A 56,613-nucleotide genomic window follows, 5' to 3' on the forward strand; every position below is an offset into this window, starting at 1 on the left:
TCAGCCTCGCCTGCGCCATGATCTGCTGGCGCCGCTTGATCAAATGGACCACGTAGAGATCGCGTTAGGAGCTCTAAGCAAGGGCAATCGAGGCTTTCGATAATTTGTGTAGGAGCTACACGCATCCGAGCTGCGCCAACATCAACTGCACAACCGCTGGAGCGCTGGAGCGCTGATCGCCTTAAGTACAAGCAGGTGCCGTCGATGACCAGCCCCAGCACGATGGCGAGCATACGCTGATCGCGCTCTTCCAGTCACTGTTCGCTAACCTGCCGAGAGTGTTCAGTTGACAGCTTCCGCGTCAGCGCAGTATATGACCGAACCCTCCAATGTTGAATAGCCTTGCAGACGGGAACGACCAGAGCCAGGGCACTGATGAGGAAGTAGTAGAGATCTGAATCGTAGACGATCAGGATGTACGCCGCAATTGCTAGAGTAAAAGCCGCTATGACGAAACTGGCGATCAGCCACCCCCTTGTAGATTTGTCCGGATCGATGGCTTCCCAGTTCGCTACCTCAACGTCAGCTAGGGTGTTCGTCCACGAGATGGATGGTTTGCCATCGACCAGCATGTCTAGCAAGGTGCCGGAACCAGCTTTAACGAGCGACGGCTGAACCTCCAGGAAGCTCCCCTGAAAGTTGATAGCTGTCAGTGGTGTATCGGTTGGATAGGAAGACCTTGATAGAATGCGAATAATTTGTGCCGTTAAATCGAACTGAAGCGGAGCCTCCTCGAACCGAGTCTTCGTCACGTCATGTTGACCCACATTCGTAATCAAAAACTGGACTACGTGTGGGTCCCTCAGGCTGGACCCCTTATATAGAACCTTGAGATCATCATCCATCGCGGCATTCTTTGTTAAGAGCGGAGCAACCGTGGACATCTCGAAAATCAGACGCCACCGAGGTGATCCGTAGCGTCTGGTTACGGCGATCGTAATGACGCCGATGACGAGGCCAACCAAACCAGCGGCTACGGCGACCCAAAATGCGCCAGCGCCGTACCAATCGCCTGCTGCATACTTCAATGGGTTAGACTCCTTTGCGGCATATCAAGATGGTGGGTATCACTATGTCAAGCGAACCAGAAGAGGGCCGGTGAAGTCCGGGGACGGGCGTGGGCGGCCGTGGGCCTTGGGAACTGGGCACCACGATCTTTTGACGGACCGGGTTTCGCCGTAACGCGGTTCGGCGCGATCGAGTGACAAGTTAGGTGCGGCGAAAGCGACATGGGGAGTAGCGCGCTGAGGACCATGTGGGGACCACACGCTATGCATGGCAGTGCGCGGACCCGAACACCGATGCATGGGTGAATGGTGAACACCGTGCTTGACGTACAGAAACGCCAACATCAACGGGCTGGGGTAATGCGGCCTAGCCGAAATTACGCCGATGCAGACACACCACTGTTGCTATCGCCGGCGGGAACTGCTGCAGCACGCCCATTTGTCGAGGCGGCTCCCATTATCGCCGGAGGCTGCTGAAGTAGTGCCGCGATCTGCCCCTCGGACATCGATCCCGAAAATGACATAGAAAGTGTAGCAAGCAGGCGTTGTTTCACTTCGCCTTCTTCAAGGTCGCGTGCCAACGCCAGACACTCTTCGAACTTTCGGTCCTCCCGAAGCTTGTCAAAAAAGTTGATCATCAACTCTCGCGCTTTATTCGACTGCACGAAGAAGAGTGCAGCAACGGCTTCGATGACTACCCCGGAAACTACTTGAAGGGTGGGGAAGTTGGTCTGCTGATTTGAATCGAAGCCTCGAATGAATAGAGCCGATATGATTACCAGGAACCCAATTGAGGCTGCTAGTATGCTGAACCAGAAGCTTTGCCTTGATTGAGCCAGCCCGCGTGCATGGTATTCGCGCTGTAGCGCGTAGTGCCTTTCTTGGATAGACGCGTCACCGGAAGGCAGATGCGTACGAATAGCGTCGGCATCGTTCGCACTACTTCTAATACCCGTCCTAATGGCGTAAATTATGCCGACGGCGCCGAGCACAACGCTTGTTATCCAGCTGGCTTGCTCCAGCCAAGAGGAGTATGGCACTGGAAAGATCCCTTCCTCATGGTCGTCGATGTTTCGGCATGAGGTGTGAGCGAGTAAGGCTAGCAACCTAATGTGGAACGCGGCGCCACGGTCCATCATGTCGGCAAGTAGACACAAATGCCCGTGCGAGCTGGCGTGGGGCACGCCAACCAGACGTCTGGCCTTGGAAAACTTCGAGGAACTGCCAGTCGAGTGGGCCGCGGCCCGCCTGCCGTCGCGGACAGACTAGCGGCCACCCAAAGACCACGTGGTACGCGCGCCAGTGCGCGTAGCTGTACATTGACAGTCGCGTGAAGACCTCGCATAACGCTTGGCATGCAGAAATATTGCTCCAAGTACGCGAACCGGGCAGCTCGAAGTAAAGGTTGAAACCGAGGCCTCCACCGGTCTCTTCTTTTGATGGGCACGGAATAGACATGGTCGGCTCGCCGACGCGTTGATGCCACTGTCACGGCGGGCCGCCAAGCGAAGAGCATGACAATGACCATCCCGGCCGGCTGCCACCCGCGATGGCGACGACCAGATGGAACCACATACCATGCGTGCCAGTGCGGGGATCTGCACACCGGACATGCGCGTAACGCTACTTATCGCGTGTGGTGGTGCCGGAGAGAGCGCCGATCGGCGGAGGCGGAGGTCAGTCCGCAGGAGCGAAGGTGGCCAGCCGCCGCACGAACCAGGCCGGGTCGGCCAGGTGCGGATAGTGGGTGGCAGTGGGCGCCGTCTCGACGACCGCGCCGGCAATCCGGGCGCGCAACCACGTCGCGTAGCCGTCGTCCACGGGCAGGCCGTGCAGCGACAGATAGGGAACCGCCTCCCGCATCGTCATCAGCTTCCCGATGAACGCGGTCAACTCCTCCGCCCCCAGGTCGAGCAGCGGCTCCCACACCCCGAGGATGACGTCCTACCGGATCGTCCGCCGAGCGTCCAGGTCACCGGCCACGGCGGGATCAAGCTGGCCGTACATCCGGGAGAAAGATCTCCTCATGAAGGCCGAGAAGTCCGGGCCGCGCAGGGCCTGAACCACCGGCGCCGGCATCGGCTTCACATTCAGCGCCTGATCGACGTTGACGACGCCGCGCACCGGGAAGCGCGAGGCATAGGCAGTGGCCACCACCCCGCCGTAGGAGTGACCGACGACCAGGGGACGCTGCTCGATCCCCAGCGAGGTGACGACCTCGTGCACGTCCCCGGCCAGGGTCAGCGGGTCGTACGGCGCCGTCCGCGGTGACTCCCCATGACCGCGCAGGTCGACGCGGACAGTGCGGTAGTGCGCGGCGAGCGGCACCCGGTCCCAGAAGTGGCGGTCCTCGGTCAGGCCGTGGATCGCGAGGAGCAGCGGCCCGGCACCTGCGACGTCATGCGCCGGACGGACGTTCTGGATCATTCCCTGGACCGTACGCTCGATCGGTGTCGAGGTCACTCGCCACTGCCGGCAGACCGGAGGCTGACATGCACACCACCCCGATCACCGCGGCCCTGCTGCGGGGCGCCCTCGACATGGAGCCGACCGAGCGGGGTGTGATCCCGCACCGCCTGCCCGCATGGGCGCGCACCCTCTACCCGGACCCACAACTGGCGATGGCGGAGGGGCAGCCGTCGGGCGTACGCCTCGTCTTCCGGACCCGGGCGACCGTCGTCGAGCTGGACGCCGTACCGACCAAGCGGGTCTACACCGGGTTTCCGCCTCGCCCCGAAGGGGTCTACGACCTGGTCGTGGACGGTCACCTGACCGTCCAGCGCACCATCGCCGGGGGCAATGTGCTGACGGTCGACATGGCCGCCGGGACCAGCGAATATCAGCCCGGTCCGCCCGGCACCGCAGTGTTTCCGGGGCTGCCCGGCGGCCTCAAGGAGGTCGAGATCTGGCTTCCGCACAACGAGACGACCGAGATCGTCGCCTTGCGTTCCGACGCGCCGATCGAACCGGCGGGCCGCGTCGGCCGGCCGGTGTGGCTGCACCACGGCAGCTCCATCAGTCAGGGTTCCGACGCGGCGAGCCCTTCCACCACGTGGCCGGCGCTCGCCGCCGCGCGGGGCGGCGTGGAGCTAGTCAATCTGGGTTTCGGGGGCAGCGCCCTGCTCGATCCGTTCGTCGCCCGCATCATGCGTGACGCCCCGGCCGATCTGATCAGCGTCAAGATCGGGATCAACGTCGTCAACACCGACCTGATGCGCCGGCGGGCGTTCGTGCCGGCCGTGCACGGCTTTCTGGACACCATCCGCGACAAGCACCCGGCCACTCCCCTGCTGGTCGTCTCGCCGATCTACTGCCCGATCCACGAGGACACGCCGGGGCCGGGGGCTTTCGACCTCGACGCGTTGCGCACCGGCCGGCTCCTGTTCCGCGCCACCGGCGACCCCGCCGAGCGCGCCGCCGGCAAGCTCACCCTGCGTGTCATCCGCGACGAGCTGGCTGAGATCGTCGCCGGGCGGGCCGCCACCGACCCGCATCTGCATCATCTGGACGGCCTGCGACTCTATGGCGAGGCGGACCACGCGGAGCTGCCGCTGCCCGACCGGCTGCACCCGGACGCGGCCACCCATCGGCTGATCGGTGAGCGCTTCGCGAAGCTGGCTTTCGCCGCGCCGGGCGCTTTCGCCGGCGGCTGAGACGTAACGGGGGAAGACTTCAGAGTGTCGCGAGCACGAAGGACAGCACGAAACCCGCGGTGGTGCTGAGCGCGACCAGCGGACCACCTTTCTCGTACGCCTCCGGCATCAGCGTGTCGGCCAGCGAGGCGAGCACCGCGCCGGCCGCGAAGGCGAGCGGCAGGGACAGGGTTTCCGGGGCCGCCGACGACAGCGGGCCCGCCCCGATGACGACGGCCACGGTCAGCAGCGCCGCGCAGGTGAGCCAGGTGCCGAGGATGAACGCCGGTGAGCGGCCCTGTTCGCGCATGGAGGCACTGCCGACGAGTGCTTCCGGGAAGTTGGAGACGAAGATCGCCGCGAGCAGGGCCAGTCCACCGGTGCCTTCGCCGAGCGACACGCCCAGGGCGACGTTCTCCGGCACCCCGTCGAGGGTGACGGCCGCCAGCAGCGCGAGTCCGGCGGCGCCCGAGGTGGACGCCGTCGACGGTGCCCGGTCCTGAGCGGCGGCGTCGACGTCCAGCTTCTCGCTGCCCTCGGGCTGCTCCCGGCCGCCCCGGGCCCACCGGTCGAGCCAGGCACTGAGGACGGTGAAGACGACCGCGCCGGCGATCAGGCCGAGCGCGGCCCGCCAGATGCCGCCGTGCTCGTAGGCGTCCTCGAACAGCTCGAACGAGAGGGCGGTGATCAGCGCGCCGGCTGCGAACGCCAGCATTCCGGCCAGCATGGTCTTCGGCAGCTGGAAACGGGCACCGACCACCGCGCCGATGACCAGCGCGCTGGAGGCGATCACGCCGAAGATGAGGGCGTCCATGACGATGGGTTACCCGCGAGGGCATCGAAAACACGACGTCCATCACTATGTGTGCGTGCATTCGGGCATCGAGGGAAAGGACTGTGCAGCGATAATCGATCAGTGGATCGTGTGAAAATCCGCTAATCGGGTACATTCCCGGCTCCGCGCCACAACAGCATCTGGAAGGGGCACAGCGTGACCACTCTGCCGCCGACGCAGCCTCCGTCCAGCGCCAACGGGCCGCTGGCGCACGCCATCGTCACCCTCGCCGGAAGCCCGGACGACGTCTCCGCCATCAGCGACCACGTGCGGAAGGTGGCGCAGCTGGCCGCCGACCGGATCGCGGCCGTCGACTACGCCGCGGTCACGCCCCGGCCGGACAACGGGTCGTGCATCGTCGCGGCCAGCGGCGAGCTGATCGGAGCCGTCGACGACGCGTCGGAGCCCGCCCTCGCCACCGCGACGCAGCCGGTGGACACCGGCAGCCCGGTCACGACGATGACGTGGCCCGGTTTCCGCGACACCGCCGCCGACATGGGTCTCGGGGTCGTGTCGCTGCCGCTGCTCGCGGGCAGCGGCGCCACCGTCGCCTCGCTGGACCTCTACGGCCGGGACCCGGCCGTGCTGGCGCAGCTGACCGGCGGCATCTGCGCCGCCTACGACCCCGATCTGTCCTGGCCGGGCGCCACCGGCGACGTGCCGCCGGTGGACGCCGGCGGCGAGGAGCTGATCACCGGTTTCGCCGAGGCGCTGTCCGTGCGGGCCACCATCCAGCTCGCCCGCACCCTGATCCAGAAGATTGACCGGGTCGACGCCCAGGAGGCGTACCTGAGGCTGCGGGTGCGGGCGGCCGACAGCGGGGTCTCGCTGCTGGCGGCGGCGACCTCGGTCATCGCCGCGGGAAGCACCGAATGACCGACGGAGCTCAGGGAGCGGTCAACGGCTCCAGCAGACCGACGATCCCCATGACCTGGCGGACGATGGGCTGCATGCGGACGACCCGCAGCCGGACGCCCCGGTCGGTCGCGGCGCCGTATCCCTCGTCCAGCACCGTCAGGCCGCTCGAGTCACAGAACGTGACGCCCGCCAGATCGATCCGGATCTCGCGGGTTCCGGGGCTGGTCAGGGCGTCACGGACGGCCCGCTCCAGATCGGGCGACGTCTCCAGGTCGAGCTCCCCGCTTACGGTGATCTCGACGGCGCCGCCTGCCGTACGGCTGGCATTGACCTCCACGTGCGGACTCGCTCCTTCGCTCCACTGATTCCCACCGTGACGGTCAATTCCCGGAAATGGCGTTCCGGAACATCACAGGGGCGGCCGTGAGGCCCGCATCAGACCGCGCGGGAAATGCAGCCGCACCGAGGTGCTGCCGGTGGACGAGGACACCGCCACCACGTCGGCCAGTTGCCGGGCCAGCCACAACCCGCGCCCACCGGCGACCGGGCGGGGCCGGTGATAACCGGCAGCCACCGGGATCGCCTTTCGTCCCCGGTCGTCGCACTGCACGATCAGGGTGTCACCGTGGCGCCAGGCACGGACCCGGACCGGGGTCCCGCCGTGGCGCAGCCCGTTGGTCGTCACCTCGGCCACCGCCACGACGAGATCCTGAACGGCATCGTCGCCGAAGTCGTGCGCTTGCGCCCATCCGGTCATCGCCGAGCGCAGGCCGCGTAGTCCCGTCACGTCGAGCAGGGTCACGTCGAGCGCGACGCGGGCGGGGACGGGCCGGATCTGCGGGTCGTGCCGTCCGGTCAGGAAACGCCTCGGTCGTACGAACCAGGATGATGTTTTCCGGCCGATGTCGGTGAGCAGGTGCGGGTGCGTGGCCCGGACCCCGTCGATCACCTCGGTGGTGTGCTGCCGGCTGTCCCAGACGCACGTCACCGCGGAGCCGTTCAGGGCGGGCGCCTGGTTCGAGATCGCCTCGTACGCCAGGTAGGCGGTCACCCGGTCGGCGCACAGCCCGTCGTCCATGCCGCTGAGCAGGTCCGGTTCGGCGATCACGTGCACCCGCCGGCCGGCGCGGTGATTGTCGGCGAGATAACGGCGGAAGCTTTCGTACGCGACACCGAGCCGCTGATAGATCGTGTCCGAGTCGCCCCAGCGCACCGCCGTGGCGAGGTCGGCGGCCGCCGTGTTCAGCTCGGCGCGGGTCCGCTCACCGACGACCACCAGGACCTCGTCGTACGCCGCCACCGAGCGTCGCAGCTCCGGGACCAGCACGCCCGGCAGATCGGCGTCGGCGGTGACGATCAGCGCGGTGTGCGCGAACTTCGCGACGTGGCCGGCGGCCGGCTCGTACTGGATCACCCTAGAACCATGGCAGTCGCGGCGGCCCGCGCGCCAGTCGACATGATCGACAACTTTCAGCGCGCGGGGTCGCATCCGAGGTCGGGGGGTCAGGCGGTGGGCTCGTCCGACGCGCGCCGGGGCAGTGCCGCGGTGTGCCCGAAGAAGTTGCGGATCACCCCGACGACCCGCTCGTAGTCGTCGAGGTCCATCGGCTTCGTGACGTACGCGTTCGCACGGGCGTCGTAGCTGGCCATGATGTCCTCGGAGGACGACGAGGTGGTGAACACCACTGTCGGGATGCCCTTCAGGCCGTCGTCGGCCTTGATCTGGTGCAGCACCTGCCGGCCGTCGACGCGCGGCATGTTCAGATCCAGCAGGATCAGATCGGGCCGGGGCGCGTCACCGTACGGCTCCTGGCGGTGCAGGAAGGCCATCGCCTCCGCACCGTCGCCGACGTGGTGCAACTCGCTGGGGAGACTGTGCTCGGAGAACGCGCTCTCCACCAGGGCCACGTCGCCGAGATCGTCCTCGACGACGAGCACCTGCAGTAACGAGGAAATGCCGACCATGCCCTGCTCCTTCGCAACAGCGGAACGGGGCAGCACCGCGGGTGACGCCGGCACCCGAACGGGCGCGGCAACCGATCCTAGCGGAGAAACACGCGGGTGCCGGCACCGCACGGGCGCCGCTCGCTCTTGCGCATCGACAGGCGTGAGCGCGGAGCGCTGTTGACAAGCCGTTCATCAGCGGGAAATGATGCCGACATCCCCTCCCGTCCGTGACACCGCATCCCCGTAGTCGGTGTCCTTTTCTTCGCTCCAAGATGTTTACGTAACCATCTACGGCTGACGATCTTGCCGAGGTCGTCACATCCCCGCCGGCACTCAGGAGAGACGTTGATGTTGAGAAGAAGGACGCTCCTCACCGCCGCGGCCGCGACCGGAGCCACCGTCGCCGGCACCTCGCTGGGCATGGGCCCCGCCCACGCGGACGCCACAGTCGCGATCAACCCGAGCGCCGACCACGGCGCCTGGGAGGGCTGGGGCACGTCCCTGGCCTGGTGGGCCAACGTCTTCGGCGACCGCGACGACTTCGCCGACCTGTTCTTCACCCTGCGTACCGTGTCGTACAACGGCGCCGCGCTGCCCGGGCTCGGCCTGACGATCGCCCGTTACAACCTCGGCGCCAGCAGCTGGAACGCCATCAACGGCGAGCGGATGGCCGTGTCGCCGAACATCCCCCGGTTCAAGCAGATCGAGGGCTTCTGGCAGGACTACACCAACGAGGACCCCACCTCGGCGGCGTGGAACTGGAACGTCGACGCCAAACAGCGGGCCGCCCTGGTCAAGGCGACGCAACGCGGGGCGATCAGCGAGCTGTTCGCCAACTCGCCGATGTGGTGGATGTGCCTCAACCACAACCCCTCCGGGGCGGCCGGCGGCGGGCTGAACCTGCAGCGCTGGAACCACCGGCAGCACGCCCACCACCTGGCCGTCACCGCGCGCTGGGCCAAGGAGCGGTGGGGCGTCACCTTCCGCACCGTCGATCCGTTCAACGAGCCGTCCGCCGGCTGGTGGCGGGCCGACGGCACCCAGGAAGGCTGCCACATCGACGCGCAGACCCAGCGCAGCGTGCTGGCCAACATGCGTACCGAGCTGAACCGGCAAGGCTTGAGCGGCATCGCCATCTCGGCGTCCGACGAGACGAACTTCGACGCGGCGCGGGCCACCTGGAACAGCTTCGACGCGACGACAAAGGCTTTGGTACGACAGGTGAACGTGCACGGCTACGGTCCGGACACCCGGCGCGACCTGCTCTACAGCGCGGTGCGCGCCGACAACAAGACCCTGTGGAACTCCGAGCACGGCGACGGCGACGGCACCGGCATGGCGATGGCCCGCAACCTGTGCATGGACTGGCGCTGGCTGCACCCCACCGCCTGGTGTTACTGGCAGGTGATGGACCCGTCGGCCGGCTGGGGGGTGATCCGCTACGACGGCAACGCCGGCCGGGCCGGGGCGATCGAGACGAAGTATTACGTCCTCGCCCAGTTCACCCGGCACATCCGGCCCGGCATGCGGGTCATCGACAGCGGCGTGGATTATGCCGTGGCCGGTTACGACGCGGCCGCCCGCCGCCTCGTCATCGTCGCGGTCAACCCCGGCGCCGCGCAGACCCTGACGTTCGACCTGTCCCGCTTCGGCCAGGCCACCGGCGGCACGGGCGGCGTGGTCCCCCGCTGGACCACCGTCCCGGCCGGCGCCGACCGCTACGTCGCCCGCAACGACGCCAGGATCAACGGGAAGCAGCTCAGCGTCACGTTCCCGGCAGGCTCGGTGCAGACCCTGCAGATCGACGGTGTGGCACCGTAACCGCGCAGGTCACAGGCGCGGGAAGATGCGCGGCGTCATCTCCACGCCCTCCACGGCCAGGGACGCCGGACCGATGATCTGCGGGTCCGGCGTCCCCACCACCTCGGCGTCCTTGCCGGTGTAGTCGAAGCGGTGCAGGACGTGCCGGATGGCGCCGAGGCGGGCCCGCTTCTTGTCGTTGCTCTTCACCACGGTCCACGGCGCGTCGGCGGTGTCGGTGTAGAAGAACATCGCCTCCTTGGCCTCGCTGTAGTCCTCCCACTTGTCCAGCGACTCCACGTCCATCGGCGACAGTTTCCACTGCCGGACCGGATCGATCTGCCGGATCGCGAACCGGGTGCGCTGCTCCCCCTGCGAGACCGAGAACCAGAACTTGATCAGGTGGATGCCGGAGCGCACCAGCATCCGTTCCAGGTCGGGGGTCTGCCGCATGAACTCCAGATATTCGGCGCGGGAGCAGAATCCCATCACCCGCTCGACACCGGCCCGGTTGTACCAGGACCGGTCGAACAGGACGATCTCCCCCGCCGACGGCAGGTGCTTGAGGTAACGCTGGAAGTACCACTGGGTGCTCTCGCGCTCGTTCGGCTTCTCCAGCGCGACCACCCGGGCACCGCGCGGGTTCAGGTGCTCCATGAACCGCTTGATCGTGCCGCCCTTGCCCGCGGCGTCACGGCCCTCGAAGAGCAGCACCATCCGTTCGCCGGTGTCCTTGCACCAGTTCTGCAGCTTCAGCAGCTCGATCTGCAGCAGCCGCTTCTCCCGGTCGTACTCCGCCCGGTCCATCCGCTCGTCGTACGGATAGGCCTCCCGCCAGGTGTCCACGGGAGTACCGTCCGCGTCGAGCAGCAGTGGGTCGTCGTTGTCGTCGTCAGCGACCTGATAGCCGGCGAGCGCCTCGACCGGCCCGCCGTACGGCTCCGTCGCGGCGTCCGGCTGGTCGACCTGGTCCACCGCGGTGTTCGTCTGCATGGCACGCCAGTACCCCGTACGCCCGGCGGCACGCCCCTGACCGGTACATGCCAGGACCCGGTCACCTTCTCCGGGCACACCGTGCGGCTTCGCGCCGGCATCGGTGTGGCGCTCGCCAGCCGGCACGCACCGGCCGCCCGGTGCGAACCCGCCGAGCTGCTGCACCACGCCGAGCAGACCGGCGACGCCCGAGAGCGCTCACCTCGCCATCGGCCTGATCACCCTGCTCGGCTTCCTCACCGCGTTCGCGTTGTCGGCGGTGGGTGGCTGATCGCAGCGCCGGCTCTGCGATCGGCGGCATGTCCGGCGGCCGGCGGGGGAACGATCTATGGGGGCGCGAGGAGATCCGGAGGCGCGATGAGAACCCTGGAGTCACTGCGGAGCATGCTGCTGCAGTCGCAGCACACCCGTCCGGAGGACCTGCCGGAGATGGCGATGCACGCGGCCGCGTCGCTGGGCCTGGACGCCATGGTGATCTACCTCGTCGACCATGAACAACGCGTGCTGTCACCGCTGCCGGGCGGCTCGACACCGCCTCGTGAGCCGTTCCGGGTCGACGGCACGCTGGGCGGCCGCGCGTTCATGCTCGTCCGGCCGCACACCAGCGACGCCGAGCCGGACGGCACCCGGTCCTGGCTGCCGCTGGTGGACGGCAGCGAACGCCTCGGGGTCGTGGAGCTGGTCTCCGCGGCGCCGTTGACCGGCGGCGCCGTGCAGGACTGCACCGCGGTGGTGTCGCTGCTGGCGGAGCTGGTCGTCACCCGCAACCTCTACAGCGACACCCTTGAACGGGAACGCCGCCGGGCGCCGATGCGGGTGGCGGCGGAGATGCTGCGCGCCCAACTGCCACCACTGACGTTCTCGACCGGCCAGCTCATGATCAGTGGAGTGCTCGAGCCGTGCTACGACGTCGGTGGCGACGCGTTCGACTACGCAGTGAACGGCGACATCGCCCATCTGGCGCTCTTCGACGCCGCCGGGCACGGCTCGGCCGGCGGCATGCGCGCGGTCGTCCTGGCGTCGCTGGCGCTCGCCTCGTACCGCAACGCGCGGCGCACCGGCCTCGACCTCACCGCCACGTACCACCACATCGACGAGATCGTCCGCGCCCACGACCGGCCGGGCATGATCACCGCGGTGCTCGCCGAGTTCGACCAGCGCACCGGCCTGCTGCGGACGATCTCCGCCGGCCACCCGAGCGGCATCGTCATCCGCCGGGGCAAGGTGGTCAAGGTACTGCCCACCCCGACCGCGCTGCCGGTGTCGCTGGGCGACATGCGGACACCCGTGGTGGCCGAGGAGAGCCTGGAACCGGGCGACCGGCTGCTGCTCTACACCGACGGCATCATCGAGGCCCGCTCCGCCGAGGACGTCGAGTTCGGCACCGAGCGCCTGATCGACTTCGCCGTCAAGGCCACCGCCGACCAGTTGCCGGCGCCGGAGACGGCCCGGCGGCTGGTCCACGCCATCCTCGACCACCAGAACGACCGCCTCCAGGACGACGCGACCGTCCTCCTGATGGAGTGGCGCCGGCCTGCTCCGGCCGGCGCCGGCTCCGAGCAGCCGTCGCCGCCGGCGCTGCCGCACCCGAGTCCCTGAGGGATCCTCTCTTCGGCGGGACGGGCCACGCGTGGGTCAGCCGGCTGCACGCATCTGGTGCTGTTCCGCGAACCGGATGATGGTGTCGCCCAGCTGTTCGAGGAACCGGCCTGCCCCGGCCAGCCGGGCCCCGGCGGCGGTGCCGTCCCCGAGAATGTCGGCGCCGCGCAGCACGGTCGCGGCCAGTCGCTGGTTGGCGCGGACACTGACGACAGCGGACCGGACACCCGCGTCCTCGTCGAGGAAGTACCGATGGCGCCGGCTCCGGCCGTCGCGGCTGCGGCGGATCAGCCCGTACTGTTCCAGCAGCCCGACCGCGAGCGAGACCGTCGCCGGGCTGACCCGGAGCTGTGCGGTCAGCTCGGCGGTGGTGGCGCTGCCGGTCTCGGCGGTGAACAGACAGGCCAGTACCCCGGCGGCGGTGCGCGGCATGCCGGTGTCGACCAGGGCCACAGTGAGATCGGTGACCAATGCGATCCGCGCGTCCGGATCGGGGCCCGCGGGTGCACCCCGGACCTCCCGGGCGGGGGCGGGCGGCCGGCGCCGGGCACGGTGGACGGTGGCCAGCTGCGCCAGCTCCGCGCGGTAGCGGCCCGGTCCACCGTTGCGGGCCACCTCGCGGCTGACCGTTGAGGTCGGGCGGCCGAGGTCACCGGCGATCTGCGCGAAGTCGCGCCCCTGCGCCAGCCCGGCGGCGATCCGCTGCCGGTCGGTGCTGGTCAGCCTGCGTCCAGGCATGCCGTCCGCCCTCCCACGGTCCGCCGGCCGCCAGTATGGAAGCCGGTCACGTCCGTTGCAACACGTGTGCCTTTGCCTGCACCGTCATTGCAATCGTGAACGTGCCTCCTGCCTGGACAGATGCTCACTTCGAACGTCAAGTCGATGGACCGGACTTCGATCGATGCCTAACGTTCGGTTACCTGTTCAGCGACCCGAGAAGGAGAAGTCTTGCGTGCCAAAGGCATCACCTACGACACCGGATTCACTCCCGGCGGGCGGAGCACCCGGCCCTCCTTCGACCCCGGCGCCGTCGAGCACGAGATGCGGATCATCGCCGGCGACCTGCACTGCGACGCCGTCCGGATCACCGGCGGCGATCCCGAACGGCTGTCGGTCGCGGCCGGGCACGCCGCCGACGCCGGGCTGGAGGTCTGGTTCTCCCCGTTCCCCTGCGAGCAGAGCGCCCAGCAGTTGCTGCCGTACTTCGCCGACTGCGCCGACCGGGCCGAGGCCGCCGGCGCCGCGGTCTTCGTCGCCGGATGCGAACTGAGCCTGTTCAACGCGGGCTTCCTGCCCGGAGCCGACACCTTCGCCCGGATCACGTCCCTGTCCAGCGGCGACCCCGAGGCGGTGGGCCGGCTCGGGGACGCCTCGGCCGCCGTGAGCACGCTGCTTGCCGACACCGCGGCGACCGTACGCCGGCGGTTCCGGGGCAGGATCACTTATGCCTCCGGAACCTGGGAGAACATCGATTGGACGCCCTTCGACATCGTGTCCGTCGACGCCTACGTCGATCCCGACGACCCTGGCTTCCGGCCGGCCGTGCAGCAGTACCTTCGACACGGCAAACCGCTCGCGGTGACCGAGTTCGGCTGCTGCACGTACCAGGGTGCGGCTGCGCGAGGCGGCATGGGCTGGGACATCGTCGATCACGACGCCGATCCGCCCCGCATTGTCGGCGACCATGTCCGCGACGAGGAGGAGCCGGCCCGCTATCTCCGCCGTCTGATCGGCGCCTTCGACCGGGAGGGTGTGGACACCGCGTTCTGGTTCACCTTCGCGAGCTACAACAGCCCGTACCACCCGGACCCGCACCTGGACCTCGACATGGCCGGCTTCGGGGTGTGCAAGGTGATGCCCGACGGCCGGCTCGAACCGAAGCAAGCGTTTCACGCCATGGCCGAGCTGTACGGGACGTGATGCTCGAGGAATCCCGGCGGCCGGCCTCCATCACCTGGCTGCGGGAACACCAAGGGCGCCTGCCGATTCTGGCTGGTGTTCGCAGCCTCGGGAACAACTCGCGACGCTACGGTGATCATGGAGCGGGAGACGTGTGTGGCTGTGGATCGGAGCGCGGTGGGGCGGCATTCACAGCCGAAAGGGCGATTCTCGCTACGCAAAGGGCTGCGCTTCGAACCTCTTGAGGCGGCAATCGCCGTCATTTCTTTTCTGGGCCCGGCCGGCGGGGTTCCCCTGCTGATGAGTGAGATTCACGCGATCGAAGAGTTGCGGAACAGTGGGCTGTGCACGGAGGCGCAGGTAGAAGACGTTGGCTTGCACCTGAGCAGCCGACTACGGAGTTCGGCAGACCTCACCTATGTCGTGGGAGGGGAGCGCTATCACGGTGTGCTTCGCTACCAGAGCCGCCGACCCTTGCGTCAGCATTCCGTGGTGTGGATCTGCACAGATCATGACGATCCTACGACCTTTGCACTGGACAGCAGCGCCATCATCGGCGACTCGACCGGATTGTGGCTCCGCCATGTTGTCGGGCTTCCGAGTGCGATCGCCGGAGCCATTGTTTTCGGGCTGGTGATCGGCAAGCATCAGTGGCGCTTCGTCGAGGACGACACCCCAGAGGCCTGAGGAGTAGTGGACCTCCGGCGGCGCGGGCGGATTTGACCAGCTTCAACGGCGCGCCGTGAACGGCTTCGAAGTTGTAGCCGTCGGTGGGCGCGAGGGTGAGCGGTCGATCGAAGACTGGTTCGGCATCGGTGCCCCATCTTCGACAGCGCCCATGTCTTACTCGTGTCGTGTCAGCGGGGCATCCGGGCGATCACGTCGTCCCAGATTTCCGCGGGCCAGTCGTGGCCCACGCCGGGGTATTCCACGAACTGCGCGCCGGGGATCTGGGCGGCCAGGTCACGGCCCGCGCTCGGCTTGAGCATCGGATCGTCCGCGCCCGAGACGACCAGGGTCGGCGCGGTGACGTCGGACAGCGGCGGCAGCTTCGCTGCTCGGCCGGCGGCGAGGTGTCGCTGGGTGGTGCGCGGATTGTGTGGCGCGCGAGTGTGGCTGAGCGTTGCTGCTTCGCGAACCCACTGTTCGGGAAACGGGTAACCGGGCGAGGCCTGCGCACGGTAGATCGCGATCAGGTTGTCGATCTCCTGCTCGGGTGTGGTCGCTTTCGGTAGCTTGCGGAATTCACGGAAGATGCCGAACTTGATGTAGCGCAGGGTCTGCAGAATTCCGGCGGTGGCCGGGCTGCTCATGCAGAGCGTGAGGCTGCGTACTCGTTCGGGGTGCAGCAGCGCCATGGCCTGGGCGATCGCCGATGTGCCGCCCAGAACGTGCGCGCCGGACCAGCCGAGCGTGTCCATCACCGCGAGTCCGTCGGCGGCCATGTCGGCGATCGTGTAAAGGGGGCGGGTGCGGCCCAGCAATGCCCGCCACGGGCTGCCGTCCGCCGGCTGCGGGTAGTGCGTGGACAGCCCGGTGTCCCGGTTGTCGTAACGGGCCACGTGGTAGCCGGCCTCGACCAGACGCTCGCAGAATGCGTCGGGCCACCAGACCATCTGATAATCCAGTCCTAGGACCAGCAGCAACGGCTTGCCGGTCGTGCCGAATGTCTCGTACGCGATCCTGGCGTCACCGTTTACGGCGTACTCGATGCCCATGCCTGCCTCCCCTTTTTCATGCGAACGCATGATAACCGTCGGCGCGCATGGATGGCAATGCGCTCGCATGAGATAGGTTCAGTGGGTGCCGAAGCAGGTCGATCACGAACAACGACGCCGCCTCCTGAGCGAAGCGGTCTTCGCCGTCATCAGCACGCAGGGGTTCGAGGCGGTGAGCCTGCGCGACGTCGCCCAGCAAGCCGGGTTCTCGATGGGCACCGTGCAGCACTATTTCCCCACCAAGCAGCAGATGCTGTTGTTCGCGCTGTCCCACATGCGCGAACGCGTACTGGCCCGGCTTCAGGCCACTGTTGCCGCGTTGCGTGAGCCCACCCGCCGCGATCTCATCCGTGCCGCTACCGCGGTGATGCTCCCGGTCGACCCGGCCGGCCGCCAAGAGGCGTGCGTGAACATCGCGTTCTTCTCTGCCGCGACCGTCACACCTCCATATGCCGAGCAGCTTCGCGACGGATACGGACGCATCCTCGCGGTGTCGATCGCCAACTTCCGCGAGGCTTCCCGGTCGGGCGAATTGCGCGACGGAATCGATCCCGACGTGGAGGCACCCGCGCTCTACTTCCTCACCCAGGGACTGGTCGGGCCGATTCTCGTCGGCCTGTACAGCCCGGACCAGGCACTGGCCCTCATCGATGCCCAACTCGACCGCGTGTTCGGCCCGGCATCACCCTGAACGGATCATGGGCTGAAGCCGGTATGGTCTCGGCGTGACTGCCGAGGACTGGAGCCCTGACCCGGACTTCGCCAAGCATCCCCACCATCACCTGCGCGATGTTCCGCTCGTCATCCTCGAGGTGGCACGCGCGTACATGCGGCATTCGGCAACGTACAACGACGTCGGCGAGGAGTTCGCAGTGCAGGTGGCGGACTGCCTGGTGGGCGAAGTTCTGCCGCCCATCCGCGAATGGCTGGGCAGTGAAGGCCCGCTTCAACACCCTGCGGTGGATCACCCGAACGATCCGAGGCATCACTTCCGGGACCGTCCTGATGTCCCGGCCCCGATCCTTGAGGCGGGACGCGCGTACATGCGGCATGCGCCGACGGTTGACAAGGAATTCGCGGAGTCGATGGGGGACTCCGTGGTCTACGAGGTTCTGCCGCTCATCAGCCGATGGTTGAGCAGCGAAGGCGGACCACAACGCCCCGCGGCGGGTCGCCCGGACGATGGCGCTCCGGCTGGGTAAGGACCGGTCCTGCCTCGTCCGGTCAGGACGGCAGCTCGTAGCGGGTGGCCGTCGCGGCGGCGCGCTCGCGCAGCAAGTCGCGCAGCCACTGCGGGCTCAGGGCCTCGGCGCTCGTGGCGAGCTGCCACAACGCCCACACGGCGTGCCTCGTGTCCTGGAAGGTGACCTCCAGCCGCAGCCGGCCGTCGTCGTCCGTCGACTCGGCCAGGACGGCCACTGCGGTTCCCACCATGTCCTCCCGCCGCGCCGGGTCCATCCGAACCAGCACCGTGACCTGGTCGCCGCCCGCCCGGAACCGCGTGCTGCGGTCCCGCCAGGCCTGGTCCAGGTCCACCCGGTCCGGCCGCTGCGCGGGCTCCGCGAGTTCCTCGGCGGCCAGGATCCGGGACAGCCGGTAGGTGCGGTCCGCGCCCGACCTGGTGGCCAGCAGGTAAGCCTTGTCGCGGACGGTCACCAGCCCGATCGGGTCCACCGTGCGCCACTGTGGTGCCCGATCGGCGGGCGCGTAGTGGATGCGCAGCTTGCGCCCCGCGAACACCGCGCGCCGCACCTCGGCCACGACCGCGTCGGGAACCTCCTCGGGGTCGGCGCGGCGCGCGAGCAGGTCCGTCTCCGGGTCGATGAGCAGTCTCTGGGCCACCCCGGCCGCGGTGTCCTGGTGGCTTTCGGGCAGCGCGTCGATCACCTTGAGCATGGCCGAGGCCAGCGCCGGGCCGAGCCCGAACGCCTGGGCGCCGCGCCGTGAGCCGGCGATCACCAGGGCCAGCGCCTCGTCGTGGCTCAGCCCGGTGAGGTCGGCCCGGAAGCCGGGCAGCAACGCGAACCCGCCGTGCCGGCCGCGTTCGGCGTAGACCGGGACGCCGGCCGCGGACAGCGCCTCGATATCACGCAGCACGGTGCGGGTGGAGACTTCGAGTTCGCGGGCGAGCGTGGTCGCGGACAGCCGGCCGTGCCGGCGCAGCAGCAGCACCAGCGACACCAGCCGGTCGGCGCGCACGCGGAGTCACCCGGCTCCGTCGCCGGTCGTGCACAACGCGCGGACCGTCCGCGTGAGGCCGGCCTCCAGCTGCTCGATCGGCCGGGGGTACGCGAGCTGGTGGAGGATCACCCCGTCCAGATGATCGAGGATGGCCGCGCAGTCGCCGTCCGGGTCGGCCGAGCCGACTGCGCGCAGCCATCGCGCACCCCAGACGCGGATGGCGCCGGCCGCCTCGGCGAGGCGTCCGCGTAGCTCGGGGTGCAGGGCGGCCTCGACGAACAGGCCGTACCGGGCGACGGTGACGGCGCGTTCGGGGCCGAGCGCGCGGCGCACATAGGCGACCAGCGCGGCACTCAGCTCCTCCGGCGTGGTGGGGCGGATGAAACCCGCGATCGTTTCCCAGGCGGCGCGATCGCGCTCGGCGAAGCGGTCGACGACCGCGCCGATCAGGGCGTCCCGGGTCTTGAAGTAGTTCGCTGTGGAGCCCGTCGGCACCGCGGCGGCAGCGTCGACGGCCCGGTGGGTCAGCGCCCGCACCCCCTGGCCCCCGAGGATGCCGATGGCGGCATCGAGCAGGTGTTCCTGGCGGGACGGCATGGGCACAGACTATCCGATCAACAACATCTGTAGTTCAAAAACTACATCTGTTGTACGGTGTGGCCATGCGGAGACGGGCAGTGATCATCGGGGGTGGCATCGGTGGACTGGTGGCGGCGACGGCGCTGCGGCACGCGGACTGGCGGGTCACCGTCCACGAGCGCGACGACGCGTTGCCGGGCACCGGCACGGCGCTCGGCATGTGGCCGGCGGCGCTGCGGGCGCTGGACCAGATCGGCGCCGGGGACGAGGTGCGCCGGTCCGGGCGCCGGCAGCGGGCGGCCACCTTCCTGCGGCCGGACGGCTCCCGCATCGCGGCGATCGACGTCGAGCGCCTGAACCGCCGCACCGGCGACCATGTATACCTGCTGTCGCGGCCGAGCCTGCTCACGATCCTGCACCGGAGCGCCATGGAGGCCGGAGCGGAGATCAGGCCGGGCGATCCGGTCGACGACGCCCTCGAGGTGCGGGACGCCGATGTGGTGGTGGCGGCGGACGGCGTGTTCAGCCGTACCCGCGAAAAGATCTTCGGTCCGGCTTACCGGGCACGATTCTCCGGCGGTACGGCCTGGCGTGGCGTGGTCGACGGCATGTCCACCGACACGTTCGTCGAGATGTGGGGGCGCGGGGTCAAGTTCGGCGTGACACCGCAGGAGGGCGACCGGACCAACTGGTACGCCTCCGCCGCGGCGCCGCAGGGCCGGTTCCAGCCGGGCGGGGAACTCGGCGAGCTGCGGCGCCTGTTCGGCGGATGGGCGCCGCCGGTGCGCGCCGTGCTGGACGCGGTCGACGAGAGCACGGTGCTGCGGCACGACATCTACGTGACACCGCCGCTGCCGTCCTTCGTCCACGGCCCGGTCGCCCTGCTCGGCGACGCCGCCCACGCGATGACACCCGACCTGGGGCGCGGCGCCTGCGAGGCGATCATCGACGCCGTCACGCTCGCCTCGCATCTGCGCGAGGCGAGCGCGGTCGGGCCGGCACTGCGCGGCTACGACCGGGAACGCCGCCGCCACACCCAGCGGCTGGCGAGGATGGCCGCGCTGACCGCACGGATGAGTCACCAACAGCACGCCCTGCCGGTCCGTGACCAGGTGCTGCGCGCCGCCCTGCGGGCCGGCCCGCCCGGCTGACCGGCCAGCAGGGGCTCCCGCCCTTGGAAAAGTGATATCACATTGCTACTGTGGTGACATCGCTACTCGAAGGGAGCCGCACATGTCGGAATACCTGGACCTGCCCACCCCCCAGGTTCGTGAGCGGATCGCCCGCGGCGTCTCCGGCTGGCCGGTCCTCGCGCTGTCCTTCGTGCTGACCCTGCTCGCCGTCGCCGCCTTCATCGTCGGCCTGCAGCAGGACAGCTCCGCCGTCACGGTGAGCCTGCTCGTCGTCGCCACACTGCTGGCGCTGGCCGCAGCGGTCGCCGCAGCGGGCCTGACCCCGGTCGCGCCCGGCGAGGCCCGCGTCCTTCAGCTCCTCGGCCGCTACACCGGCACGGTCCGCACCGACGGGCTCCGCTGGGTCAACCCGCTCACCGCGCGGCGCCGGGTCTCCACCCGCATCCGCAACCACGAGACCGACGTGCTCAAGGTCAACGACGCCGACGGCAACCCCATCGAGATCGCCGCCGTCGTCGTCTGGCACGTCGAGGACACCGCCCGCGCCGTCTTCGAGGTCGACGACTTCATCGAGTTCGTCGCCATCCAGACCGAGACCGCCGTGCGGCACATCGCCAACAGCTACTCCTACGACTCCCACGACACCGCCCAGATGTCGCTGCGCGACAACGCCGACGAGATCACCGCACGGCTGTCCGAGGAGATCGGCGTCCGGGTCGCCGCCGCCGGCGTGAAAATCATCGAGTCCCGGCTGACCCGCCTCGCCTACGCACCCGAGATCGCGCACGCCATGCTCCGCCGCCAGCAGGCGAACGCCATCGTCGCGGCCCGCGCCCGCATCGTCGAGGGCGCGGTGGGCATGGTCGAGCTGGCGCTGGCCCGCCTCACCGAGCACGACGTCGTGGAACTCGACGAGGAGCGCAAGGCGGCGATGGTCAGCAACCTGCTGGTCGTCCTCTGTGGCGATCGGGACGCCCAGCCCGTGGTCAACGCGGGCACGCTCTACTCCTAGGCCCATGAGCGCCGAACGCAAGAAGATCCTCCTGCGGCTCGACCCCGCCGTGCACGACGCACTGGCGCGGTGGGCGGCGGACGAGCTTCGCAGCACCAACGCGCAGATCGAGTATTTGCTGCGCAAGGCCCTCGCCGACGCCGGCCGGCTACCCGGAAAGGTCGGCCGGATGCGCGGGCCCGGCCGGCCCCCCGCCACACCCGAGCCGGAGGAAGAGTGACATGGCCATACCCGGGAGCCTCCCGCAACGCGTCTTCCTGCTGGCCCACGACCCCGACAAGGGCCGGGTCCGGATGGGGACCAACCTCGGCGCCCTGCTGCGCGCCGCCGCCCTCGCCGAGCTGTTCGTCCAGGGCCACCTCACCGACGACCGCGGCCGCGCCGTCCTCGTGGCCCGGCGCCCCTGCCACGATCCCGTCCTGGAGGGCCTCCTCGACGAGATCGAGCGGGCCCGGCCGCACCGCTGGCATTCCTGGATCAAGAGCCGCCAGAACGCCGCCGTCAGCGTGACCCGGCAGCAGCTCAGCGACGGCGGCTGGGTCCGCCTCGAGCCGCACCGCGTCCTCGGGCTGTTCCCCACGGTCCGGGTGAGCATCCGTGACCCCCGCGTCCGCACGGAGCTGCGCGGCCGGCTGGACGAAGCCCTGCGGGTTCCCCTCGGCAGAGTCGATCCCACCGACGCCGCCCTGGTGGCCGTCGTCGCCGCGGGCGATCTCAGCGTCGCCCTCGACCGCGGGAAGAGGCGCGCCGCCAAACGCCGCATCCAGCAGCTCACCGAGGTGAGCGGCCCGGTCGGACCCGCCCTGCGCAAGGCGATCCAGGACGCCGCCCTCGGTGAGTAGGTCGCCCTCGTGATTCCTCGGCGAACCGGCGCCCCGGCGGCATAACCTGGGTCCGGATCGCCGTTATCGGCCCGTTCGGGCGCGGCGGGATCGAGGGATCCGATGGCGCTGCTTCTGACCAGCTCGCTGTTCGTGCTGATCTTCCTGTGGGTGTCGTGGCGTTACCTGCGGCATCGTGATCCCCTCCTGCGTGACGTGATGCTGATGTTCACGTCGGTGGCGATGCTGTTCGTCCTCGCCGCGGTCCGGGTACTGACCGGGATGCCGGCACACACGCTGACAGCCGTGGCGCTCGTCCTGGTGCTGGCCAAGCCGCTGTTCACCCTGCGGGTGGTGAGCCGGTTGCGATCCATGCCGTCCTGGTGGTGGCCGGCCGCCCTGGCGGCCTGGCTGCTCACCGCGCTACCGGTGCTGTTCGTGCCGGCGGAACCGTTACGGCCGGTCCAAGTGTGGCCGGCGGTCGTCACGTTCCTCATCGTCGAGTCGGTCGCCGCCTGGCTGCTGGGCACGCAGGCGCGACGCCGCCGCGGCGCCGCCCCGGCCCGGCTGTGGTGCGCGGCGGCGGGCACCGCGCTGTTCGGCGCCGCGGTGCTGGTCTCCGCCGGTGGGGAGTCCGTGGCCGCCGGGACCCGGACGCTCGCGGTGGCCTCCGGCGTCCTCTATCTGCTGGCTTTCGCCCCGCCGCGGTGGCTGGTCCGGATGCTGGCGCAGGACGCGGCCTACGTGGTGACGCGCCGGTTGCTGGCGGCACCCGCCGACGCTCCGGCGGAGCGCACCTGGCGGACGTACTGCCACGGCGCCGCCGAGGTGCTCGGCGCCGACGCCGTGGTGGTACTGCTGCCGGCCGGCACCGGCACGGTGCACATGGCCGGCTGTTTCGGTCCGGTGCCCGGCACCGTCAACTGCACGCGTCAGGACCTCGACGAGCTGACAGCCGGGCCGGCCACCATCGACGCCCTGGCGGGATGGACCAGGCCACCGGCGGTGGCCGCGATGTTCGCCAAGGCCAGCGACACCCGGTACGTGACCGCGGCACCCGTGCCGACGCCGGAGGGCCGGGGCGCGCTGCTGCTGCTCAACCGTTACCGCGACCTGTTCGCCGAACACGACGTCACCGCCTTCACCGATCTGGCGGTGCAGGCCACGGCGCTGGCCGGACGGGCCCGGACGCTGGCCGAGAGCGAACGCCTGGCGGTGATCGTGGAGTCGTCGCACGACGCGATCGTCGGCAAGAACCTCGACGGCACGATCGCCAGCTGGAACGCCGGCGCCGAACGGCTCTACGGGTACCGACGCGACGAGGTGCTCGGCCGGCACGCGTCCATGCTGTTCCCGCCGGGACAGGAGGACATCGAGAGCCAGTTCCTGCGACGCATCGCTGACGGCGAGCGTATCGACCAGCAGCAGGTGAAACGCCGCCGCAAGGACGGCACGGTGATCACCGTGTCGCTGACCCTGTCACCGATCACCGACGCCGGTGGCCGCATCGCCGGGGTGGCGTCGGTCTCCCGGGACATCACCGAACGGCAGCGCGCCGAGGCCATGTTCGAGGGTCTGCTGGAGGCCGCGCCGGACGCGATCATCGGCGTCACCCACGACGGCACCATCAAACTCATCAACGCGCAGGCCGAGAGCCTGTTCGGCTATCGGCGTGAGGAATTGCTCGGCCGGTCGGTCGACATCCTCGTGCCGCAACGGTTACGTGGCGGGCACCACCGGCACCGCGACGGGTACTTCGCGCACCCGCGGATCCGGCCGATGGGCGCCGGCGCGGCACTGGCCGCCGTCCGCAAGGACGGCACCGAGTTCCCGGCCGAGATCAGCCTGTCCTCGGTCGACACCGACCAGGGCATGATCGTCACCACAGCGATCCGGGACGTCACCGACCGCCTGATCGCCCAGGCCGAACGGGAGCGCCTGATCGCCCAGGCCGAACGGGACGCCGGTGAACGCCGCCTGCAGCACACCCGCCGGCTGGAGAGCCTCGGCCAGCTGGCCGGCGGCGTCGCCCACGACTTCAACAACATCCTCGCGGTGATCAGCAATTACGCCGAGATGATCTCCGAGACGCTCGAATCGCCCCATCCCGGCGAACGCGAGCTGGCGGAGGCCCGCACCGACATCGGGCAGATCAGCCGGGCCGCCGAACGCGCCGCGCGCCTGACCAAACAGCTGCTCGCGTTCGGCCGCCGCGACATCACCCAGGCCGAGGTCCTCAGCCTCAACCACGTCATCGGCGACATCGAACAGATGCTGCGCCGCACCCTCGGCGAACACATCCACCTCGCCACCAGCCTGCAACGCGATCTGTGGCCGGTCTACGCCGACGCGAGCCAGATCGAGCAGATCCTGGTCAACCTCGCTGTCAACGCCCGCGACGCGATGCCCGGCGGCGGCACGCTGTCCATCGACACCGGCAATGCCCGGATGGGCGACGACGACCTCGCCGGCTCGTCGTTGCCGGCCGGCCGTTACGTGCGGATCCGGGTCAGCGACACCGGCAGCGGCATGCCGCCCGAGGTGATCGAACGCGCCTTCGAACCCTTCTACACCACCAAACCGAAAGGATCCGGTACCGGCCTCGGCCTGGCCACCGTGTACGGCATCGCCACCGCGGCCGGCGGCGACGTCCGGCTGTACTCCGAGAACGACATCGGCACCACGGTCACCGTCATCCTGCCCGCGGTCGACTCCCCCGGCGACGACCCCGCCCCCGCAGCCGATCCGGCCGGCGTACCGGCCGCAGGCGGAGCACCGTACGAGACGATCCTGATGGTCGAGGACGAGGACGACCTGCGCCTGATCACCCACCGCATCCTCACCCGCGCCGGCTACCACGTGCTGACCGCCAACTGCGGCGAGCAGGCCATCCGCCTCGCCGAGACGCATCCGGACCCGATCGACCTGCTGCTCACCGACGTGATCATGCCCAAGATGACCGGCAACGAGGTGGCCGCCCGGATCCGCGGCATCCGCCCCGGCATCCCGGTGCTCTACATGTCCGGTTACGCCGAACCCGTGCTGACCGAGAACGGCACCCTGCCCGACGGCGTCACCATCGTCGAGAAGCCGTTCACCAGCCATGAGCTGCTCGACCGGGTCCGGGCCTTCCTGCACCGCCCGGCCGTGGGCCCGCACACGGAGACGCTCCGGACGCCGTGAGCGGGCTCGCCACCGATCAGTGGCGGAAGCTGCCGACCAGGTTGGTCAGGTCACCGGCGAGCCGGCTCAGATCGCCGGCGGCCTGCTGGGTGGATCTCGCGCCCTCAGCCGTCGCGTTGGCGACCTCGGCCACCTCGGAGACTGTGCGGGCGACCTCGCCGCTGCTGCTTGCGGCCTCCGCCACCGAGCGGCTCATCTCCCCGGTGGTGGCGGTCTGCTCCTCCACCGCGGAGGCGATCGTGGTGGTGTAGTCCCCGACCTGCCGGATCACCTCGGTGATCTCCCCGATCGACGTGGCGGCGGTGGCACTGGACGCCTGGATGTTGCCGATCCGCGAGGTGATCTCCTCGGTGGCCTTGGCGGTCTGCTGCGCCAGCTCCTTGACCTCGCCGGCGACGACCGCGAAGCCCTTGCCGAGCTCCCCGGCCCGGGCCGCCTCGATGGTCGCGTTCAGCGCCAGCAGGTTCGTCTGCTCGGCGATGCTGGTGATCAACCGGACCACGTCACCGATCTCCGCGCTGGCCGCGCCCAGAGCGGCGACCTGACTGGTGGTGCGCTCGGCGACCACCATGCCGTTCTGCGAGACCTCCGCCGCCTTGCCCGCGCTGGAGGCGATCTCGGTGATGGACGCGCTCATCTGTTCCGCGCCGGCCGCGATCGACTGCACCCCGACGTTGACCTCTTCACGCGACGACGTCGCGACAGTGGCCTTGCGCGCCACGTCCGCGGCGCCGGCCTGCAGTTGGGTGCTGACCGCCGACAGCTCCTCCGAGGCACCGGCCAGCGTGACCGCCGACCCGCCGATCGTGGTCACCGCCTGGCGCAGGGCCGCGATCGCGGTGTCCAGCGCACGACCCATCTGCCCCGGCTCATCGCCCGAGGTCAGCCCCGTGGTCCGCGTCAGGTCGTTGGTGGCCAGCGCCTCGCACACCGACTTCACCTTGAGCAGCGAACGCACGATCGAACGGGCCACGAACACCCCCAGCCCCAAAGCCAGCAGCAGCCCCACCACGAGCAACACGATCGACTGGACCCGGCTGGACTCGTACCCCGACTGCGCAGACGCGGCATTCGCGCCGGCGTCGGCGTCCTCCGCCGCGGTCAGAGCGGCGATGTCCTTGTTCATCTGCTGCATCAGCGGCAGGATCTCGGTGTTGCGGGTGGACTCCCAGTTCTTCATGTCCTTGCGCTGCCCAGCGGGCAGTTGCTTGCTCTCCACGACGCCCACGTATGCCTGCCACTGCGACTCCAGGTTTGCGATGAGCGCCGGATCGCCGGTGGGGTCGCTGGCTCGATAGGCGGCCATCGCCGCGTCGAAGTTCTCCACATCGGCGGCGAACGCGTCCGCGTACTTCTGGGTACCGGCACCTTCCTCCGCGATCAAGTGAAATGCGGTGTCCAGCCGCGCCTGCACCACCGCCTTGTCGAGGAGGCCGATCGCCTTCACCGACGCGACGTTGCTGTGATATAGGCGCTGCGCGGACCCGCTGGCGTCGGCCAGCGCGGACAGCCCCAGGACACCCACCAGCAACGCGATCAACGCGGCGAGCACCACCGCCGCCAGGATCTTGACGTTGACGCTCAGGTCGGCGAACGATCGCCGCCGCCCGGTCATCGACGCCGGCAGAACGGCAGCAGACGTATCCATGTGGTCTCTCCTCGGCACGTGACAGGAGCATCCCGGCCGTTCCCGGCCGTTCAGCCCTGCGGTCAGCCCCCGCCAGCCGCTGCACCTCCGATCGGCAACTGTCAGCGTCCGCTGAGCTCGACCGGTCCCGGCGGGGACGAAACGCAAGCTCGCGGGCTCGAGTCCTCGAGCCGGGCCCGGCCGCCGCCGGCTTCGGCGAGTTTGTCGACGAGGGCGAGCCCCGGAGCGGTGCCGCCGCTGCGGCCGCCCGGTGCGCGCCAGAACGGTCGCGGCGCGTGTGCCATGGCGGCCGCGTGCCCGGCGAACCGCTCAAGCCCCAGGGCTGAATGGCGTACTGCGATCGTCGTACCTGGAGCCTGCACCTGCACGACGACGCGACCGGGGCCCGGCCGAGAGGCTGTGCGCAACGTTCACGGAGAAGTGGAGTGTCGCGTCATGGCAGGCATATTCAGTCGTCTTGGCCGCTTTTCCTATCGCCGGCGGTGGCTGGTCGTCGTGTTGTGGTTGCTCGCTCTCGGCGGGGCGGTGCTGCTCGCCGTCAGGTCGGAGGGCCCGGTCAACACCAGGGCGACGATGCCGGGAATCGAGTCCCAGCAGGCGTTCGACCTGATCGCGGATCGGTTTCCCGGCGCCGCCGCGGACGGTGCGTCGGCGACCATCGTGTTCGTCGCTCCGCGGGGTCAAGCGCTGACGTCCGTGGGGAACGCGAAGGCCGTCGACGTGGCGCTGGCGCTGGTCTCCAGCGGTTCTCAGGTGTCGCGGGTCGTGCCGCCGTCGACCGCAGGGGGCATCAGCGCCGACGGGTCGACCGGGTTCGCGTCGGTGTCGTACTCAGTTCCGTCGTCCGAGGTGACCGACGAGTCGCGCACAGCGCTGGCCGAGTCGGTGAAGCAGGCGCGGGAGGCCGGGCTGACGGCGGAGATGTCCGGGTCGGCGCTCAGGACCGGCACCAGGATGAGTGCCATGGAACTCGCCGGGGTCGCGATCGCCGCGGTCGTGCTCCTGATGACCTTCGGTTCGATGGTGGCGGCGGGTCTGCCGCTGCTCACGGCGGTCATCGGCGTGGCCGTCTCGTTCCTCGGCGTCTGGGCGGTGGCCGGCCCGCTGAAGATGGCGATCACCAGCGGCATGCTGGCGCTGATGCTGGGGCTGGCGGTCGGCATCGACTACGCCATGTTCGTGGTCTCTCGCTACCGGGAGGAGCGCCACGGCGGGGACGAGCCGCACGGCCACGACGATGCCGAGCAGGCCGCCGGTCGCGCTGTGGGGACCGCCGGCTCGGCGGTGGCGTTCGCCGGGACGACCGTGGTGATCGCGCTGGCCGGGCTGTCCGTGGTGGGGATCCCGTCGCTGGCCAAGATGGGCCTGGCCGCCGCGGGCGCGGTGGTGGTGGCCGTCCTGGTGGCGCTGACCCTGGTTCCGGCGCTGCTGGGCTTCGCCCCGAACCGGGTTCTCGCGCGAGCGCAACGCCGTGGCAGTGCCCGCACCCCGGTCCGCCATCCGGCCGCACGCTCCTGGATGCGGCTGGTGGTGCGCCGTCCCCTGGTGATCACGCCGGCCGGTGTCGCGCTGCTGGCCACGATCGCCGTTCCGGCCCTGTCGCTGCAGCTCGGCACGCCCGGGGACGCGTCGCTGGCGACCACCGAGACCCAGCGACGCGCGTACGACCTGCGGGCCGCGGCGTTCGGTCCCGGGTTCAACGGTCCGCTGACGGTGGTGGTCGACGCGCGTGGCGCCGCTGACCCGGCGTCCGCGGTGGAAGATGTGGCCGACAGCATCAGAACGACCAGCGGCGTGGTGTCGGTGTCCGAGGCCACCTTCAACGAGCAGCGCGACACGGCGATCCTCACCGCTGTGCCGTCGACCGGCCCGACCGACGAGCGCACCGAAAACCTGGTGGAAACGCTGCGGACCGCGCGCCCGGGTGTGGAGGCGGCCGCGCAGGTCCGGTACGAGATCACCGGCACCACCGCGCTGGACATCGACATGGCCCGCAAGACGCAGTCGGCCCTCGTCCCGTACGTGGGGCTCGTGATCGGTCTTGCCGTGCTGCTTCTGCTCGTGGTGTTCCGTTCGGTCTGGATCCCGGTCAAGGCGGCGCTCGGCTTCCTGTTGTCCCTGTTCGCCGCGCTCGGCGTGATCGTCGCGGTGTTCCAGTGGGGCTGGGCGGCCGGCGTGCTCGGCATCGAGCGGACCGGGCCGGTCATGAGCCTGATGCCAATTCTGCTGGTCGGCATCGTGTTCGGTCTGGCCATGGACTACGAGGTCTTCCTGGTGTCGCGGATGCGCGAGGCCCACCTGCACGGCCGGCCGGCCCACGACGCGATCGTCACCGGTTTCGAGCAGAGCTCGAAGGTCGTGGTCGCGGCCGCGGTGATCATGATCGCGGTGTTCGGCGGGTTCGCGGCGGCCGACGAACCGCTGATCAAGATGGTCGGCCTCGGGCTCGCCTGCGCGGTCTTCTTCGATGCGTTCGTGGTACGCCTGACGCTCGTGCCCGCCGTCCTGCAGCTGCTCGGCGAGCGGGCCTGGAGGCTGCCCCGATGGCTCGACCGGGTGCTGCCGCACGTCGACGTGGAGGGCGGGGCGCCGAGCGGCCAGCAGCCGGCATCGGAGCCGGCTGACGTAGTGTCGGCCCGGTGAACGTGCTGACCGCGCTGGTCGCGTTCGTCTTCGCGGCCCTCGGGGCCAGCATCAGCACCGAGGGCATCTTCCGGCCGGCCGAGCTGCTTCCGGGTGCGCTGCTGAGCCTGGTCGCGAGCGGGGCCCTGTACGCCTCTGCCCGCTTTCCGCGGGTCGCGATCGTCGTCGCGATCGGCTGCGCGGCCGCGGCCTGCGCGGCCGGTTACCTGCCGACGCCGTTGCTGCTGGCCCCGCTGATCGGCTGCCTGTACCGGCTGGCGGTCGTCGGCAGTTCCCGGGCGGCCGCCTGGTGGACCGGGATCGCGGTGGGCGCGGTGATCCTGGGCGGGGCGGCCGGCGACCCCACCCCGACGGGAGGGTCCCTGCTTCTGCGGACCGTCGGCGTCGCCCTGTGGCTGCTGCCGGCGGTGTTCGCCGGGCGGATGACCCGGGCCCAGCGGGACTACCTGCGGATGGTCCAGGCCCGCGCCGCGGACGCCGAACGGAACCGGGACGACGACGTGCGCCGCCGGCTGAGCGAGGAACGCCTGCGCATCGCGCGTGACCTGCATGATGTGGTCGCGCATCACCTTGCGGTCGCGCACGCGCAGGCCGGGACCGCGGCCCATCTGCTGGCCAAGCGTCCCGAGCAGGTGCCCGAGCTTCTCGCCGGGCTGGGCGGTTCAACGTCGGCCGCTCTGCGCGAGCTCAAGGCGACCGTGGGGCTGCTCCGTGACCCCGGCGACGACTCCTCGGCGGGCACCGCACCGGCGCCCGGCCTCGACCAGCTCCCCGAGCTGATCGAGGCGTGCCGGGCGGCCGGGGTCGACGTCTCCGTGATCAGCGAGGGGACGCCGCGGTGCTTACCGCCGCTGGTCGAGCTGACCGCGTTCCGGATCGTCCAGGAAGCCCTGACCAATGTCACCAAACACGCCGTCCGCCCGATCGTCATGATCTTCCTGACGTACGACGAGGACACCTTCTCCGCCGACGTGGTCAACACCTCGGCCCGGCCCGGCCCGGCCGGCTCAGGGGGTTACGGGCTGATCGGCATGCGGGAACGCGCGCTCGCGGTCGGCGGATCGGTCCGGGCCGGCCCGGCCGGCCATGATCGGTACGCGGTCTGCCTCACCATCCCGCTGGCCCCATGGCAGGAAGACCAGGTGCTCCGATGATCCGGCTCGTTCTCGCCGACGACCAGGCGCTGCTGCGCTCGACGTTCCGCATGCTGATCGACTCCGGTGACGACATGACGGTGGTCGCCGAGGCCGCGAACGGCGAGGAAGCGGTCGCCCTCGCTCAGCGGCACCGGCCCGACCTCGTCCTGATGGACATCCGGATGCCGGTCCTCGACGGGCTGGCCGCAACGCAGCGCATCTGTTCCTCGAACGAACTGGCCGGTACGCGCGTGCTCATCCTGACCACGTTCGAGACCGACGAGCATGTGGCCCGCGCGCTCGTGGCGGGGGCCAGCGGCTTCCTCGGCAAGGACGTCACGCCGAACGGCCTGCTCGCCGGGATCCGGACCGTGGCCGGGGGCGAGGCGCTGCTGTCGCCGTCGGCCACCCGCGCACTGATCAACCGTTTCCTGTCCGGCCCCGGCACCGTCGGCGGGCCGTCCCTGGGATCGCTGGCGAGCCTGACCGACCGGGAGCGCGAGATCACCGCGCTGGCCGCCCACGGCCTGTCGAACCAGGAGATCGCCGCTCGCCTGGTCGTGAGCCCCTTGACGGTCCGGACGCACATCCACCGGGCGATGATGAAGGTGGGGGCCCGCGACCGCGCCCAGCTGGTCGTCCTGGCCTACCAGCAGGGGCTGGTCAAGGCTTGACCGTTTCCCTGACGGCCTGATCCATCCGCGCATCGCGACAGGCGGACGGCCTGGCGGGAACGACCAGGGGTGGCACAGTAGGGGCCGGGCATCCACGGGGGAGAATGCCCGGCCTTCATAGATCAAAGCACACCCCGCCCGGTCCCGCCACACGAGGCCTACCGGCGGGTACCGACGCTGTTCCGCGTCATCCTGCCCGGCCGGCCGCCCCGCTTTACCCGCGGACCGACGGCATGGAGAATCGGCCCCCGCCGATCACGCCGACCGCGGGGGCAGCCATGCCGTTCGATGGATTCATCTCGTACAGTCACGCCGCCGACGGGCGGCTGGCCCCCGCCGTCCAGCGCGGCCTGCACCGCCTGGCGAAGCCCTGGCACCAGCGCCGGGCACTGTGGATCTTCCGCGATCAGACCGGGCTGGCGGTGACGCCGAAGCTGTGGACGTCCATCCAGGAGGCGCTGGACGGCTCCCGGCACTTCGTGCTGCTCGCCTCCCCCGAGGCGGCGCGCTCCCCCTGGGTGAACCGGGAGATCGAGCACTGGCTGGCGACGAAGTCACCGGACAGCATCCTGCCGGTGGTGACCGACGGCGAATGGCGCTGGGACCCGGTCACCCGCGATTTCACCGACGACTCCACGGCGGTGCCCGCCGCGCTGCGCGGCGTGTTCCCCGAGGAACCGCTTTATCTCGACCTGCGCTGGGCGCGCGACGACCTGCACCTGAGCCTGCAGCACATCCGCTTCCGGGACGCGATCGCCCAGCTCGCCGCGCCCATGCACGGGATCAGCAAGGACGAGCTGGAGGGCGAGGACGTCCGGCAGCACCGGCGGGCCCGGCGGCTGCTGACCGTGGCGGCGGCGACGCTTGTGCTGCTCACCTTCGTCGCGTCGCTGACCGGCGTGGTCGCGGTGCGCAACGCCGACCGAGCCACCGCCGCCGCGGTGGAGGCCGGCCTGCAGAAGCAGGAGGCGCTGCAACAGCGCAGCACCGCCGAAGCCGCCACCGAGGAGTCGCACCGGCAGCAGGAGAACGCCCGGGTGCAGGAGGCGAACGCCCGGGTGCAGGAGGACCGGGCGCAGGTCGCGGGGGCCGAGACCCGGCGTCAGGAACAACTCGCCCGGATCCAGCGGGCGCTGGCCGAGGACGCCTCCGCGGAGGCGGACCGGGAACAGCGGAACGCCGAGCGGTACCGGGCCGGCGCGAAACGCGAGCAGGTGAACGCGAAACGGCAGAAGGCGAACGCCGACCGGCAGCGGAAAGCGGCCGAGGACGCCACCGATGAGGCCGCACGGCAGCAGCAAGCGGCCGAGGACGCCACCGAGGAGGCCGCACGGCAGCAGGCCGACGCGGAGCGGCACCTGGCGAACGCCCGGCGCCAGGAGGAGCTGGCGAACCAGGCCGAGGCGCGGGCGAAGGAGCAGCAGCGGCTCGCGGAGTACCACCGTGGGCTGGCCCGCAAGGCCGACGAGGACCGCAAGCGGCAGGAACAGCTCGCCCGGGAGGCGGAGCGGGAGGCCCGCCGGCAACAGGAGGAGGCGGCGCTGCAGCAGCGGATCGTGATCAACCGCCGGCTCGTCGGGCGGGCCCGCTCGATGATCGTGGACGACCCGCAGAAGGCCCTCATGCTGGGCGCGGCCGCCCAGCGCCTGCACGACGACGCGCAGACCCGCGACCAGCTGAGCCACCTCGCCATGGCGACGCATCGCCTGGGCTCGCTCAGCGACGTCACCGACGTCGCGGCCCTCGCCGGCACCGTGATCGCCACCACCGGCGCCGGCGGGACGGTGTCGCTGTGGAACACCGCCGACCCGGCGAAACCGGTCCGGCTCGGGCGGCTGCCGGTCGACGGGACCGCCGACAAGACGCTGGCGGCCGGCTCGGACGGGCGCACGCTCGCCGTCTTCGACGGCAGCCCGCAAGCGGTGCTGTGGGACGTGACGAACCCGGCGTCCCCGGTACGAACCACGCCGCTCTCCGACGGCGCCGGGATCGTGGCCGTGACGATCAGCCCCGACGGGCGCACCGTCGCCACGAGCAACCGGTCCAGGACCACCGTGCTGTGGGACGTCACCGGCACGGCTCCGGCCGCCCTCGCCACGTTCCCCGCGGTCTCCTCGCTCAAGTTCGGCCCGGACGGGCGCACCGCGGTGACCAGCGGCGCCTCGGTCACGGTCTGGAACCTGACCGATCCGGCCCGTCCGGTGAAGGGTGCCACGCTCAAGCCGTCGTTCGGTGACCTGCCCGCCGACGCCGTCGTCGAGGCCAACCCGAAGCTGCCGATCGTGGCTGTCGGCGCCACCGGCGGCTACAACGTGTGGCTGTGGGACCTCACGAATCCGGCCAAGCCTGTCGCCTCGCAGCTCGCGGGTTCCAACGACGGCATGCTCAGCGCGGTGGAGTTCAGCCCGGACGGGCGCACGCTGGCCCTCGGCGACGTGGAGGGCACGACAGTGCTGTGGGCCGTCGACGACGACACGTGGCAGACGCTGTCGACGAGGATCGCCACCGTGGCCGCCGCCGGCGGGCCCGTCCGGTCGATGACCTTCAGCCCGGACGGGCGCACGCTGATCACCGCGGGCGACCGCCGGACCGCGACGCTGTGGAGCGTCAAGGGCCGGTTCGCCCGGGACGCGATCGCCACGCTCCCCGGCCCCTTCCCCGGGAAGGTCGTGGGACTGGCGTTCGGGGCGGACAGCCGCTCGCTGATCGCCGCCGGCCAGGAGGGCTCCGCCGTGCCGTGGGACCTGACCGACCGGGCCGCCCCGGTCCGGCGTGACCTGCTGCCGCTGCACAGCGGCGCCGTCGAGACCGTCGCCCTCAGCCGGGACGGGCGCACGCTGGCCGTCGCCGGCGCCGACAAGGCGGTGACGCTGCTCGACATGACCCGCCCGTCCGGGCCCGAACCGCTGGCCACCATCAAGGAGGACGGCGCCGTCGTCCAGGCGGTCACGTTCAGCGCGGACGGTCGCACGCTGGTCATCGGCCGCCGCGACGGCAAGGTGACGTTGTGGGACGTGGCGGACCGGCGGCAGCCCGCCCTGGTCGCCGGGCTACCGGCCCAGAACTCCGTCACGGCCGTCGCGCTGGCCCCGGACGGGCGCACCCTGGCCGTCGGCTCGGGGTTCACCCTGTCGCTGTGGGACCTGACCGACCGGTCCGCCCCGGCCCGGCTCGCCTCCGCCGCCCTCACCGACTCCATCGGCTCCGCCCTCACGTTCAGCCCGGACGGGCGCACCCTGGCGGCCGGCACCGACAACTACGCCACTGTGATCCTCTGGGACGTCGCCGACCCGGCACAGCCGATGCGGACGGCCACCGTCACCGGCCACACCAACCCGCTGCGCTTCGTGGCGTTCAGCCCGGACGGGCGCACCCTGGCGACCGCCAGCCGGGACAACGCCATGATGCTGTGGGACATCGCCGACCCCGCCGCGCCGGTCCGGTTCGCCACCCTCAAGACCCCGGAGCTGGAGAGCTTCATCGTGGCGTTCAGCCCGGACGGGCGCACGCTGGCCGCCGGTGGCACCTACGGCGGCGCCACCAGCAACGTCACGCTCTGGGACGCCACGGTGCCCGCGGACCTCGCGGCCGACCCGGCCCGGCACGCCTGCGCCATCGCCGGCCGCGGGCTCGACGCCGGCGAGTGGGCCCGGTACATCCCCGAACTCCCGCACCGGGCCACCTGCTGAACGAAACCGGGCCCCTACCTGCCCCCCACGCGAGGCGCGGAAGCCTTATCGTCAGGCGAGCCGTCGTACGGAGGTGGATGTGCGGTTCGGTGTCACCGGTCACCGGATGCTCCCACCAGGCATCGCCGACCGCGCGATGGGCCATTGGCGCCGGGTGCTGCCCACCGGCCCCGACCTGCTCGGGGTGTCCAGCCTCGCCGACGGCGCCGACCAGCTGTTCGCCGCCCACGTGCTGGCCGCCGGCGGCACCCTCGAGGCGGTGCTGCCGTCGGCCGGTTACGCCGACTCGCTGACCGCTGACGGCAGCCGGGCCCGGTTCTGCGACCTCGTGCGCGCCGCCGCCACGGTGATCACGATGCCGTTTCCGGAGCCCTGCGACCAGGGCTTCCTCGCCGCCGGGCAGGCAATGGTGGACCGTTGCGACCACCTGTTCGCGCTCTGGGACGGCCTGCCGGCGCGCGGGCTCGGCGGCACCGCTGACGTCGTCGCGTACGCCCGGGACCGCGGCCGCCCCGTCACCGTGCTCTGGATCGACGGCGTGCACCGAGCCTGAACCCGTGTGTGAAGTTCGGGTGCCATTCGCACCCGAACTTCACACACGCTGTCGCTCTGGCCGCACATCACGGAGTCAGCGGCCGGAGCCGGCCGGGACGACGTCGACGACCGGGGCCGCGGGCACCTCCAGATCGGCGAAGATGCGCCGGGCGTGGTCGCGGTGCGGCCCGGCACCGTCGGCGTCGCCGCTGTCCCGCAACGCCGCGGCGATGCCGTCGTGCGCCCGCGCCCGCTCGTACCGGTCGCCGATCTCCTCGGCCAGGGCCAGCGCCTGGCCGTGCTGGGCCCGCGCGTCGGCCGCGTCCCCGGCGGCGCGCAGCACCTGACCGAGATCGTTCAGCGCTTCCGCCTCGCTGGCGCGATCCCCGATCCGGCGGTGCAGGATCAACGCGCGGCGCAGGTGATCGGCGGCCGCGCCGAGGCGGCCCCGGCGGGCGTCGATCGCGGCGAGATCGGTCCGGACGTACGCCTCCGCGGTCCGGTCACCGGCGCGCCGCACGGCGTCCAGGCTCTGCTCCAGGTGGCCCGCCGCGCGGTCCAGTGGCGCGGGACGGTGCGGCAGCCGGGCGAGCAGGGACAGCACGTACGCCTCGCTGAACCGGTCGCCGAGCGTGGCGTACAGGTCGAGCGCAGCCTCGAACCGCTGTGCCGCCTGCGTCCCGTCGCCGAGCCGCGCGTCGACCAGCCCGAGCCGGACCAGCGCGTCGGCCTCGCCGGCGGCGTCACCGAGGTCCCGGTACAACGTCCAGGCCCGCCGATAGTGGTCCGCGGCCTGCCGGTAGTCGCCCAGCCGCCAGTCGACACTGCCCAGGTTGCGCAGCACCTGGGCCTCGGCGGCACGTTCACCGAGGCCCGCGTACAGGGCCAGCGCCTGCCGGTAGGTCGCCACCGCCTCCTGCGGGCGGCCCTGCCGGCGGTGCAGCCGGCCCAGGTTGGACAACGCCCGCGCCTGCGCGTCGCGGTCGCCGACGGCGCGGGCCGCGGACACCGCCGACGCGGTGACGGTGGCCGCCTCGGCGACCGGCCCACCCGCGTCGAGATAGCGGAACAGGGTCTCGGCGAGCGCGATGGTGTGCTTGTACCACCCGTGCGCCGCGCCCTGCGTGCAGACCGCGGCGAGGGTAGGCCGTTCCGCCTCGATCCACGCCCGCGCCGCGTCCTCGTCGCCGGCCGGCCGAATCCCGGCCTCGTGGGCCCCGGCCGGGTACAGCGTGGCCATCGCCGTGCTGGCCCCGGCGAGATAGTGGTCGAACAGGCGGGTGAGGGCGGCCCGCCGGTCCGGTTCGGCGTCGTGCCGGGCGGCGAGCTCGGCGGCGTACGCGCGCAGCAGGTCGTGCATGCCGTACCGGCCGCCCCGGCCGGCCTGGACCAGGCTGGCCCGGGACAGCACACCGAGCAGCCGGCGCGCCTCGACGGCGCCGGTGCCGGTCAGTGCGGCCACGGCGTCGACGTGCGTGGTCTCCCCCGGGTGCAGCCCGAGCAGCCGGAACACCCGGGCCGCGTCGGCGGGCAGGTTCTGATATGACCAGGAGAAGACCGCCCGGACCTCGGCGCGCGGGTCGCCGCCCGCGTCCAGCAGGTCGAGCCGGTGATGGTCGCCGAGTTCGGCCACCAGGTCGGCCAGCGGCACGTCGGCCCGGTCCGCGGCCAGCTCGGCGGCGATCCGCAATGCCAGCGGCAGCCGGGCGCACGCGGCGGCCAGCTCCGCGGCGGCGGCGGGCTCCCGGTCCACCCGGGCGCCGATCAGCTTGCGCAGCAGCCCGACCGCGTCCGGCAGCGGGAGCAGGTCGAGGTTGACCCGCTCGGCGCCGTGCACCGCCACCATGCCGGGCAGCGAGTCGCGGCTGGTGATCAGCACGAGGCAGGACCCGGTGCCGGGCAGCAGCGGGCGGACCTGGTCCACCGAGGACGCGTTGTCCAGCAGCACCAGCATCCGCCGGCCGGTCAGCTCGGACCTGTACCGGCCGGCGCGCTCGTCGGTGCCCGGCGGGATCTCCGCCCCGCGCACCCCGAGCGCGGTGAGGAACCCGGCCAGCGCGTCCGCGACGGCGACCGGTTGTTCGGCGTCGTAGCCGCGCAGGTTCACATAGAGCTGCCCGTCGGGGAAGACGTCCCGGACACGGTGCGCCCATCGCACGGCCAGCGCGGACTTGCCGACCCCGGCCGTGCCGGACAGCAGCGCGACGGTCAGTGGCGGCTCGTCCCCGTCGGCCGGCTCCACCAGGCGGTCCAGCGCGGCGAGTTCCCCGGTCCGCCCGGTGAACGCCCGCACGTCGGCCGGCAGCTGGGTGGGTGCGGTCGCCGCCGTGGTGACCGGCGGGACACCGGCCGGCACGGGTTCGCCCGGCGCCCGGGCCTCGTCCGGCGGCCCGGCCAGCGCGGGGTCGGCGGCGAGGATCTGCTCGTGCAACCGGCGCAGCGCGGCACCCGGGTCGCTGCCCAGCTCGTCGGCGAGACTGCGGCGGATCCGCCGGTACTGCTCGTCCGCGTCGGCCTGGCGACCGCACCGGTACAGCGCGAGCATCAGCTGCCCGGCCAGCCGCTCGTCCAGCGGATGCTCGGCGACGGCGGCGGACAGCGCCGGCAGCAGCTCGCCGTGGCGGCCCAGTCGCAGCAGCACGTCGTTGCCGTCCAGTTCGGCGGCGAACCGCTCGCCGAGCAGCGTGCGCCGCATCGCGTCCAGCCACGGGGTGTCCAGGCCTGCGAACGGCTCGCCGCGCCACAGACCGAGCGCCTGCTCGATCAGACCGGCGGCCGACCGGTCCGGCTCCCCCGCCCGCGCCAGAGTCATCAGCTTGCGGAACCGGTGCAGATCCACCGCCTGCGGGTCCACCGTCAACAGGTAGCCGCCGGCTGCCCGCCGGATCTCCACGCCGGGTGCGCCTGAGACGGCACGCCGCAGCCGGGACAGGTAGCTGTAGAGCGCGCCCGCGGCCCGTTGCGGCGCACGCTCGCCCCAGACCCGGTCGATGAGCTGGTCCACCGTGACCGGCCGGCCGGCCTCCACGAGCAGCACGCCCAGCACGCACCGCTGCCGGGCGTGTCCCAACTCGACGGACAGCCCGTCGATCCGAGCCTCCACCACACCCAGCACACCGAATTCGGCCGCCAACTGACCTCCGCACGCTCATATCCCGACCAGGGGATTCAAGAAATCCACAAGGACCGCTACGAGTCTCGCATGCTTCGTACAAGGTCCGCCGACGAGTATTGACCTCGTTGCAGGGGACAGGTCGTTCTCGCCCGGTTACGCAAGCGTGTACGGGGGAATCGGGGACGCCGGAGTAATACCAGCAGGCGACGGACGACCTGCCCCGCGACACAGTCCTTGGACGCCGCCATCTCCCCATCGTTAACTGGTCGTGACGCCCAGCAACGACGGAGATCGATATGAACGACCCGCAGACCTTCCGGATCGCCGCCATACCCGCCGACGGTGTCGGCATCGAAGTGGTCGAAGCCGGCCGCACCGTGCTCGACGCCCTCGCCACCGCCTCGCCCGGCCGGTTCCGCTTCGCCTGGCAGGAGTTCGACTGGGGCAGCGACTATCACGCGAAACACGGCCGGATGATGCCCGAGGACGGCCTCGACCAGCTCAAGCCGTTCGACGCGGTCTATTTCGGCGCCGTCGGCTGGCCCAGCGTGCCGGACCATGTCAGCCTGTGGGGCCTGCGGCTCACGATCTGCCAGAACTTCGACCAATGGGCCAACGTACGACCGGTGGAGTTCCTGCCCGGCATTCAGAGCCCGCTGCGCAAGGCCGACGACACCGACCTCGACTGGGTCGTCGTCCGGGAGAACTCCGAGGGCGAGTACGCCGGGCTCGGCGGCCGCAACCTCGGCGCCCGCCCCGGTCCGGGCGAGGTGGCCGTGCAGTCGGCACTGTTCACCGAATACGGCTGCGAGCGGATCATGCGCTTCGCGTTCGAGCTCGCGCGTAGCCGTACCCGCAAGAAGGTCTCCAGCGTGACCAAGAGCAACGCGCAACAGTTCGGCATGGTCCTCTGGGACGAGGTGTTCGGCCGCGTCGCGGCCGACTATCCGGACGTCGAGACCGAGAGTGTGCTGGTCGACGCGATGGCCGCCAAGTTCGTCCTGAAGCCGGAAGATCTGTCCGTGGTGGTCGCCTCGAACCTGAACGCGGACATCCTCTCCGACCTCGGCAGCGCCCTGGCCGGCAGCCTGGGCCTGGCCGCCAGCGCCAACCTCAACCCGGAACGCCGCTTCCCGTCGATGTTCGAACCGGTGCACGGGTCCGCGCCCGACATCGCCGGACAGGGCATCTGCAACCCGGTCGGTGCGATCGGCAGCGCCGCCCTGATGCTCGACCACTTCGCCCTGCACGACGAGGCCGCGGCGCTCCGGCGCGCCATCCGGGCCACCACCGGCAGCGGGGTGCGCACCCGGGACGTCGGCGGCGCCGCCACCACCCGCGAGGTCACCGCAGCGATCATCGCCAACCTCGCGGGCTGACGCGGCACAGTTTCGCGAGGCGGCGGTAGAAGGTGTGCGGCGCGCTCAGCCGCACAGCCGGCATCGACCTGATCCGGCCCGGCAGCCCCATCGGCCGGCGGCGCCGGAACGCTTCGAGGGTGGCCGCGCCGGCTCTGCACGCCTGGCCGGCGGCCGGCTGAGGTCGCGGACCGGCGGCACCGCGCGTACATTGACTCTGGTCAATCGAACGTGGAGGTGCCCCCCATGCGCCGAACCCTCGCTGTCAGCGCCACCGTCGCCGCGCTCTCCCTGGGCGCCGCCCTGGTCGCGGCCGGCCCGTCCGCCGCGCTGGAGCCCGACCTGGCCAACCCGCAGGTGGTCGCCACCGGCCTGACCGTCCCCTGGGGGCTGGGCTTCCTGCCGGACGGCAGCGCCCTGGTCGCCGAACGCAACAGCGCCCGCGTGCTCCGGGTGCGCCCCGGCAGCGCGCCGACTGCCGTCACCACCATCCCCGGCGTGACCGCCACCGGCGAGGCCGGTCTGCTCGGTCTCGCGGTCTCACCCACGTTCGCCCAGGACAACCTGGTGTATGTGTACTTCACCACGGCCACCGACAACCGGATCACCCGGTTCCGGCTGGACGCCCCGCAGACGCAGCAGGTCGTCCTCAGCGGGCTGGCCCGGGCGAGCATCCACGACGGCGGGCGGATCGCGTTCGGCCCCGACGGCATGCTCTACGCCGCCGTCGGCGACGCGGCCGTGACGGCGAACGCCCAGAACCAGCAGAGCCTGAACGGCAAGATCCTGCGGATGCGCCCGGACGGCGGCGTGCCCGCCACCGGCAACCCGTTCCCCGGCTCACTGGTCTACAGCCTCGGCCACCGCAACCCGCAGGGCCTGGCCTGGGACGCGCAGGGCCGGCTGTACGCCTCCGAGTTCGGCCAGAACACCTGGGACGAGGTGAACCAGATCGTCGCCGGCGGCAACTACGGCTGGCCGACCGTCGAGGGCCGCAGCACCGACACCCGCTTCCGCAACCCGATCGTGGTGTGGAGCACCGCCGAGGCGTCGCCCAGCGGCGCCACCATCGACGGCCGGACGATGTACGTGGCTGCCCTGCGCGGCCAGCGCCTCTGGTCGGTGCCGCTGGACGGCGCCGGCGGCGCGGGCACGCCGGTCGCGCTCCTGCAGGGGAGGTACGGGCGTCTCCGCACGGTCGAGCGGGCACCGGACGGCGCACTGTGGGTGACCACCAGCAACCGCGACGGGCGGGGCACCCCGGCCGCCGACGACGACCGGATCCTGCGCTTCCCGCCGCTCGGCAGTTCCCCCACCGCTTCGCCCGCCTCTCCCAGCGCCTCCCCGACCACTTCCTCGCCGGCAACGACCGGCTGCTCGGTGCGCTGGGAGGTCAACCAGTGGAGCAGCGGCTTCACCGCGAACGTCGGCGTGACCAACCTCGGCTCCGCCCGCACCTCGTGGGCGGTCACCTTCACCTTCCCCGGCAACCAGCAGGTCACCGGCGGTTGGAACGCCACGGTCAGCCAGTCGGGCAGCGCGGTGACCGCGCGCAACGCCGGCTGGAACGGCGGGCTGGCGGCGGGCGCGACGGTGACGTTCGGGGTCCAGGCGACCTACAGCGGCGCCAACGCCCGGCCCGCCGACTTCCGCCTGGACGGCACGGCCTGCACCGTGACCGGCTGACCGCCGCGATGGGCGATATGCCCCGGCATGTCGCCCAGCACGTGTCGCGAAACGGCCGGTCATAAACACCTCTGGGGTGGGACAGGCGGCTGACGATGCGGCTGTACCGGGCACGGTCGCGTACTGTCGGACCGGCCCGGTGGCTTTCGTCCACCCGGGTGACGCCTTCAGCGCGCCCGGTCAGACGTACTCGGTACGCGCCGGCGCGCCTCCCAGAATCGGAGCATTGCTTGCCGCCGCTGACCGGATCCGTGCTCGCCCCTTTCGTCGCGCCCCGCGACTACGTCGGCTACGACGGCCTGCGTCTCGTCCGGCTGCCGTTCCTGCCGGAGATCCGCATGCACCTCGCTGACGACGCCATCGTGATGGGCGCCCGGCTGGAGGCGCAGATGGGGCCGGGCCAGAATCCGTTCTGGACGAACGCGTGGGCCGGCGGCCAGGCAGTGGCACGTTACGTGCTCGATCACCCGCGGCTCGTCGCCGGCCGGCGCGTCCTCGACGTCGCCTCCGGCTGCGGCGTGGTCGCGATCGCGGCGGCCCGGGCCGGCGCCGCCGTGACGATCGCGAACGACATCGACCCGGTGGCGCTGGCGGCCGTCGAGCTGAACTCCGCCGTGAACGACGTCGAGGTGCGGACCGCCGAGGGCGACCTGCTCGACGGCGACGGTGGCGACGCCGACGTGATCCTGATCGGCGACGGGCTCTACGACCCGGCGCTGGCCGCCCGCATGCTGGGCTTCCTGCGGCGCGCCGCGGCCCGCGACGCGCGGATCCTGGTCGGCGACCCGGGCCGCGGTCATCTGCCCGACCGATGGCTGACGGTGCTGACCCGGTACCGGGTGCGCGGTCTCGGCGCGGCCGAAGATTCCGAGCTCACCGAGGTGTCGGTGCTCGGGACCACTCCCGGGCCCGATCGTGCTAGCGTTTCGGCGTTGTAGTTCCACTTTCTTCAGACAATTTCCACCGCCACGGAAAACGGATCTTCCGAGGCGATGTGCAGGGCGATCTCGCATAAGTTGGCAAGGGGAAATCATGGCCACCGGCACCGTCAAATGGTTCAACGGCGAAAAGGGATTCGGCTTCATCACCCAGGATGACGGCGGTCCCGACGTGTTCGCGCACTTCTCCGCCATCGCCTCCTCCGGTTACCGCAGTCTCGACGAGAACCAGCGGGTCGAGTTCGAGGTCACCCAGGGCGCCAAGGGTCTGCAGGCGCAGAACATCCGGCCGCTCTGACAGATCGTCTCCGGACGCCGCTGCCGGTGGACATCGACGCCGGTCCCATGGTCGGCTGTACGGCGTGCCACACATCCCGCTTCCGCCGCTGCCCGGCATCGCCGGTCTGCTCGCCGCGCACCCGGACACCGCAGGCGCCCTGAACAACCTCGCTGAGGCGCTGCTGCGCGGGCCTTCCCCGCTCAAGCCCGCCGAACGCGAGACCATCGCCGCGTACGTGTCGAGTCGCAACGACTGCGCGTTCTGCGCGCGGTCGCACGCGGCCGTCGCCCGCCGGCTCACCGGCGAGTTCGACGAGGTCCTGGCCGGCGACCCGGAGGCCGCCGGCCCGAAGATGCGGGCGCTGCTGGTGATCGCCGACCGGGTGCGCGCCGGCGGTCACGAGGTCAGCGCGGACGACGTCGCCGCGGCCCGTGCGGCCGGCGCCGACGACCGCACCATCCATGACACGGTGCTGATCGCGGCCGCGTTCTGCATGTTCAACCGTTACGTCGACGGGCTGGCCACGATCACCCCCGACGACCCTGCGGCGTACGACGAACGCGCCGCCCACCTGGCCGAACACGGGTACCTGCAGCGCGCGGCATCCTGACGCGGATCGCTCACACCTCGCCGGTGCCGCGCCCCCGGTCGTCGAGGACCAGCGCGGCCCGGCCGGCCACCGTGTACTTGATGTGCGTGACCTGAGGTGTGCCGACCACCCTGGTGGGCGTGAGTTCGAGCCCCTCCTTGTCGGCCAGGCCGAGGCCGTCGTCGAGCAGCCGCATGCCGGAACCCAGCACGACCGGGACGATGTGCAGCTCCAGCTCGTCCAGCAGGCCGTCCCGCAACGCCTGGCGCACCAGGGTGCCGCCACCGGACACCGCCACGTTCTTGCCGTTCGCCGCGGCACGGGCCTGCTCGACAGCCGCGGCGAGCCCGTCGGTGACGAACGTGAACGTCGTGCCGCCCTGCCGGTGCAGAGGTTCCCGCGGCCGGGTCGTCACCACGAACACCGGCGCCCGGAACGGCGGCTCGTCGCCCCACGGAATGTCGCCGCCTTCGAACATGCGCCGGCCCATCACGTACGCCCCGGCCTGCTCGAAGGTCTCCGCGATGATGCCCGCGTTGGTGTCGTGCTCGCCACCGGCGAAGCCCTGCCGTTCGCGCCAGGCCGCCCCGTCGATGACCCAGCGGGTGATCCGGAAGAAGCCGGCGGCCTCCGCCGAGTCGATCCACTTCCCGTCGCCGTCGAAGCGCGGGCCGGCGTAGTGGCCGTCCAGTGACACGGACATCTGCGAGGTGACTCTGGTCATGACTTGTCAGCTCCATCGGTGCGGGCGCCCCTGGTGGGCGCCGCTCGTGGAGTGATCGGAGCCGCCGACCGGATTTCTACCGCCGGGCCGGAATCAATTCTTGGCGGTCGCGCAGCGGGCGGCCCGGTCCAGCAGCAAACGTCGCTCGGGCATGCTGCCGGCCAGCCGGGCGGCTTCGGTGTACGCGGCGGCCGCCTCCGCCGACCGTCCGGCCCGGTCCAGCAGGTGTGCGCGGACGGCCGACAGCCGCCGGTTGCCGGCCAGGATCCCGGTCTCGAGGTTCGCGAGCAGCTCCAGTCCCGCGGCGGGGCCGGCCACCATGCCGAGCGCGACTGCCCGGTTCAGGGTGGTGACGGGATTCGGCGCCAGGCGCTCCAGGATCTCGTACAGCTTCAAGATCTGCGGCCAGTCGGTCGCCTCGGCCGACGGCGCCTCGTCGTGCAGCGCGGCGATGGCGGCCTGCACCTGATAGGGCCCGAGCGGCCGGGACGCCATCGTCCGGGTGATCAGCTCGGTGCCCTCGGCGACGGCCGCGCCGTCCCAGAGCCGCCGGTCCTGCTCGGCCAACGGCACGAGCACCCCGTCCGGTCCGGTGCGGGCCGCGGCCCGGGCGTCGGTGAGCAGCATCAACGCCAGCAGCCCGGCGGTCTCCCCCGAATCGGGTAGCCGCGCCCGCAACTGGCGGGTCAGGGCGACGGCCTGCCGGGTCAGTTCGGGGCGCTGCAGTCGCTCGCCGCCGCTGGCGCTGTAACCCTCGTTGAACATCAGGTACAGCACGTGCAGCACGACCCGCAGGCGCGGGCCGGCCACCTCCTCCGGCGGCAGCGTGAACCGGGCGCCGGCGGCCCGCAGCGTGTTCTTGGCCCGGGAGATCCGCTGCCCCATGGTCTTCTCCGGGACGAGGAACGCGGCCGCGATCTCACCGGTGGTCAGCCCGCCGACCGCCCGCAGGGTCAGCGCCAGCTGCGCCGGGGTGGTCAGTGCCGGATGGCAGCAGAGGAAGAGCAGTTCCAGCAGGTCGTCCCGGACCGGCTCGCCGGCGTCCGGCGGCGGTTCGACGAGCGCGTCCCGGGGCAGGGCCGCCACGACGGCGGCCTCCCGCCGGGTCCGGGCGCTGTCGGCCCGCACCTGGTCCACATATCGGCGGGTGGCCACCGTGCTGAGCCAGCCGAGCGGGTGCTCCGGGACGCCACCGCCGGGCCAGGCCTCCGCGGCGGCGATCAGCGCCTCCTGGACGGCGTCCTCGCACCGGGCGAAGTCGCCGTACCGCCGGACGAGCGGGCCGAGCACCTGCGGCGCGAGCCGGCGCAGAAGCTCGGCGACCTGCTCGTCAGCCCGCAAGTGGCGCCCCGCCGGGCCGCATCACGGGCCACATCTCGACACCGCCGCCGTACGAGATGCCGGGGTAGGCCCGGGCGATCTCCAGCGCGCGCTCCTCGCTCGCCACGTCGACCATGAAGTACGAGCCGACGAACTCCTTGGCCTCGAGGTACGGGCCGTCCGTGACGACCACCTCGCCGTCCACCCGGCGCAGGCTGCGGGGCTCGGACTCCAGTCCCTCGGCGCCGACGAACTCGCCGGAGTCCCGCAACGCCTGGTTGAAGGCGTCCACCTCACCGATCAGTTTCGCCAGGTCGCCCGGGGCCAGGCTGGTCCAGGTGTCCTCGTTGCCGTAAATCAACATCAGGTATTTCATCCCGGAACTCCTTTTCCGCCACCATCTCACACGGCTCAGCGCCGGCCGGGACGGCTCAGGCCCCGTCGAGCAGCGCCCGGGCCACCGCCCGGCCGGAGAGCCAGGCGGTCTGTACCCGGGGCCGGCCGAAGGCGTCGCCGCACAACCAGACCCGGCCGTCGACGGCATAGGCGGCGTCGCCCGGCTCGGGCTGGGCGTACGTCCAGCGGTGCACCCGGACCTCGGGCTGCGCCATCAGCCCGAACAACTCCCCGACAGCCGCGGCCAGGACCGGTCCGGCAGCCTCCGGGTCGGCCAGGTTCCGGGCCGCCAGCTCGGCGGTCGAATGGGCCACCAGGACCGGGGCGCCGTCGCCCCGGCGGTCGCCGTCGTCGCAGACGGTCGCGAGCAGGGGATGGTCGTTGACGAACGCGCCGTGCAGCTCGCCCCACTCCCGGTACGGATAGGTGAGGACGGCGGCGATCACCGGCTGCCACACCTGCCCGCTCGCGGCCGCGGCGATGCCCGGCGGTGGGTCCAGCCGGAGCGCCTGCGGGCCGGGCATGGCGAGCACGACCGCGTCCGCGTCGTCGGGCACCGTGTCGACCGGGCTCGACAGGCGTACGTCCAGCCCGTCGGCGAGGTCCGCGGCCAGCGATCGCAGGCCGCCCGGCGCCGCCCAGCGCATCGGCCCGGTCGTCTGCCCGGCGCCGGGCAGCACCCGCAGGGTGTCGGTCCACGGCCGGGCCAGCCCGCGCGACTCCCAGCCGGCGGCCAGCGCGGCGAAGTCCGGGTCGTCGGCGACGAAATAGGCGGCGCCGATGTCCGCGTACCGGCCGTCGTAGCGCTTGCTGGCCAGCCGGCCGCCGACCACCCGGCCACGCTCGACGACACGCACCCGGGCGCCGCCGTCCGTCAGCGCGCGTGCGCACGACAGCCCGGCGATCCCGGCACCCACCACGACGACATCCATGATCGAGACCTTACCGACGATCCGGGCGCGAGGCGCGGAGGCGATGGCCGGACATTGACAGACATGGATGAGTTTGGGAGTCTGTGGCGGGGCAGACGCCGGAGCCGGCGGCACAGCACGAAACGCCGCGCGTCATTCCGACTTCATCGCAGGAATGCTGGAGGCGCCATGCTCACCCCTACCCGTCTGCTCACCGTGGCAGTGACCGCTGTTCTGCTGCTGGTGACCGCACCGGCCGGCGCGGCGAACGCGCACGGCTCGACGATCGACCCCGCGTCGCGCAACTACGGCTGCTGGAAGCGCTGGGGCAACGACTTCCAGAACCCCGCCATGGCCACCGCCGACCCGATGTGCTGGCAGGCCTGGCAGGCCGACACCACCGCGATGTGGAACTGGAACGGCCTCTACCGGGAGAACGTCCAGGGCAACCACCAGGCGGCCGTCCCCAACGGCACGCTGTGCAGCGCCGGCAACACCGGCGGAACGCGGTACTCGGCGCTGGACACCCCCGGCAACTGGGTCGCGACCCGCATCCCGAACGCCTCGGCGTTCACGGTCGTGGCGCACGACCAGGCGCGGCACGGCGCGAAGTACTTCCGCGTCTACGTCAGCCGGCAGGGCTTCAACCCGCTGACCCAGCGGCTGGCCTGGAGCGACCTGACCCTGGTCAAGGACACCGGGCCGATCGGGCCGGGCGTCGGGGAGACCACCAACGACCCGGTCCTCGGCGGAGTCTCGGTCAAGATCCCGGTGAGCGCGCCGGGACGCACCGGCCGGCACATCGTCTACACCGTCTGGGAGGCGGGCCACGCCGACCAGGTCTATTACTGGTGCGCCGACGTCAACTTCGGCTGAACCACGCTGCCGGACGGCTCGCTGCCGTCCGGCACGCGCCGGTCACCGCGGTGCTCTACGACCCTCGACGTCGCGCGCGGCCGCCCGCAACGTCGCCGCGAACGCCAGCCGGCCCGGCACCGACAGCAGCGGCCCGGCATATCGGGTGATCGCGTGCGGGATCATGGTCACGTCCTCGGACCAGGACACCCGGCACCGGCCGCCCGGCAGCGGCGTCACCGAGAACCATGCCCGGCCGCGCAGAACCCGGCCGAGTTTGACCACCTCGCACCGCCCGGCCCGGTCCCCGGGCGCGTCACCCGCCGGCGGCTCCCAGCCGACCACCCGCATCGGATCGTCGAACCCGAACGGGCCGGCCTGGGTCCGGCCGACGAACTCCGCGCCCACCCCGTCCGCCCGCTCCGTCAGGACCCGCACCACCGTCAGCGGCACCCAGTCACCGTGCCGGGGCCAGTCGACGAGCGTGTCCCACACGGCGGTGGCCGGCGCGGAGAACTCCTGAACAACGGTGAAACGGGCCATCGGGCGGCTCCCGGTCGGAACGAGACGAGCGTCTGCCCGCACCAGCAACAATATGCCGCGGTCCGGCGCCTCAGGGCGTGTAGACCTCGGCCACCGCGGTGACGACACCGTCGGTGGTGGTCACCTCGGCCAGTCCCCCCTCCCCCAGCCGTTCGGCGAGCCGGTCCGCGGCGATCCGGCAGGTGCCGACGGTCACCGGATCGCCGGCGCACCGCCCCGGATCATCGAACGTGCCGGTCAGCTTGGGTGCGGCGGCGACCGGCAGGGTCACGGCCATCCGGCTGTCCTCGGTCACCCAGGCCCGCTCGCACGGACTGTCCGGCGAAGGCTTCACCTCGAACGTCTCGCAGTACTCCTCACCGGTCATGAACAGCACCGGCTCCACCACGATCGACCGGGACTTCGGGTAGTAGCCCCGGACATTGACGACCGACCTGGTGCTGCCCCGCCGTACGTCGGTGAACGAGGGCACCGGCCCGGCAGCGGACGGGGCGACGTCCCCGAGCGGTCTGATCTCGGCCCGGGCGACGACCGCGCTGACCTGCACCTCGTCGTTGCGCGCGGCGTCAGCCGGACCGACGCCGAAGGCCACCCGGCCGGCCGCCAGACTCGGATCGGTCAGCTTCGCGTCGAGCACGGCAGCGCCGTCGACCGCGACCGACGCGACCTCGTCGCGAACGGTCAACGCCACGGTGCGGCGCACGCCGGGGGCAAACAGATCCGAATCCACCGAGCCGAGCGTGCTGGTCCGGACGGCGCCCTCATGCCGGATCCGCACGATCCGCGGGCAGAGGTCCAGCCAGTACGAGCTGTCGCCGGCCGACCGGAACTTGATCTCGGCGCAGGAATGGACGGTTCCGACCGTGACGTCGGCGGAGATCGACTGGTCGCCGGCGAAGGTCTCGGTGGTGCCCGGGCACACCATCACCCAGCTGGACGTGGTCATGACCAGGCCGTCCTTGAACGTGCAGCGCCCGCCACCCGCATCGGTGGCGGCCTTCCACTGCCCTCGCCGATCGAGGGCGTCCACCACCCACGGGCCGCGCACCGCCCCCGGCACCGGCAAAGTCGCCGGCGCCACCGTGACCGGGGCCGAGCTGCTCCCGACGGCCTCCACCTCGCCGCCGCCCAGGTTCCGGCTGTACAGGCCGGCGGCAGCCATCAGCAGCGTGGCGACGGCGGTGACCGCGATGGTCGTACGCCTGCGGCGGCGCCGGCCGGGCGACTGCCCGACCGGCAGACCGAGCCGCTTCCCGGCACCGGAGACGTGCCGGCCGGACAGCTGCGCCGCCTCCGCGACCTGCCGCAGCCGCGGATCCAGGGCCGGCGCTCGGATCGGCGACCGCGGGTCGGTGTTCTGCGCCAGCAGCAGATTGAGCAACTCGTGCGCGGTGGGCCGGTCCTCCGGGTCCTTCGCCAGGGCGAGCGCCACCAGGTCGGCCAGCGGCCCGGTCAGACCGGTCAGATCCGGCGGCTGGGTCAGGATCCGGGCGGCGGTCGCCACCGGCGAGTCGGCCCGGAAAGGGGTACGACCGGTGCCCGCGTACGCGATGACCGCCCCCCAGGCGAACACGTCGGCGGCCGGGGTGATGTCCCGGTGGATGCCGTCGAACCGCTCCGGCGCCATGTACGCGACCGTCCCCACCATCTGATCGGGATGCGTGTGCTGGCTGGTCACCTCCAGCGCCCGGGCGATCCCGAAGTCGATGACCTTCGGCGAGCCCAGGGCGAACAGCACGTTGCGCGGCTTCAGGTCGCGGTGGATCACCCCGGCCCCGTGGATCGCGGTCAGCGCGGTGGCCACCCCCACCGCGACCCCGTGCAGGCGGCTGTCCGCCAGCGGCCCCTCCCGCGCGACCACCTCGTCCAGGCTCGGGCCGTCCACGTACTCCACCACCAGGTACGGCGTCCGGTGCTCCGGGTCGGCGTCGAGCACCGCGGCGGTGCAGAACGGCGGCACCTGCCGGGCCCGCTTGACCTCGCTGCGGAAGCGCCCCCGGAACTCCTCCTCGTGGGCGTACTCCGGCTTGATGATTTTGATCGCGACCAGCGGGCCGTCGTCGCGCCGGCCGAGGAAGACCGACCCCATGCCGCCCTCACCCAGCCGGGCCAGCAGCTCGTAGCCGCCCAGCGTGTGCGGATCGCCGGGACGCAGCGGGCTCTTCATCGGTCAACCCATCGAAGTCCGGGGACAAGGACGGGCATACAGTACGCAGCCTGACCACGCACGGCCCAGGCGGACCTCCGGCTCAGCGCTCGATCAGCCGCATCTGCTCGTCGGTGTGGTGGCCGCCCTCGGCCACCGGCAGCGCGGTCAGGGTGTCGATCTGCGCGGGCGTGAGCGTCACCGCGTCCGCGGCGACGTTCTCCTGCACCCGGCTCACCCGCTTGGTGCCGGGGATCGGCACGACGTCGTCGCCCTGCGACAGCAGCCAGGCCAGCGCCACCTGTCCCGCGGTCGCGCCCACCTGGTCGGCGACCGCCTGCACCTGGTCGGCGATGCGCAGGTTGCGCCGGAAGTTCTCGCCGGTGAAACGCGGGTGGTTCTTCCGGAAGTCGCTGTCGTCCAGCTTCTCCACATCGGCCGGCGAGCGCAGCGCACCGGTCAGGAAGCCGCGGCCGAGCGGCGAGTACGCCACCAGGCCGATGCCCAGCTCACGCAGCACCGGCAGCAGCTGCTCCTGATCGCGGGTCCACAGCGAATATTCCGACTGCACGGCGGTAACCGGGTGCACCGCGTGGGCGCGCCGGATGGTGTCGGTCCAGGCCTCCGACAACCCGATGAAACGAACCTTGCCTTCTTGTACGAGCTCCGCGAGCACGCCCATGGTCTCCTCGATCGGCGTGCCGGGGTCGACGCGGTGCTGGTAGTACAGGTCGATGTGGTCGGTGCCGAGGCGCTGCAGCGAGCCGTCGACCGCGGCGCGGACACTCGCCGGGCTGCTGTCCGGGGCGCCCTGCCCCCGGCCGGTGTGCGAGATCAGGCCGAACTTGGTGGCCAGCACGACCTGGTCACGGCGACCCTTCAGGGCGCGGCCGATCAGCTCCTCATTGGTGTACGGCCCGTAGACCTCGGCGGTGTCGATGAGCGTCACGCCGAGATCGAGGGCCCGATGGACGGTGCGGATCGACTCGGCGTCGTCGCTGCCGGCGCCGCTGTAACCGTGCGACATCCCCATCGCACCCAGACCGATCCGGGCGACCTCGAGCTGACCGAGCTTCGTGGTGCGCATCGTTTCTCCTCCGTGCCGTTGCATCTCGTGAATGACGTGCCCCGCCCGGGTCGAATCATGTCCCGGGGCCCAGCCGGGAAGAAGGCACCGGCCTGAGGGGTACCGGCAGGGACCCCCTGCCCGCAATCACCGCTTCGACGTCCTCGCCACGAACACCCCGGGCAGAGCCCTCTACGCGCCCATGTTCGCGGCCGGTCCGGCGCAGCAGGTCAACACGATGCGGGCTTCGGCACCCGGCCATCGGCGACCTCGAACTGGATTACGAGGCGCTCACGTCGGCGGGCGACGGGGATGTCACGGTGGTCGCCTACTCCGCCGCGCCGGGCACCTCCTCCGGCGACGGTCTGCAGCTGCTCGCCACCTGGGCGGCGACGCAGCAGGGGGCTGACGTGGGACCAAGTGTGGGAGGGTGAGACATGCCGTTGAGCGATCACCCCCTGAGGACGTCCGTCGCCGTCTCCGACATTCAGCGGGCGATCGCGTTCTACGAGGGCAGGCTCGGTCTTCGGCCACTGCAGTCCGGCCCCAGCGCCCACATCCGGGACGGCAGCCGGGTCTACGGCTCCGGCGGCGGCCCGGCGCTCAACGTCTATCAGTCGGAGACCGCCGGGAGGACCCCGGCGACCCTGGCCACGTGGTACGTCGACGATCTCGACCGGATCGTCGACGAGCTGACCTCGGCGGGCGTCGAGATCGTGCGCTACGAGCAGTACGTGCACGACGCCCGGGGCATCACTCCTCGTGCCGGCGGCGGGCGCATCGCCTGGATCCAGGACCCGGACGGCAACACGTTCGCGCTGGAGGCCGACGTCTAGCTCGGCAGCGTGTCCCTCGACGGCCCGTAACCGCTGCCGCACCCACCGCGGCGGAGTTCGGGTCTGCACCTACGTTGCGGTCGCGGTCCCGGCTGCGGCTGCGGCTGCGGCTGCGGCTGCCACCTTGGCGTAGCGCTCGGCGAGATCTTCCGTAGCCGGCGACCGCATCAGCGTGAGCTCGTAGAATACCGGCGCGCACGACGCGACCAGCACAGTGCGCGCGTCGGTGTGCGGGGCGGCCTCACCCCGGCCTGCCGCGCGTTCCACGACGACGGCCGCGTTCGTGTAACGATCCTCCCAGAACGACCGGAGCGCGTGGGCGGCTGCCGGCGAGCGGAACGACGCCGTGATGAGCGCCCGGGTGATCGACGGCTCCTCGGTCAGGGCCGCGACGATCTGGCGGTTGATCCCGGTCAGGTCGCCGAGCAGGGAGCCGGTGTCCGGTGGCTGCCACGTCTGCTCGCGGGCAGCGTCGAGGGAGTCGGCGAGGAGGCTGCCGGTGTCCCGCCAGCGGCGATAGACAGTGGTGCGGTGCACTCCGGAACGCGCGGCGACGGCGTCCACGGTCAACGCGTCGTACCCGCCCTCCAGCAGCAGTGACGCGACGGCCGCGAGGACGCGTTCCCGCGTGCGGGCAGTCCGCCCACCGGGCCGGGTCGCTCCAGGAGTCGCGAAAGGGACTTGCGCATCCGAGGACATGACCTAATGCTACATCCATAGCGTTAGGGGGTCGGTCATGTCATTCATCGAGACAGCACGGTGCCGCGAGGTGGCCCTGCCGCCGGGCTGGGCGCCGTACGCAGTGGCCCGGGACACCGGCGGCACCCTGTGGACGACGATCCTGGCCCCGCCGGGACTCGCACGCATGCTGCCTGCCGAGACACGGGCCAAGACGCCCGCCGAGACGCCGGCCGACGGCGAGCCCGCCGTCGAGTTCCGGCACGAGGTCCTTCCGCACAGCGCGGGCCATCCGATGCTGCTGGCCGCCACCGCCGACGGCGCCCTCTGGTGCACCCGATCCGACGATCGGCTGAGCCGGCGAGACGCCTCGGGCGACCACACGGTGATCGACCTGGCGCCTGGCTCGGCGCCGTACGGCATCGCGCCCGCATCCGAGGGTGAAGTCTGGTTCACCGCCGCGGGCCTCGACCAGGTCGGCCGGGCCACCGCGAACGGCAACCTGATCATGGTCGACCTGCCGGTAGCGGAGGCGCGGGCGGCGATGCTGACCGTCGACGCGGAGGGCAGTGCCTGGGTCGCCCTCAACGGCGCCGGCTCACTCGCTCGCGTGGACAACGGCACGGTCCAGCTCGTCGAGCTGCCGGCCGGCAGTGCACCGGTCGGCGTCGCCGCATCGACAACGGGCGTCTGGTACGCGGACATCGCCGGCGGCAGCGTCGGCCGCGTCGACCAGTCCGGCTCGATCGAACAGTTCGCGTTCGCCGGCGCCGCGAGCCGCCCACACGCCGTCGCCGCCGACCCCGACGGCGGGTGCTGGGCCACCCTGTGGGGTTCCGGTGAGCTGGCCCGCATCACCGCCGACGGTGCCGTCACCCTCCGCCGACTGCCCGGCCGCGAGCCGCACGGGCTGTGGGTCGACGACTCCCTGGTGTGGGTGGCGATGGAAAGCGGCTCCCTGGCCGCCGTCGAGAAGAGCGAGTTCGCATGAGTCAAGAGATCTCCTTCGCGGTGGACGGCGGCACCCTGGCCGCCGTCGACCACGGCGGCACCGGACGGCCCGTCCTGCTCGTGCACGGCAGCGGCCACAACGCCGCCGCCTGGACAGCGGTGGCGACGGAACTCCTGCCGGAGCACCGGGTGATCGCCATCGACCTCCGCGGCCACGGCCACAGCACCGCCGAATCGAAGACCGCGGAACAGTACTGGCGCGACCTGGCCGCCGTCGTAGCGGCCACGGGATGGGAGAAACCGCTGCTGGTCGGCCACTCGACCGGCGGTTACGCCGTCACGGCGGTCACCGCCGCGGGCCTCGTCGACCCGGCCGGCATCTGCATCGTCGACGGCCTGGTCCTCGACGACCGGGAGACCGCCGGCCGCGCACTCGCGACGTTCCGCACCCCGGCCTCCGCCGACGAGCTTGAGCGCACGTTCGGGTACGGCCGCCGCTTCCACGGCACCCAGCACGAAGCCTGGATCGAAGAACAGGTCACCAACGCCGCGACCGACTGGCTCAATGCCGGCTCCGACCCGGCACTCGTCCGCGCGGTCTCCGAGCGAAGCCTTCTCAGGAACATCGACGGCACCCTGACCCGAAGGCCCACACCGGAAGCCATCGCCGCCACCACCACCCCGTCGATGGACGCCCCGGTCTTCCCCAGCCTCGACGTCTACGAACGCATCACCTGCCCGATGACCATCGTGCTGGCCGACCGCGGGTTCTACGCGGACCGGCGAGAGAAAGTGGTCTCGATCGTGCGGGCTGCGCCTCGACGCCATCTCGTGGACATCGCATCCGGGCACAACGTCGTGATGACCCATCCGCGGGAGCTGGCATCCGTCATCGAACGAATGACCTAGGCAGCCGGGCGCAGCGGCCTGACCCGGGTGTTCTGGAAGGAGGTGTAGAGCCAGCGGCCGTGACGTTTCACCGCGACGTTCGTGTTGACCGAGAGGGCCTCGTCGGTGCATGCCGTCTCACCCGGCCAGAGGACGCAGCCGGATCGGACGATGACGGCCACGTCGGGTTCGGGGAAACGGATGCGCTCGTCCTGTTGAAGAAGGCGGGTGCCCTTCAGATAGGTCGTGAAGTAATAGCCCATTCCCTCCTCGATGCCGGCCCGGGTGCTCATGTGGTCGCCGTTGAAGGTGACCAGATCGGCATCGACGGTGTAGACCGCGGCGTACGCCCGGGCATCGCCCTGTTCCCAGGCCCGGTCCTGCCGCTCGCGCAACTCCTGCAACGCGACAAGGTCTTTCTCTCGCGAGGAGCCGGCCGCCGGACCGGCCGACGCAGGACCGGCTGCGGCGCCGAGCGCGGTGGACGACACGGCGACCAGGCCCACCAGAGCGGCCCGCCACCGCGGAGCACGTCGAGCGGTGCTGGTCACGCGGTTGAGGTATCGATTCATGCCAAAACCGTAGAAGTCCCGGCCGCTTCGCCGGAACCTCCTTCAGAGGTATCTCGCAGTACCTCTGAAGGGGGACGGTCGACATGCTCAGGGTGAGCTGACAGTCAGCCGGTTGCAGACGTCGCGCACGCCGGGCATCTGCCATGCCAGGCTCCGGATCACCGCCCGCGCCTCGGTGGAAGCCACCTGGCCCAGCAGGATCACGACCTGGTTCTGCACCTGGATGTCCAGGTACCGGCCCCGGGCGAGCGGATGACCCATGATCGACGCCCCGACGAGTTCCGCGATGAGCTCGTCGGCCGTCAGCACCGGGGGGTCGTCCACCCGGTCGTGCCAGTCGTCCGGTGAACCGGGAAACGGATACATCGGTCATTCCCTTCCGACGCCGGGTGAGCGATCCGGCTGGTGGACGCCGGGCGAATGATCCGGCAGGCCCATGACCTTGGCCTGACCGTGCGGGCAGCGCAACCCGGCGCCGCGCATCGTCATGCAACCTTCACGCCCTCGGCTCCCGAACTGCACCGCTGCGCAGGGCATCCGGCGGGGAGAAATTCTCATGATCTGGCGCCCGGGCCCGATTGCGGCGGTACGAGCACACCGCCGATCTTTCGGAGAACGCCTGATGGCAGACAGCACCCACCCGCGGGACACGCTCCCGCCGACGGACCGCCGCGGTGCGCGCGGGCCGGTCGGCTGGACGCGTCTGTGCGTGCTGGTCGGCGCCGTGGTGGCCGCCTTCGCGCTGGTCCTGGGCACCGGCGTGGCCGGTCCGGAGATCTCGCAGGCGATCTCCAACTTCGGCCTGTGCCTGGGCGCGATCACCGCGGCCGTCGCCTGCCTGGTGCGGGCCCGCCTGTTCAGCGGCCGGATGCGCTGGGGCTGGGCCTTCGTCGGGCTGGGCGTGCTCAGCTGGGGGCTCGGGCAGAGCGCCTGGGTCTATCTCGAGTCGTTCCGGGGCGAGGAGGCCCCGTTCCCGTCGATCGCCGATATCGGCTATGTCGGGATGGTGCTGCTGGCCCCGGTCGGCCTGCTGGTGATGCCGAGCAAGGCGCAGAGCCTGGCGAACCGTGCCCGGATCGTCCTCGACGGCCTGATGGTCGCCGCCTCGCTGGTGCTGATCGCCTGGATCTTCGTGATCACCCCGCTGATCGAGGCCGGTCAGGACAGCAAGCTCGCGCTCACGGTCAGCCTCACCTATCCGCTCGGTGACGTGGTGATCGTGACCGTGGTGCTGTACATG

General features: G+C 71.0%; 54 protein-coding genes and 1 pseudogene (1 of these 55 only partly in view). 30 read left to right on the top strand and 25 right to left on the bottom strand.

The genetic code is table 11. The annotated features are described in order from the left end of the window. Positions 1–254 precede the first annotated feature (254 nt). The 4 genes from AC0NH5_RS38655 to AC0NH5_RS38670 form a co-directional block, all read right to left on the bottom strand. On the bottom strand, positions 255–1,028 hold the full coding sequence (locus AC0NH5_RS38655; RefSeq protein ID WP_474412611.1) for a hypothetical protein: 774 nt from the start codon (positions 1,026–1,028) through the stop codon (positions 255–257). A gap of 356 nt (positions 1,029–1,384) precedes the next feature. Further along, positions 1,385–2,047 (bottom strand): TRADD-N-associated membrane domain-containing protein, encoded by a 663-nt coding sequence (locus AC0NH5_RS38660; RefSeq protein WP_474412613.1) that lies wholly within the window; start codon positions 2,045–2,047, stop codon positions 1,385–1,387. 637 nt (positions 2,048–2,684) lie between these two features. Further along, positions 2,685–2,936: a hypothetical protein gene (locus AC0NH5_RS38665; RefSeq protein ID WP_474412614.1), complete on the bottom strand. Its 252-nt coding sequence runs from the start codon at positions 2,934–2,936 to the stop codon at positions 2,685–2,687. A gap of 15 nt (positions 2,937–2,951) precedes the next feature. Continuing rightward, a complete protein-coding gene (locus AC0NH5_RS38670; RefSeq protein ID WP_474412616.1) occupies positions 2,952–3,434 on the bottom strand; it encodes an alpha/beta fold hydrolase in 483 nt (160 codons plus the stop codon). A gap of 65 nt (positions 3,435–3,499) precedes the next feature. Between AC0NH5_RS38670 and AC0NH5_RS38675 the strand changes: the two genes are divergently transcribed. Further along, positions 3,500–4,660 (top strand): SGNH/GDSL hydrolase family protein, encoded by a 1,161-nt coding sequence (locus AC0NH5_RS38675; protein ID WP_474412618.1) that lies wholly within the window; start codon positions 3,500–3,502, stop codon positions 4,658–4,660. Positions 4,661–4,679: 19 nt separating this feature from the next. Here the strand turns inward: AC0NH5_RS38675 and AC0NH5_RS38680 are convergent, their stop codons facing one another. Further along, positions 4,680–5,453, bottom strand: coding sequence for a ZIP family metal transporter (locus tag AC0NH5_RS38680; protein WP_474412620.1), 774 nt, complete (start codon positions 5,451–5,453; stop codon positions 4,680–4,682). 177 nt (positions 5,454–5,630) lie between these two features. Between AC0NH5_RS38680 and AC0NH5_RS38685 the strand changes: the two genes are divergently transcribed. After that, a complete protein-coding gene (locus AC0NH5_RS38685; protein ID WP_474412622.1) occupies positions 5,631–6,350 on the top strand; it encodes an ANTAR domain-containing protein in 720 nt (239 codons plus the stop codon). Positions 6,351–6,360: 10 nt separating this feature from the next. Here AC0NH5_RS38685 and AC0NH5_RS38690 read toward each other — a convergent pair whose 3' ends face one another. The 3 genes from AC0NH5_RS38690 to AC0NH5_RS38700 form a co-directional block, all read right to left on the bottom strand. Beyond that, positions 6,361–6,669 carry an STAS domain-containing protein gene (locus AC0NH5_RS38690; RefSeq protein WP_474412624.1) on the bottom strand — a complete coding sequence of 103 codons (309 nt, stop codon included), beginning with the start codon at positions 6,667–6,669 and terminating at the stop codon, positions 6,361–6,363. A 72-nt stretch (positions 6,670–6,741) separates the two neighbouring features. Next, positions 6,742–7,746 (bottom strand): ATP-binding protein, encoded by a 1,005-nt coding sequence (locus tag AC0NH5_RS38695; protein ID WP_474412626.1) that lies wholly within the window; start codon positions 7,744–7,746, stop codon positions 6,742–6,744. An 89-nt stretch (positions 7,747–7,835) separates the two neighbouring features. After that, positions 7,836–8,297 (bottom strand): response regulator, encoded by a 462-nt coding sequence (locus AC0NH5_RS38700; protein ID WP_474412628.1) that lies wholly within the window; start codon positions 8,295–8,297, stop codon positions 7,836–7,838. A gap of 330 nt (positions 8,298–8,627) precedes the next feature. On the opposite strand from AC0NH5_RS38700, the gene AC0NH5_RS38705 reads away from it, so the two are divergent. Beyond that, entirely contained in the window at positions 8,628–10,100 is a 1,473-nt protein-coding gene (locus AC0NH5_RS38705; RefSeq protein ID WP_474412630.1) for a glycoside hydrolase, read from the top strand. Between the two features lie 9 nt (positions 10,101–10,109). Here the strand turns inward: AC0NH5_RS38705 and ppk2 are convergent, their stop codons facing one another. Continuing rightward, on the bottom strand, positions 10,110–11,072 hold the full coding sequence (gene ppk2, locus AC0NH5_RS38710) for a polyphosphate kinase 2 (protein WP_474412632.1): 963 nt from the start codon (positions 11,070–11,072) through the stop codon (positions 10,110–10,112). 357 nt (positions 11,073–11,429) lie between these two features. Here ppk2 and AC0NH5_RS38715 point away from each other — a divergent pair, with 357 nt between their 5' ends. Then, positions 11,430–12,671, top strand: a complete 1,242-nt coding sequence (locus AC0NH5_RS38715; protein ID WP_474412634.1) for a PP2C family protein-serine/threonine phosphatase — start codon at positions 11,430–11,432, stop codon at positions 12,669–12,671. Positions 12,672–12,707: 36 nt separating this feature from the next. Here the strand turns inward: AC0NH5_RS38715 and AC0NH5_RS38720 are convergent, their stop codons facing one another. Continuing rightward, positions 12,708–13,409: a helix-turn-helix domain-containing protein gene (locus AC0NH5_RS38720; RefSeq protein WP_474412636.1), complete on the bottom strand. Its 702-nt coding sequence runs from the start codon at positions 13,407–13,409 to the stop codon at positions 12,708–12,710. Between the two features lie 210 nt (positions 13,410–13,619). Between AC0NH5_RS38720 and AC0NH5_RS38725 the strand changes: the two genes are divergently transcribed. Together AC0NH5_RS38725 and AC0NH5_RS38730 are read left to right on the top strand one after the other, a co-directional pair. Then, the gene (locus AC0NH5_RS38725; RefSeq protein ID WP_474412638.1) at positions 13,620–14,591 is read left to right on the top strand and encodes a hypothetical protein; all 972 of its coding nucleotides are present in this window, start codon (positions 13,620–13,622) and stop codon (positions 14,589–14,591) included. Between the two features lie 117 nt (positions 14,592–14,708). Next, the gene (locus AC0NH5_RS38730) at positions 14,709–15,257 is read left to right on the top strand and encodes a hypothetical protein (RefSeq protein ID WP_474412640.1); all 549 of its coding nucleotides are present in this window, start codon (positions 14,709–14,711) and stop codon (positions 15,255–15,257) included. A 170-nt stretch (positions 15,258–15,427) separates the two neighbouring features. Here AC0NH5_RS38730 and AC0NH5_RS38735 read toward each other — a convergent pair whose 3' ends face one another. Continuing rightward, the gene (locus AC0NH5_RS38735) at positions 15,428–16,357 is read right to left on the bottom strand and encodes an alpha/beta fold hydrolase (protein ID WP_474412642.1); all 930 of its coding nucleotides are present in this window, start codon (positions 16,355–16,357) and stop codon (positions 15,428–15,430) included. Positions 16,358–16,373: 16 nt separating this feature from the next. Between AC0NH5_RS38735 and AC0NH5_RS38740 the strand changes: the two genes are divergently transcribed. Beyond that, the gene (locus AC0NH5_RS38740) at positions 16,374–16,979 is read left to right on the top strand and encodes a TetR/AcrR family transcriptional regulator (RefSeq protein ID WP_474412644.1); all 606 of its coding nucleotides are present in this window, start codon (positions 16,374–16,376) and stop codon (positions 16,977–16,979) included. 34 nt (positions 16,980–17,013) lie between these two features. Continuing rightward, entirely contained in the window at positions 17,014–17,490 is a 477-nt protein-coding gene (locus AC0NH5_RS38745; protein WP_474412646.1) for a hypothetical protein, read from the top strand. A 22-nt stretch (positions 17,491–17,512) separates the two neighbouring features. Here AC0NH5_RS38745 and AC0NH5_RS38750 read toward each other — a convergent pair whose 3' ends face one another. Both AC0NH5_RS38750 and AC0NH5_RS38755 read right to left on the bottom strand, forming a co-directional pair. Continuing rightward, on the bottom strand, positions 17,513–18,487 hold the full coding sequence (locus tag AC0NH5_RS38750; RefSeq protein WP_474412648.1) for a helix-turn-helix transcriptional regulator: 975 nt from the start codon (positions 18,485–18,487) through the stop codon (positions 17,513–17,515). 6 nt (positions 18,488–18,493) lie between these two features. Beyond that, entirely contained in the window at positions 18,494–19,066 is a 573-nt protein-coding gene (locus AC0NH5_RS38755) for a TetR/AcrR family transcriptional regulator (RefSeq protein ID WP_474412650.1), read from the bottom strand. 65 nt (positions 19,067–19,131) lie between these two features. On the opposite strand from AC0NH5_RS38755, the gene AC0NH5_RS38760 reads away from it, so the two are divergent. The 5 genes from AC0NH5_RS38760 (at position 19,132) to AC0NH5_RS38780 (ending at position 25,197) form a co-directional block, all read left to right on the top strand. After that, a complete protein-coding gene (locus AC0NH5_RS38760; protein WP_474412652.1) occupies positions 19,132–20,199 on the top strand; it encodes an FAD-dependent monooxygenase in 1,068 nt (355 codons plus the stop codon). Positions 20,200–20,281: 82 nt separating this feature from the next. Then, a complete protein-coding gene (locus AC0NH5_RS38765; protein WP_474412654.1) occupies positions 20,282–21,193 on the top strand; it encodes an SPFH domain-containing protein in 912 nt (303 codons plus the stop codon). Between the two features lie 4 nt (positions 21,194–21,197). Further along, positions 21,198–21,413, top strand: coding sequence for a type II toxin-antitoxin system antitoxin (locus AC0NH5_RS38770; RefSeq protein WP_474412656.1), 216 nt, complete (start codon positions 21,198–21,200; stop codon positions 21,411–21,413). Position 21,414: 1 nt separating this feature from the next. Then, a complete protein-coding gene (locus tag AC0NH5_RS38775) occupies positions 21,415–22,035 on the top strand; it encodes a GOLPH3/VPS74 family protein (RefSeq protein ID WP_474412658.1) in 621 nt (206 codons plus the stop codon). 102 nt (positions 22,036–22,137) lie between these two features. Next, positions 22,138–25,197: a hybrid sensor histidine kinase/response regulator gene (locus AC0NH5_RS38780; RefSeq protein ID WP_474412660.1), complete on the top strand. Its 3,060-nt coding sequence runs from the start codon at positions 22,138–22,140 to the stop codon at positions 25,195–25,197. A 16-nt stretch (positions 25,198–25,213) separates the two neighbouring features. Here the strand turns inward: AC0NH5_RS38780 and AC0NH5_RS38785 are convergent, their stop codons facing one another. Then, positions 25,214–26,845, bottom strand: coding sequence for a methyl-accepting chemotaxis protein (locus AC0NH5_RS38785; RefSeq protein ID WP_474412662.1), 1,632 nt, complete (start codon positions 26,843–26,845; stop codon positions 25,214–25,216). A 495-nt stretch (positions 26,846–27,340) separates the two neighbouring features. Between AC0NH5_RS38785 and AC0NH5_RS38790 the strand changes: the two genes are divergently transcribed. The 5 genes from AC0NH5_RS38790 to AC0NH5_RS38810 all read left to right on the top strand — a co-directional run bounded on the left by AC0NH5_RS38790 (position 27,341) and on the right by AC0NH5_RS38810 (position 35,540). Beyond that, positions 27,341–29,488: an MMPL family transporter gene (locus AC0NH5_RS38790; RefSeq protein ID WP_474412664.1), complete on the top strand. Its 2,148-nt coding sequence runs from the start codon at positions 27,341–27,343 to the stop codon at positions 29,486–29,488. Next, complete coding sequence (locus tag AC0NH5_RS38795) at positions 29,485–30,642, top strand: sensor histidine kinase (RefSeq protein WP_474412666.1); 1,158 nt, start codon at positions 29,485–29,487, stop codon at positions 30,640–30,642. Before AC0NH5_RS38790 ends, AC0NH5_RS38795 begins: the two co-directional genes overlap by 4 nt. Continuing rightward, positions 30,639–31,298 (top strand): response regulator transcription factor, encoded by a 660-nt coding sequence (locus AC0NH5_RS38800; RefSeq protein WP_474412667.1) that lies wholly within the window; start codon positions 30,639–30,641, stop codon positions 31,296–31,298. The genes AC0NH5_RS38795 and AC0NH5_RS38800 overlap by 4 nt, the downstream gene beginning before the upstream one ends. Positions 31,299–31,576: 278 nt before the next feature. Then, positions 31,577–34,987: a TIR domain-containing protein gene (locus AC0NH5_RS38805; protein ID WP_474412669.1), complete on the top strand. Its 3,411-nt coding sequence runs from the start codon at positions 31,577–31,579 to the stop codon at positions 34,985–34,987. 79 nt (positions 34,988–35,066) lie between these two features. Continuing rightward, positions 35,067–35,540, top strand: a complete 474-nt coding sequence (locus AC0NH5_RS38810; protein WP_474412671.1) for a hypothetical protein — start codon at positions 35,067–35,069, stop codon at positions 35,538–35,540. Positions 35,541–35,615: 75 nt separating this feature from the next. Here AC0NH5_RS38810 and AC0NH5_RS38815 read toward each other — a convergent pair whose 3' ends face one another. Beyond that, positions 35,616–38,654, bottom strand: a complete 3,039-nt coding sequence (locus tag AC0NH5_RS38815) for an AfsR/SARP family transcriptional regulator (protein ID WP_474412673.1) — start codon at positions 38,652–38,654, stop codon at positions 35,616–35,618. 278 nt (positions 38,655–38,932) lie between these two features. On the opposite strand from AC0NH5_RS38815, the gene AC0NH5_RS38820 reads away from it, so the two are divergent. The 6 genes and pseudogenes from AC0NH5_RS38820 to AC0NH5_RS38845 all read left to right on the top strand — a co-directional run bounded on the left by AC0NH5_RS38820 (position 38,933) and on the right by AC0NH5_RS38845 (position 43,508). Then, complete coding sequence (locus tag AC0NH5_RS38820; RefSeq protein WP_474412675.1) at positions 38,933–40,015, top strand: tartrate dehydrogenase; 1,083 nt, start codon at positions 38,933–38,935, stop codon at positions 40,013–40,015. A 225-nt stretch (positions 40,016–40,240) separates the two neighbouring features. After that, a pseudogene (locus AC0NH5_RS38825) lies at positions 40,241–41,284 on the top strand (PQQ-dependent sugar dehydrogenase); the annotation flags it as partial. A gap of 90 nt (positions 41,285–41,374) precedes the next feature. Beyond that, positions 41,375–41,680 (top strand): cellulose binding domain-containing protein, encoded by a 306-nt coding sequence (locus tag AC0NH5_RS38830; RefSeq protein ID WP_474412739.1) that lies wholly within the window; start codon positions 41,375–41,377, stop codon positions 41,678–41,680. A 338-nt stretch (positions 41,681–42,018) separates the two neighbouring features. Then, the gene (locus AC0NH5_RS38835) at positions 42,019–42,618 is read left to right on the top strand and encodes a class I SAM-dependent methyltransferase (protein WP_474412741.1); all 600 of its coding nucleotides are present in this window, start codon (positions 42,019–42,021) and stop codon (positions 42,616–42,618) included. Positions 42,619–42,712: 94 nt separating this feature from the next. Next, positions 42,713–42,916, top strand: a complete 204-nt coding sequence (locus tag AC0NH5_RS38840) for a cold-shock protein (protein WP_474412677.1) — start codon at positions 42,713–42,715, stop codon at positions 42,914–42,916. A gap of 64 nt (positions 42,917–42,980) precedes the next feature. Further along, positions 42,981–43,508, top strand: a complete 528-nt coding sequence (locus AC0NH5_RS38845) for a carboxymuconolactone decarboxylase family protein (RefSeq protein ID WP_474412679.1) — start codon at positions 42,981–42,983, stop codon at positions 43,506–43,508. Between the two features lie 10 nt (positions 43,509–43,518). Here AC0NH5_RS38845 and AC0NH5_RS38850 read toward each other — a convergent pair whose 3' ends face one another. From AC0NH5_RS38850 to AC0NH5_RS38865, 4 genes are all read right to left on the bottom strand, one after another. Continuing rightward, complete coding sequence (locus AC0NH5_RS38850; RefSeq protein WP_474412681.1) at positions 43,519–44,211, bottom strand: dihydrofolate reductase family protein; 693 nt, start codon at positions 44,209–44,211, stop codon at positions 43,519–43,521. 93 nt (positions 44,212–44,304) lie between these two features. Continuing rightward, entirely contained in the window at positions 44,305–45,552 is a 1,248-nt protein-coding gene (locus AC0NH5_RS38855; protein ID WP_474412683.1) for an RNA polymerase sigma factor, read from the bottom strand. After that, a complete protein-coding gene (locus AC0NH5_RS38860; RefSeq protein WP_474412685.1) occupies positions 45,542–45,907 on the bottom strand; it encodes a YciI family protein in 366 nt (121 codons plus the stop codon). Before AC0NH5_RS38860 ends, AC0NH5_RS38855 begins: the two co-directional genes overlap by 11 nt. A 55-nt stretch (positions 45,908–45,962) precedes the next feature. Next, positions 45,963–46,859, bottom strand: a complete 897-nt coding sequence (locus AC0NH5_RS38865) for an NAD(P)/FAD-dependent oxidoreductase (protein WP_474412687.1) — start codon at positions 46,857–46,859, stop codon at positions 45,963–45,965. 168 nt (positions 46,860–47,027) lie between these two features. Between AC0NH5_RS38865 and AC0NH5_RS38870 the strand changes: the two genes are divergently transcribed. Then, positions 47,028–47,714 (top strand): lytic polysaccharide monooxygenase auxiliary activity family 9 protein, encoded by a 687-nt coding sequence (locus AC0NH5_RS38870; RefSeq protein WP_474412689.1) that lies wholly within the window; start codon positions 47,028–47,030, stop codon positions 47,712–47,714. A 42-nt stretch (positions 47,715–47,756) separates the two neighbouring features. Here the strand turns inward: AC0NH5_RS38870 and AC0NH5_RS38875 are convergent, their stop codons facing one another. The 3 genes from AC0NH5_RS38875 to AC0NH5_RS38885 form a co-directional block, all read right to left on the bottom strand. Beyond that, complete coding sequence (locus AC0NH5_RS38875) at positions 47,757–48,236, bottom strand: SRPBCC family protein (RefSeq protein WP_474412691.1); 480 nt, start codon at positions 48,234–48,236, stop codon at positions 47,757–47,759. Between the two features lie 70 nt (positions 48,237–48,306). Continuing rightward, the gene (locus tag AC0NH5_RS38880) at positions 48,307–50,403 is read right to left on the bottom strand and encodes a serine/threonine protein kinase (protein ID WP_474412693.1); all 2,097 of its coding nucleotides are present in this window, start codon (positions 50,401–50,403) and stop codon (positions 48,307–48,309) included. Between the two features lie 82 nt (positions 50,404–50,485). Then, a complete protein-coding gene (locus AC0NH5_RS38885; protein ID WP_474412695.1) occupies positions 50,486–51,469 on the bottom strand; it encodes an aldo/keto reductase in 984 nt (327 codons plus the stop codon). Between the two features lie 125 nt (positions 51,470–51,594). Here AC0NH5_RS38885 and AC0NH5_RS38890 point away from each other — a divergent pair, with 125 nt between their 5' ends. Continuing rightward, complete coding sequence (locus AC0NH5_RS38890; protein ID WP_474412743.1) at positions 51,595–51,882, top strand: MmyB family transcriptional regulator; 288 nt, start codon at positions 51,595–51,597, stop codon at positions 51,880–51,882. Positions 51,883–51,885: 3 nt separating this feature from the next. Beyond that, a complete protein-coding gene (locus AC0NH5_RS38895; protein ID WP_474412696.1) occupies positions 51,886–52,284 on the top strand; it encodes a VOC family protein in 399 nt (132 codons plus the stop codon). Positions 52,285–52,353: 69 nt separating this feature from the next. Here the strand turns inward: AC0NH5_RS38895 and AC0NH5_RS38900 are convergent, their stop codons facing one another. After that, the gene (locus AC0NH5_RS38900; RefSeq protein WP_474412698.1) at positions 52,354–52,983 is read right to left on the bottom strand and encodes a TetR/AcrR family transcriptional regulator; all 630 of its coding nucleotides are present in this window, start codon (positions 52,981–52,983) and stop codon (positions 52,354–52,356) included. 37 nt (positions 52,984–53,020) lie between these two features. Between AC0NH5_RS38900 and AC0NH5_RS38905 the strand changes: the two genes are divergently transcribed. Continuing rightward, entirely contained in the window at positions 53,021–53,953 is a 933-nt protein-coding gene (locus AC0NH5_RS38905; protein WP_474412700.1) for a Vgb family protein, read from the top strand. After that, positions 53,950–54,822, top strand: coding sequence for an alpha/beta hydrolase (locus AC0NH5_RS38910; protein WP_474412701.1), 873 nt, complete (start codon positions 53,950–53,952; stop codon positions 54,820–54,822). Before AC0NH5_RS38905 ends, AC0NH5_RS38910 begins: the two co-directional genes overlap by 4 nt. On the opposite strand, the gene AC0NH5_RS38915 is transcribed toward AC0NH5_RS38910, so the two are convergent. Together AC0NH5_RS38915 and AC0NH5_RS38920 are read right to left on the bottom strand one after the other, a co-directional pair. Next, positions 54,819–55,373: an SgcJ/EcaC family oxidoreductase gene (locus AC0NH5_RS38915; RefSeq protein ID WP_474412703.1), complete on the bottom strand. Its 555-nt coding sequence runs from the start codon at positions 55,371–55,373 to the stop codon at positions 54,819–54,821. The genes AC0NH5_RS38910 and AC0NH5_RS38915 overlap by 4 nt on opposite strands. Before the next feature lie 87 nt (positions 55,374–55,460). Further along, positions 55,461–55,739: a BON domain-containing protein gene (locus AC0NH5_RS38920; protein WP_474412705.1), complete on the bottom strand. Its 279-nt coding sequence runs from the start codon at positions 55,737–55,739 to the stop codon at positions 55,461–55,463. Positions 55,740–55,995: 256 nt separating this feature from the next. Here AC0NH5_RS38920 and AC0NH5_RS38925 point away from each other — a divergent pair, with 256 nt between their 5' ends. After that, positions 55,996–56,613: the 5' end (the start) of a putative bifunctional diguanylate cyclase/phosphodiesterase gene (locus AC0NH5_RS38925; RefSeq protein ID WP_474412707.1), read on the top strand. The gene runs 2,190 nt beyond the window's last position; the window shows 618 of its 2,808 coding nt (coding positions 1–618); its start codon is at positions 55,996–55,998; its stop codon lies beyond the right edge, outside the window.

The sequence above is a fragment of the Actinoplanes sp. 13 genome (assembly GCF_056134165.1).

Bases quoted from the DNA above. Each gene is read 5' to 3' on its own strand.
- AC0NH5_RS38670 (WP_474412616.1), bottom strand. From the start codon at position 3,434: ATGATCCAGAACGTCCGTCCGGCGCATGACGTCGCAGGTGCCGGGCCG.
- AC0NH5_RS38675 (WP_474412618.1), top strand. From the start codon at position 3,500: ATGCACACCACCCCGATCACCGCGGCCCTGCTGCGGGGCGCCCTCGAC.
- AC0NH5_RS38680 (WP_474412620.1), bottom strand. From the start codon at position 5,453: ATGGACGCCCTCATCTTCGGCGTGATCGCCTCCAGCGCGCTGGTCATC.
- AC0NH5_RS38700 (WP_474412628.1), bottom strand. From the start codon at position 8,297: ATGGTCGGCATTTCCTCGTTACTGCAGGTGCTCGTCGTCGAGGACGAT.
- AC0NH5_RS38705 (WP_474412630.1), top strand. From the start codon at position 8,628: ATGTTGAGAAGAAGGACGCTCCTCACCGCCGCGGCCGCGACCGGAGCC.
- ppk2 (WP_474412632.1), bottom strand. From the start codon at position 11,072: ATGCAGACGAACACCGCGGTGGACCAGGTCGACCAGCCGGACGCCGCG.
- AC0NH5_RS38715 (WP_474412634.1), top strand. From the start codon at position 11,430: ATGAGAACCCTGGAGTCACTGCGGAGCATGCTGCTGCAGTCGCAGCAC.
- AC0NH5_RS38720 (WP_474412636.1), bottom strand. From the start codon at position 13,409: ATGCCTGGACGCAGGCTGACCAGCACCGACCGGCAGCGGATCGCCGCC.
- AC0NH5_RS38730 (WP_474412640.1), top strand. From the start codon at position 14,709: ATGGAGCGGGAGACGTGTGTGGCTGTGGATCGGAGCGCGGTGGGGCGG.
- AC0NH5_RS38735 (WP_474412642.1), bottom strand. From the start codon at position 16,357: ATGCGAGCGCATTGCCATCCATGCGCGCCGACGGTTATCATGCGTTCG.
- AC0NH5_RS38755 (WP_474412650.1), bottom strand. From the start codon at position 19,066: ATGCCGTCCCGCCAGGAACACCTGCTCGATGCCGCCATCGGCATCCTC.
- AC0NH5_RS38760 (WP_474412652.1), top strand. From the start codon at position 19,132: ATGCGGAGACGGGCAGTGATCATCGGGGGTGGCATCGGTGGACTGGTG.
- AC0NH5_RS38765 (WP_474412654.1), top strand. From the start codon at position 20,282: ATGTCGGAATACCTGGACCTGCCCACCCCCCAGGTTCGTGAGCGGATC.
- AC0NH5_RS38770 (WP_474412656.1), top strand. From the start codon at position 21,198: ATGAGCGCCGAACGCAAGAAGATCCTCCTGCGGCTCGACCCCGCCGTG.
- AC0NH5_RS38775 (WP_474412658.1), top strand. From the start codon at position 21,415: ATGGCCATACCCGGGAGCCTCCCGCAACGCGTCTTCCTGCTGGCCCAC.
- AC0NH5_RS38780 (WP_474412660.1), top strand. From the start codon at position 22,138: ATGGCGCTGCTTCTGACCAGCTCGCTGTTCGTGCTGATCTTCCTGTGG.
- AC0NH5_RS38785 (WP_474412662.1), bottom strand. From the start codon at position 26,845: ATGGATACGTCTGCTGCCGTTCTGCCGGCGTCGATGACCGGGCGGCGG.
- AC0NH5_RS38800 (WP_474412667.1), top strand. From the start codon at position 30,639: ATGATCCGGCTCGTTCTCGCCGACGACCAGGCGCTGCTGCGCTCGACG.
- AC0NH5_RS38805 (WP_474412669.1), top strand. From the start codon at position 31,577: ATGCCGTTCGATGGATTCATCTCGTACAGTCACGCCGCCGACGGGCGG.
- AC0NH5_RS38820 (WP_474412675.1), top strand. From the start codon at position 38,933: ATGAACGACCCGCAGACCTTCCGGATCGCCGCCATACCCGCCGACGGT.
- AC0NH5_RS38835 (WP_474412741.1), top strand. From the start codon at position 42,019: ATGCACCTCGCTGACGACGCCATCGTGATGGGCGCCCGGCTGGAGGCG.
- AC0NH5_RS38840 (WP_474412677.1), top strand. From the start codon at position 42,713: ATGGCCACCGGCACCGTCAAATGGTTCAACGGCGAAAAGGGATTCGGC.
- AC0NH5_RS38850 (WP_474412681.1), bottom strand. From the start codon at position 44,211: ATGACCAGAGTCACCTCGCAGATGTCCGTGTCACTGGACGGCCACTAC.
- AC0NH5_RS38860 (WP_474412685.1), bottom strand. From the start codon at position 45,907: ATGAAATACCTGATGTTGATTTACGGCAACGAGGACACCTGGACCAGC.
- AC0NH5_RS38865 (WP_474412687.1), bottom strand. From the start codon at position 46,859: ATGGATGTCGTCGTGGTGGGTGCCGGGATCGCCGGGCTGTCGTGCGCA.
- AC0NH5_RS38870 (WP_474412689.1), top strand. From the start codon at position 47,028: ATGCTCACCCCTACCCGTCTGCTCACCGTGGCAGTGACCGCTGTTCTG.
- AC0NH5_RS38875 (WP_474412691.1), bottom strand. From the start codon at position 48,236: ATGGCCCGTTTCACCGTTGTTCAGGAGTTCTCCGCGCCGGCCACCGCC.
- AC0NH5_RS38880 (WP_474412693.1), bottom strand. From the start codon at position 50,403: ATGAAGAGCCCGCTGCGTCCCGGCGATCCGCACACGCTGGGCGGCTAC.
- AC0NH5_RS38885 (WP_474412695.1), bottom strand. From the start codon at position 51,469: ATGCGCACCACGAAGCTCGGTCAGCTCGAGGTCGCCCGGATCGGTCTG.
- AC0NH5_RS38895 (WP_474412696.1), top strand. From the start codon at position 51,886: ATGCCGTTGAGCGATCACCCCCTGAGGACGTCCGTCGCCGTCTCCGAC.
- AC0NH5_RS38900 (WP_474412698.1), bottom strand. From the start codon at position 52,983: ATGTCCTCGGATGCGCAAGTCCCTTTCGCGACTCCTGGAGCGACCCGG.
- AC0NH5_RS38905 (WP_474412700.1), top strand. From the start codon at position 53,021: ATGTCATTCATCGAGACAGCACGGTGCCGCGAGGTGGCCCTGCCGCCG.
- AC0NH5_RS38910 (WP_474412701.1), top strand. From the start codon at position 53,950: ATGAGTCAAGAGATCTCCTTCGCGGTGGACGGCGGCACCCTGGCCGCC.
- AC0NH5_RS38915 (WP_474412703.1), bottom strand. From the start codon at position 55,373: ATGAATCGATACCTCAACCGCGTGACCAGCACCGCTCGACGTGCTCCG.
- AC0NH5_RS38920 (WP_474412705.1), bottom strand. From the start codon at position 55,739: ATGTATCCGTTTCCCGGTTCACCGGACGACTGGCACGACCGGGTGGAC.